Here is a 57,671-nt window from a genome sequence, read left to right on the forward strand (position 1 = left end):
ATGACACAAGAGAAATGGGGACTACTGCGTAACAAATTGCTGAAGGCCATCGGTCGGAACAACTATACGACCTGGATCGAGCCTTTGGAATTCAAGGAGCTTCAGGATGGCGTGGCGGTTTTCTCGGTGCCGACCAATTTCATGGGCAATTATGTCAGCCAGAATTTTGCGGACCTCATTTTGTACGAGCTGAACACCGCAGGTGAAACTGTGCAACGTCTGGATTTCCGCGTCGCCGCAAACTCGCCAGCCCGGCCCAAGCCAGCTGTCGATACGCCGCCGGTGGCAAAGCCGGAACCTGTCGCCGCGCCGAGCGAGGACCCGGCGCAGGATACATTGGAATCGCTTCAGGCCGCCCCGTTGGATTCCCGCTTTACCTTTGACAGTTTTGTCGTCGGCAAACCCAATGAACTGGCCCATGCTGCTGCGCGTCGGGTATCCGAGGGCGGGCCGGTGACCTTCAATCCGCTGGTACTGTACGGCGGCGTGGGGCTGGGTAAGACCCACCTGATGCATGCCATTGCATGGGAGCTGAAAACCAAACATCCCGAACTCAATGTTCTGTACCTGTCGGCGGAACAGTTCATGTACCGGTTCGTGCAGGCCCTGCGCGAGCGTCGGATGATGGATTTCAAACACCTGTTCCGTTCGGTTGACGTTTTGATGGTTGACGATGTGCAGTTCATCGCCGGCAAGGATTCCACTCAGGAAGAGTTTTTCCACACGTTCAACGCGCTGGTGGATCAGAACAAGCAGATCATCATCTCGGCCGATCGCGCCCCGGGTGAGATCAAGGATCTGGAAGATCGGGTGAAATCCCGCCTGCAATGTGGTCTGGTGGTCGACCTGCACCCGACCGATTATGAACTGCGTCTGGGCATTTTGCAGAACAAGGTGCAGCAATACAGTTCATCCTATCCGGACCTGGCGATTGCCGATGGCGTTCTGGAATTCCTGGCGCATCGCATCTCGACCAATGTTCGGGTGCTGGAAGGTGCCCTGACCCGTCTGTTCGCGTTCGCGTCGCTGGTTGGCCGCGAGATCGACATGGAACTGACCCAGGATTGTCTGGCGGATGTGTTGCGCGCCTCGGAACGCAAGATCACCGTTGAAGAGATCCAGCGGAAGGTGTCTGAATACTACAACATCCGCCTCTCCGACATCATCGGCCCAAAGCGCCTGCGTTCTTACGCGCGTCCGCGTCAGGTGGCGATGTATCTGTGCAAGCAGTTGACCAGCCGGTCGCTGCCCGAGATCGGACGCCGTTTTGGCGGGCGAGATCACACGACGGTCATGCATGGCGTCAAACGCATTGAAGAGCTGAAGCTGACCGATGGTCAGATCGCTGAAGATGTGGAAATGCTGCGCCGGTCACTTGAAGCCTGATCTGCGCCTGTAATGCAGGAAACCGCCCCGGTTCCTCGGGCCGGGGCGTTTCTTGTGCGCATTAGTCCACGGTTGGATCAGAACTGGTGCCTGTCAGGCACGCTGCCCTTGACGCTGGACGCAATCCAACCCAGAAATCCGTAAAAAATCCTTGTGCCTCAGGGTGGAACCGCTAACGTGCCAGTCCCGCCCATGTCGGTACGCAAGTCAGAGGAATTGAGGGTATGAAGATCAGCATCGAACGCGGCACCCTTCTCAAGGCCGTTTCGCAGGCCCAATCCGTAGTGGAACGCCGCAATACCATTCCCATACTTGCCAATGTTCTGATCGAGGCGGAAGGCGATCAGGCGCTGTTTCGCGCGACCGATCTGGATATCGAGGTGGTCGACAAGGCCCCGGCGCAGGTCGAGAAAGCCGGCGCTACCACCGTGGCCGCGACCACCTTGCACGAGATCGTGCGCAAATTGCCCGACGGTGCCCTTGTCACCCTGACCGCCGACAACGCGGCAGGGCGTTTGACGGTTGAGGCGGGTCGGTCGAATTTCTCGCTGGCGACGCTGCCGAAAGAGGATTTTCCGGTCATGGCGTCGTCGGAGTATCAATCAAACTTCACGGCTTCGGCTGCCCTGCTGCGACGGTTGTTTGACAAGTCGAAATTCGCGATTTCAACAGAAGAGACCCGGTATTATCTGAACGGTGTCTACATGCATGTGGCCGACGGATCCGATGGCGGCAAGGTGTTGCGCTGCGTGGCCACCGACGGTCATCGGCTTGCTCGGATCGATGCCGATTTGCCGGATGGTGCAGAGGGCATGCCGGGCGTTATCGTCCCGCGCAAAACCGTGGGCGAGCTGCGCAAGCTGCTGGACGATGATGAAATGGATATTGCGGTTTCGGTCAGCGAAACCAAGGTGCGTTTCGCCACGCCGGATATCACACTGACCTCGAAGGTCATCGATGGCACCTTTCCTGACTACACACGCGTCATCCCGCAAGGAAATACGCGCAAGCTGGAAGTTGATGCCGCCGAGTTCGCACAGGCCGTGGACCGGGTGGCAACGGTATCTTCCGAGCGTTCGCGTGCGGTGAAGCTGCAACTGGATGGCGACAAGCTGGTTCTGTCGGTGAATGCTCCAGATAGTGGCGCGGCCGAGGAAGAACTGGCCGTTGCCTATGGTGATGAGCGTCTGGAGATCGGGTTCAATGCCAAATATCTGCTGGAGATCGCGTCTCAGGTGGATCGAGAGAATGCGGTGTTCATGTTCAATTCAGCTGGCGACCCGACCCTGATGCGCGAAGGCAATGACCAGAGCGCGGTTTACGTCGTCATGCCAATGCGCGTCTGATCGCGCGGACGCGCGATGCCTCCGGCGGGAGTATTTTTGAAAAGATGAAGGGAGGGGTCATGGGATTGGCCCTGACCGAGCTTACGGTCTCGCATTTTCGGTCTCACAAGCTGGCGCGGTTGTCTCTGGACGGGCGGCCGGTGGCGATTCACGGGCCGAACGGGGCGGGCAAGACCAATATTCTGGAAGCGGTATCCTTGTTTTCACCCGGTCGCGGAATGCGGCGGGCAAGCGCGGCCGAGATGACGCGGCGGCCCGAGGCGTTGGGCTGGAAACTGTCGGGACTGTTGCATTCGCAGGGTCAGAATTTCGAAATCGAAACCTGGTCTGAGGGCGGTGCAGCGCGGCAGGTAAGGATTGATGGAAAGACAGCCACCCAGATTGATCTGGGCAAACTTGCGCGGGTGGTCTGGCTGGTTCCGTCCATGGACCGCCTGTGGATTGAAGCGGCCGAAGGCCGGCGCCGGTTTCTTGATCGCATTGCGCTCAGTTTTGATCCGTCTCATGCGGAGGCCGCGCTGACCTACGAAAAAGCGATGCGCGAACGTAACCGTTTGCTGAAAGAGCAGAAGCGTGACGCGCATTGGTATGCCGCGCTTGAGGGTCAGATGGCGGAGATGGGGCATCGTATCCACGCAGCGCGATTGGCGGCGTTGCACCATCTGAGGGTGGCGCAGGATCAGGCGGAAACGGCATTTCCGTCTGCCGAGTTGGAATTGGTGCAAACCGAAGGTGCGATGCCCGAAACGGCTGAGGATTTGCGCGAGGCTTTGAATGAAAGTCGGTTCAGGGATCTGGCTGCGGGCCGGACTTTGGTCGGGCCGCATCGGTCGGATCTCTATGGCGTGTTTGCTGCCAAGGGTGTTCCGGCCAAGGATTGTTCCACCGGTGAGCAGAAGGCGCTGCTGGTTTCATTGATCCTGTCCAATGCACGAGCTTTGGCCGCAATGGTGGGGGCGCCACCAATCGTATTGCTGGATGAGGTGGCCGCACATCTGGACGCGGGTCGGCGCGCCGCACTTTATGACGAGATTTGTGCGTTGGGTTCTCAGGCCTGGATGACGGGCACCGGGCCTGAACTGTTTGAAGAGTTGGGTGACCGGGCCCAGTCGCTGGTCGTTTCCGAAAGCGATGAGGGATCAGTCGTGGCGGTTTAGGCCGGTTCGTTGACTTTACGTTCCCACAGGAAGCCGCGCATGGCTTCATCGACTGGCGTTTTGGCCATGTGGTTGACGTAGTTCGACATGGTTTTCTGTGCCAGACCCAGCACCACGTCCAGAACCGCGCGATGCGAATAGCCCGCGTCGAAGAACGCCTGAAGCTGTTCCTCGGTCGGGTTGCCACGGGTTTCCATCACTTGCAGGGTGAAGGTGCGCAGCGCTTCGAGCTTGGCGGAAGGCAGTGGAGTTTCATTGCGCAGAGCCTGGGAGATTTCGTCTGATACCTTCATCATCTTTGCGATGCCGGTGTGCGCGGGCACGCAATAATGGCATTCGTTTTCCACATTGATGGTCTGCCAGACGACGGTTTTCTCATCGTTGTCGAAATCGGTCTGCAAGAACAGGCCGTGCAGAACCTGATAGCCTTCAAGGTGCTGTGGGCTTTCTGCCATCACCTTGTGCAGGCCCGGCAAACGTCCAAAAGCGGCCTGGGACTTTTCCAGCAGAGGTTTGGATGCTTCGGGTGCGGATTCGAGGTCATGAGACGGGAAGGTGGCCATGTCGGATCTCCTGTTTCTGGCGCGATGGGTGGTATTTAGGGTTTCTTGAGCGATCACTCAAGTATATATTTGAGCGAGCGTTCAAGAATTGGTGATGCCGATGCCCCGTAAACCCGCATATGATCGCGACGCGTTGATCGCGAAGGCCCGTGACATCTTTTGGCGTCAGGGCTGGGCTGGTACGTCGCTGAAAGACCTGGAGCGGGAATTGAAGCTGAAACCCGGCAGCTTTTATGCTGCATTCGGGTCGAAAGATGCGCTCTATGCGTTGACGCTGGAACGCTACACGCAAGAAGGTGTGGCGCGCCTGAAAGCCCTTGCCGAAAGTTTGGGGCCGAAGGAAGCGCTCAAGGCGCAACCTCGTCTGGTCATCGAAGCGGTCGAGAACCCGGCAAAGGCCTGCATGTTGGCAAAAACATATGCTGAGTTGCAGGCGAAGGATCATGCGCTTGCGGATCAGGCCGCGTGTCACATGGCGGAAATGAAAGCGTGTTTCGCCGACCTGTTCCGCAGCGCCCAGGCTGCCGGTGAAATCCGGCCTGAACATGACCCGGATCGGCTGGCGGCGCGGTATCAGTCGGACATTCTGGGGCTTCGGTTGTCGGCCGAACGCAAGGATGTCGATGCGCTGGAAATCGCGGCGGATATCGCTTCTGACATCGACCGGTTATGAGGTGTATTGGGATGGGCGGAAAACGACCCGAGCACACACAAAATATTGGGGGATCGCGTGACAATCCCCACCAGAAAACGTATAAGGTACCAAAATAATATAGGTACTGACTGAATGTCCGAAGACGCACAGGCTCCTCAAGAATACGGCGCAGATTCCATTAAAGTTCTCAAAGGCTTAGAGGCCGTTCGCAAACGCCCCGGGATGTATATCGGGGACACGGATGATGGATCGGGCCTGCACCACATGGTGTATGAGGTCGTCGACAACGGAATTGACGAAGCGCTGGCGGGTCACGCCGACCATGTGACCGTGAAGATTCACGCGGATTCCAGCGTTTCGGTCAGCGACAACGGCCGCGGAATTCCGGTTGATATCCACCCGGAAGAAGGCGTTTCAGCGGCAGAGGTCATCATGACCCAGCTGCACGCGGGCGGCAAGTTCGACAGCAACTCGTACAAGGTGTCGGGCGGCCTGCATGGCGTGGGTGTTTCGGTGGTAAACGCGCTGTCGGATTGGCTGGAGCTGCGCATCTGGCGCGCGGGCAAAGAGCACGTGGCACGCTTTGAGGGGGGCGAAACAGTAGAGCACCTGAAGGTCGTCGGTGAGTGTGGCGATCGTACGGGAACCGAAGTGCGCTTTCTGGCGTCAACCAACACGTTCTCGAACCTCGAATACTCGTTCGAGACGCTGGAAAAACGGCTGCGTGAATTGGCGTTTCTGAACTCGGGCGTGCGGATCATCCTGATCGACGAGCGCCCGGCAGAACGGCTGGAAACCGAGCTGTTCTACGAGGGTGGCGTGAAGGAATTCGTCAAGTATCTCGACCGGTCCAAAACTCCGGCCATGCCCGAGCCGATCTATATCAAGGGCGAGCGCGACGATATCGGCGTCGAGATCGCAATGTGGTGGAATGACAGCTACCACGAGACGGTGCTGCCCTTTACCAACAACATCCCGCAGCGTGACGGCGGGACCCACGTGGCTGGGTTCCGCGGCGCGCTGACCCGGACGATCAACAACTATGCGCAGTCCAGCGGGATCGCGAAAAAGGAAAAGGTCAGCTTCACCGGTGACGATGCGCGCGAAGGTTTGACCTGCGTATTGTCGGTGAAAGTGCCCGACCCGAAATTCTCGTCCCAGACCAAGGACAAGCTGGTTTCCTCCGAGGTCCGTCCGGCTGTCGAAGGTCTGATGAATGAAAAACTGGCCGAGTGGTTCGAAGAAAACCCCACAGAAGCCAAGAGCATCGTCGGCAAGATCATCGAGGCCGCGTTGGCCCGTGAGGCTGCGCGCAAGGCGCGCGAACTGACCCGGCGCAAGACCGCGATGGATGTGAACTATCTGGCTGGCAAGCTGAAGGATTGTTCCGAGAAAGACCCATCCAAGACCGAAGTCTTCCTGGTCGAGGGGGACTCGGCCGGCGGGTCTGCTCAAACCGGCCGGGACAGGCTGACACAGGCCGTTCTGCCCCTGCGCGGTAAAATCCTGAACGTCGAGCGCGCCCGGTTCGACCGGATGCTGTCGTCTCAGGAAATCGGCAACCTCGTCATGGCCCTGGGCACGGGCATTGGCCGCGATGAATTCAACATCGAAAAGCTGCGCTACCACAAGATCGTCATCATGACCGACGCGGATGTGGACGGCGCGCATATCCGGACGCTGTTGCTGACCTTCTTCTATCGGCAGATGCCGGAATTGATCGAGGGTGGGTACCTCTATATCGCGCAACCGCCGCTGTATAAGGTTTCCCGCGGAAAGTCAGAGGTTTACCTGAAGGATCAGGCCGCTCTGGATGACTATCTGATCAATCAGGGCGTCGAAGGCGCTGTTCTGAAACTCGGCTCGGGTGAGGAAATCATCGGCCAGGACCTGACCCGCGTGGTCGACGAGGCGCGTCAGCTGAAACGTGTTCTGGATGCGTTTCCAACACATTACCCGCGCCATATTCTGGAACAGGCCGCCGTGGCTGGGGCTTTCGTGCCGGGTGCGGTGGACGCCGATCTGCAAGGCGTGGCTGACAAAGTCGCCGCGCGGCTGGACCTGATCGCTTTGGAATATGAACGTGGCTGGCAGGGTCGGATAACACAGGATCACGGCATCCGACTGGCCCGTATTCTGCGCGGTGTCGAAGAGGTTCGCACGCTGGACGGCCCGATGCTGCGCTCGGGCGAGGCGCGCAAGACCGGCAGCTTTACGCAGAGCCTGCAAGAAATCTACAACTCTCCGGCCACCTTGATCCGTCGTGATCGCAGCCAGATGATCCACGGTCCGCTGGACTTGTTGCGGGCCATTCTGGAAGAGGGTGAAAAGGGCTTGTCACTGCAGCGCTATAAAGGTCTGGGTGAGATGAACCCTGACCAGCTGTGGGAAACGACACTGGACCCGGATGCGCGGACGCTGCTGCAAGTGCGCGTGGATGACATGGTTGAAGCGGATGATCTGTTCACCAAGTTGATGGGTGACGTCGTGGAACCTCGTCGAGAGTTCATCCAGAAAAACGCCTTGAGTGTTGAGAATCTGGATTTCTGATTATTTTGTACGACCGCCCATAAGTTTGCGCTCGCCGCATAATCTTGCGCAGTTTGCCCATAGTTTTGCGCTGCGCGATTGTCTGCCCTAGCGGTGAATTCAATCATTTTTTGGAGTAGTCGTTGCGGTTATGGTCCTTTGCGTTGCTCAATCCCGCAAAGGGCCTCCCTATAGAACCTTGGGTTCCATGCGGCCTTTTTGCTTGGATTCTCGCGAACGGCCGCGATGCGCAGAAAGCTGACTTTGCAAAGTCTAGCTTGAGCCCAAAACTGACGTGCACTGAATTAAACGAAATTGGCTTTCGCCGCTTTCAGAAAAAAGGGTTATGAGTTTCCTTCTTTAATTCGAAGTATCCCAAATCATACCTAGGTAGGAGGAGTTACCATGAAGACAGCGGTTGTGACCGGCGCCGCGGGAGGGATGGGGCAGGCCATCTGCCGCCAATTGCAGACAAACGGGTTGCATGTGATTGGTCTGGACCTCAAAGAAGAGCGTCTGAACGAACTGGCATCAGAATTTAGTTCGGACTTCACACCTATTTCCGTTGACTTAACTGATCCTTTGGCCGTGGCTCAAACGTTTGAGCGCATTAGGACAGCCCATGGCGGTCTGGATGCTTTGGTAAACAACGCTGGCACCTGCTTTATGTCTGACTTCCCGCACATTCCGCCCGAGGAACTCGAAAAGCAGATGGCAATCAACTTTAATTCTGCATTCCATTGTTGCCAGCAAGCGGTCCAATTGATGTTAGAACGCGAAGGCATCAAAAAGATTGTAAATATCTCATCGAACGGTGCTTACAATTTCGATGTGTTCGACCCTCCGCACTACCGCGCGTCAAAGGCAGCGATGGATACCCTTACAAAAGACCTCGCCCGTCGATACGCACAGGACAAAATCTGTGTAAATTCTCTGGCACCTGCCATGACTGAGACACCGTTGTTCAATGTCTTGACCGAGGAAGTCTTGAAGAAAGCCGTTAGTGCCATGCCACATGGTCATGCGATGCTACCTGAGCAAATCGCCTCTTGGGTTGGTTTTCTCATTTCACCGGCAGGGGATGTTTCCAGTGGGAATGTGATTATTCTGAACCAAGGGCGCGACGTCAGATAACTCTTTGGTGCGACATCACTTTTCGGAAAAATGGTCCAAGGGGTGGGGTCAGCTGTAGACTTCTGGTGCTTTCTTCAGAACAGGCCACTGCTTTGGACAATGCCCATAAATTACAAAGGCATCTCGCTCGGATGCCAGACGCATCAACCTGTCTGCGCTGGCAATTGCTGCATCTTCGTCCCAAGACCCGGCAAACTTCTCGTCGATTTCTGCTGGTCGGGAAATCGCATCACTGGTCAATAAAATCGCCCCCGACGGAAGATGGACCATCACGGCGATCTGGCCAGGCGCATGGCCTGGCGCCGCCAAAACTAAGATACCCGGCCCAATCTCTACGTCGCCATCAATAACCAGGTAATCCTGCTCGGGCCATTCCATCGGCCGCATATCGCCCCAGTACAACGGGCGAGGTAAGGCTCGCTCGGCAGAGGAGATGAGAATGGGACTGTTTGGAAAGTCGCCCAATGCACCGATATGGTCTATATGGGAGTGCGTACAGATCTGTAATGAAATGTCTGACGGAATAAGCCCGAGTTTTGCCAGCTGTGCGCGTGGCAGATTGTCTGGTTCGCACTTCAGAACCTCGCCAAACTCGAACAATCGATCTTCTTTGACCGCGGCGTCGGTATCGGTGGCATATTTTTCAGGAAACCCAGTATCGATGAGTATTGATTCTCCCAAATCTGTCCGGATCAGAAACCCGCAGATACCTATGATGCGGCCAGTGGAATGGACCTTGAACAGCCCGTAGTCCAAAACCGCAAGGTCAATCGGTCGCCCTTTGACAAATCCCTCTGATTGCACAGACTCTCTCCCTGATTGACTACAAAGATTTTGAGTAGAGCATGAAAGTCAAGATACACACACTCTTTCAGTACCTACTGGATACCACGGAAGCGGATCCAGAAGCTTTCGTTGGGTTTTCCTTGTCCGAGTCGCCGCGTTTGGGTGAGTTCATGGATGCGCTGGATCCAGCGCTGCCGTTGGATTGGAACCAAAACAGCTTTCGGGGTCTGCCTGCTTTACGACGGCATGTTTTGGACCGCGCCGGCTTGTCTGATGTTTGCAAGCCAGACGACGTTCTGATCACCGCCGGCGCCGCGGAAGCCAATTATCTTGCATTCATGCAATTGGTCCAACCGGGCGACGAAGTCGTAACGGAACGCCCGGGCTGGCCACAAGCGGGCGTATTGGCAGAGGCAGTCGGCGCGACGCTAAAAGTTGTCGACCGCGAAGAGAGTGCTGGTTGGGTATTGCCGCTCGACAAAGTTGAGGCCGCAGTAACAGCGCGCACGCGGCTCATCTTTATGACCAACCCCAATAACCCCACCGGGCAGTTGATGACACAAGCAGAGCTGGAAAGGCTTGTCCAAATCGCAGATCGCGTAGGTGCATGGCTGGTTGTTGACGAGGTTTACGCGGGATTGGAGTGGGACGGGTCCCGTGCCCCTTCGATTGCTGGTTTGTATCCAAGGGGTATCACGACGGGCAGCGTTTCCAAGGCACTGGGTCTGCAGGGGCTACGCACCGGCTGGATGATATGCCGTGATTCAGATCTCATTTGGGACGCTATTATTCTGCGGGAAAACTCGAGCGAAATTATGAATATTCTCGGCGAAGTCATCGCCGAAATCGCCTTGAGGTCTGACCGATATAATCAGGCTTTGAAAACTGCACGGGCAGCTGGGATGAAAACGCTGGAACGCCTGGATAGGTTTGTTGCCGATCAGCCCAACCTCGATTGGGTCAAACCTCAGGCTGGATTAATTGGTTTGGCACGGCTCGATGGGATTGATGGCGACGTGTTCGCCAAACGCTTGCTCGCCGATCCCTATCGGACATTTCTACTACCGGGTTCGTCTTACGGGATGCAGAACCACATCCGACTGGGTGTGGGGGGAGGTGCTGCTGCCAACCTCGACCTTGGCCTAGAGCGCATGGACGAACTATTGGCAAACTGGTAGATTTAGGACACTCATTTCGACGGTTCGGGCTGCTAAGTCGGTCAAATAACGTTGCCCGTCCCAAGCTGACACTAAGCCCAATTTTGGTGCAAGTTCACCTGCCATGCGCTCAAAGCTCTCTCGCTAGAATAACGCTGTCGGCGCGCTAGTTCGAAGATGGAACAACTGATTCATAACCAAGGTTCGAAATGACAGGTTGGACAACTGAAAATGTTCAAGACTATCCCCGGCCACCTGCGCTGCGGGAGGTGCCCCATAACTTACGGATAGAGTTTGGCGGTCGAACAATCGTAGAAACTGACCAGGCGTTTCAGGTTCTCGAGACCCACCACGCCCCCACGTATTATATTCCGCCGCAAGACATTGATACCGTTCTGACAAAGGCCTCAGGCAGATCATACTGCGAGTGGAAGGGTGTTGCGAGCTACTGGGACGTTCAGAGCGGGGCAGCTGCGGCTAAGAAAGCTGCGTGGAGTTATGCTGCACCAACCACCAGATTTGAACAGATTAAGGACTATCTCGCCTTTTACGCCGGACTTATGGATGCTTGTTTTGTTGGTGAGTACCGGGTGATCCCGCAACCCGGGGACTTCTATGGAGGCTGGGTCACCGAAAATTTGAAGGGTCGTATAAAAGGCGCTCCGGGCACGGAATTTTGGTGAGGATAAATGACGAACCCTAAATCCTCACCAACCCCTTTGGCAGTTCCTACAAGCCGTTTGGTCCGTGTTGCCGGTTTAAGCAGCATGACGGCAGGCATTGTGGGGAACATGGCAGCACGCGCCCTAAGAGAGATCGGTCGCGGTGCGCGACCCGACATGCGTGGTTTGTTGATGACACCGGGCAACGTGACACGAGTCGCGGATCAGCTTGCGCGTATGCGAGGCGCCGCGATGAAGGTGGGTCAGTTGATTTCGATGGATGCAGGTGAGGTCTTGCCGCCCGAACTGGCTGACATCATGGCGCGTTTGCGAGATCAGGCGCATTTCATGCCGCCGAAACAATTGCGTGACGTCCTGAACCGAGCTTGGGGTGCAGACTGGCGAAAATCCTTCCAATCTTTCGATGTAAGGCCCATAGCGGCAGCGAGCATTGGGCAAGTACATCGTGCGACATTGAAAGACGGGCGCGATGTGGCGATCAAAGTGCAATATCCCGGTATCGCGCGCAGTATCGACAGCGATGTCGCCAATGTTGCTGCGCTGGTTCGCATGTCAGGTTTGCTTCCCCAAAGCTTTGATCTGGATCCGTATATCCAAGAGGCGCGCAGTCAACTGCATGAAGAAACCGATTATGAACGCGAGGGACACCACCTGCGCCATTTTGCAGACCTCTTGCAGAGTGATGAAGCGTTTGAAATCCCGGAGTTCTTTCCGGATTGGAGCACGCCAGAAGTACTAACGATGTCCTTTCTGGAAGGTCGCCCTATCGAGGCCGTGAGTGATGCGACCAGCGAGGAACGCAATCGAGTCTCAGAGGCCTTGGTCAATCTCACGCTGTGCGAGATTTTTGAGTTCGGTATGATGCAGAGCGATCCAAACTTTGCCAATTACCGATACCTGCACAACCATGCGCGCATGTGGTTTGCATCAATCTGGATTTTTACGCTCCACATACCCTGGCAGCTTGGCGCGGACTTCTTTTTGCGGCATTTGCTGGATGGCGATCCCGCATCGAACACGCTGAGCTGGCGGTGGGTCGGCGGATTGCACACAAAAGGCAAAACCTACCTCGCGCGACCTGATAATATTGCCAAATACACCGAAGGACGGTTTCAACCAAAAAACCTCGCCAAATTTGCCGAACCTCTGACCGAGACAGTAGAACACCCGCTTATTCCGCTTTTGACTCCGCAAGAGCCCCCAGAGGGCCCTTACCTCATGCTGTTGACCGAGGATGATCTGTCAGCCGATAGCTTAATGCCGACATCGCCTGCTGCCGCGATTGGACTTTTGGCGACGCATGGTCGGTCTCCAAATCCGATTGCAGGCGCTGTAACGGATTTTGCCGAAGGCGCGATGAATAGCGCCCTGGAACCTCACGGAAAGCGCGCGCAATCCGCCGAGGATTGGAGTGATCCGTTGATCGAGGCCGCGCGGAATACCGGTGTCAAAACCATTGCAACAGCCTATGCGCCCGTCGGCCCCACTCGGTCACGACTGGATCGTGCGGAACCTCTGTTGAGGGACGCTGGCCTGTCTTTGAACCGGATAATACGACCCCACGACACGATAACATGGCCTCATGCAAGGGCCGGCTTCTTTGGTCTTCGAAAGAAGATCCCATCGCTTTTGAGCCAATTGAACCTGGCCACCCAACCAAGGCCATAGCCGGTGTCCACTGCCGCGCTTTTACTTCCCAACCAATTGTTTGCCCAGCACCCCGGTGTGGCTGCCCGACCCGACGCGGTTGTGCTTTTCGAAGACCCGCTTTTCTTTGGCGATGCGTTTTATCCTGCCATGATGCACAAGCAAAAGCTTTGGCTGCACCGTGCTTCCATGACGCGCTATCGCGATGGCTTGGTCGCCAAGGGATTTGATGCCGCGATTTGGCCCTTTGAGCGGCAGCCGGGCGCTTGCCTGCGCCTGTTTCAAAGTCTGCGGGACCGCGGCATCAGCCATATAATCATGGTTGATCCGGTAGACTTCATTGCAGAAAAACGTCTTCGGGCGGCGGCTGGCAGAACCGATATCACGCTCGATTTCAAACCATCACCTGGTTTTTTGAACACTCGGGCCGACAATCAGGATTGGTTTGCCGGTCGCAACCGCTGGTTCATGGCAGAGTTCTACAAAAGCCAACGCCGCCGCTTGAATGTGTTGATGGACGGCGGTCAACCGGCGGGGGGACAATGGAGCTTTGACAAGGAAAACCGTAAGAAAGTGCCCAAGGCGCTGTTGGGCAGCCTGCCTTGGATCGACTGGCCTTCCCATGACGCGGTTGATGAAGCCGCGAAAGCAAGCGTACTTGATGATTTTCCAGAAGCATTGGGCAGCTTGGATACGTTGTACTATCCGACATCACACAAAGATGCGTCCGACTGGCTGGCGCAGTTTCTGGAACGGCGGTTTGATCACTTTGGCGACTATGAAGATGCCATTGTTGCGGGTGAAAGCTGGCTGTGGCATGCCGTTCTCACGCCAGCCTTGAACATTGGATTGTTGACGCCCAAACAGGTCTTGGACGCTGCACTGGCGCATGCGGATCGCAAGGGTATTCCCCTGAATTCGGTAGAAGGTTTCATCCGCCAGATCATTGGCTGGCGTGAGTTTATGCGTGCAACCTATGAAAGCCTGGGTGTGCCGATGCGCACTACAAATCACTGGGGCCATCACCGACCAATGCCCCGCGCTTTCTACGACGGAACCACTGGTATTGATCCGCTGGACGACACGATCAAAAGGGTGCTCAAGACAGGGTATTGTCATCATATTGAACGCCTCATGATTTTGGGCGGATTTATGTTTCTGTGCGAAATTGATCCGGATCATGTCTATCGCTGGTTCATGGAAATGTTCGTCGACAGCTATGATTGGGTGATGGTTCCCAATGCCTACGCGATGAGCCAGCATGCCGATGGCGGGTTGATCACCACCAAACCGTACTTTTCGGGTTCAAACTATGTTCGCAAAATGAGCAATTGGGGCAAAGGGCCCTGGGCCGACATTTGGGACGGGCTTTATTGGCGCTTTATCCTGAAACACAGCGATAGACTGGCTGGCAATCCCCGATGGGCGATGATGTGCCGTACGGCTGAACGGATGTCGCCAGAGGCCAAGAGCACGCACATAAAGACGGCTGAAGCTTTTTTGCGACGGATGACACAAGCATGAACACTATGGTGGCGCGTGACGGATATTGAGGTCACATCCCGTGATCAACTGTGGGAGTGGCTGAGCACGCATTTTGCCCAACGTGATAGCGTCCGGCTGATCACGTGGAAGGCGGCACATCCGCAGAAATATGTCAGTCGGGACGAGGTGCTGGATGCGCTGATCGCGCATGGTTGGATTGATGGAAGACGATTTACAATCGATGAAGACCGGACGGCGCAATTGATCAGCCCGCGAAAACAGCAAGCTTGGTCCAAAAGCTAAAACGACAGAGCAGAGCACCTTAGGCAAGAAGGCTTAATGCACCCCGCAGGAGAGGCGTCTATAAAATCCAGTAAGGCGTCAGGGCTATGGAACTTCTTTGATGACGTCGATGCTCTGGTTGTGCCAGACGATTTATCCGGTGAATTTGAGCTACTCCCCAATGTTTGGACAGTTTCCAGCGTGATTTAAGCTACTCTTTGCTCCTGCTGACCGGGTTGGGTTACGTCTTTTCTCAGCCAGTAGACCACGGCTGGGGGTTTGCCGCCAAGGGCGGAATGGGGGCGCTTGCGGTTGTAGAACTCGATCCACTTGCCGACACCGGTCCTGGCCTTTGATCCGGTCTCCCATGCGTGCAGGTAGACGCATTCGTATTTCAGGCTCCGCCAGAGGCGCTCGACAAAGATGTTGTCGAGGAAACGGCCCTTGCCGTCCATCGAGATGCGCACGCAGGATCGGCGCAGCCGGTCAGTCCAGGCAAAAGACGTGAACTGGCTGCCCTGGTCGGTGTTCATGATCTCGGGCGGGCCGAACCTGGCGATGGCCTCGGTCAGCGCCTCGACACAGAAGTCGGCCTCCAGCGTATTCGAGATGCGCCAGGCCAGCACCTTGCGCGTGTGCCAGTCCATGATCGCCACAAGATAGAGGAACCCCCGCCGCATCGGCAGATAGGTGATGTCGGCGGCCCAGACCTGGTTGGGCCGATCCACCCGCAAACCGCGCAGCAGATATGGATGCGTCTTGCGCCCCTTCGCCGCCTTGCTGGTGCTGGGCTTCTGATAGATCGGCATCAGGCCCATCAGCCGCATGAGCCGGCGGATGCGCTTTTCATTGACCAGATGGCCTTCGTTGCGCAGGTGCCAGGTCATCTGCCGGACGCCGAAGAACGGCGTCTCAAGGAATTGTTCATCAATTTGGCGCATGAGCATCAGGTTCATCGCCGTCTCGCCCTTGGGCGCGTAGTAGAACGACGACCGCGAGATCGACAGCAGCCTGCACTGCTTGCCGATCGACAGGTCGGGGTTGTCCGGTTCGATCATACCCCGCCTCACTTCATGCCCCAAGGTTTGAGCTTTCGTGACAAAAAATCGTTGGCCACGGCCAGCTCCCCGATCTTGGCGTGCAGCTCTTTCAACTGCTCTTCGTCAATCTCGGGCTTCTTGGCGCTACCGCGCTCGAACACGCCGGATGCGCCTTCCAGCAGCGCCTTCTTCCAGGCATGGATCATCGTCGGATGTAGCTGTCTCAACCACATCACATCGAAGAGCTGTCCGTATTCATGAGCTTCCGGGCGTAGTCCTCGTCATCGTAGGCTTCCATGATCTTTTCGAAGGTCACTTGTTGTTCGGCGGTCATCACCATTCCTTCTTCACGCACGCGGGGCACCGATTACGGTCATCCGTTCGGTCGATCTGAGCGAAAAAGCCACAGACCGAGCACGTCATTTGATCTCGAATGGGTTCCTTTTGAACGCCAAACAGCCGGTGCCGTTCCGGATGGCGCTTGCTAACGACATCATGCCCGCACCAACAACAAAGTGTCTTGTACCAGCCGTCCAGAAGTTGGGTCTCGGCACTATTCCCGCATCGTTCACAGCTGTGATTTGCACGCGCAATCGTCTCAGCGATCATCGACTGGATGTGTCGATCATCACACCTGTGGTAGATGCGGAGCTCTCCCAGCTTCTCCTTGATCTGGAGGACAAAGGGGTAGGTGGCACCCTTCAGATCGCAGTATTCCTTAACCTCCGTGAAGAGCTTTGTGACCAAGCCGGACCAGCCTTCGGGTGTGCGTCCGAGGCTCTCTTCGACCGATTGCTTGATGTCGTTGAAATCAATTGCGTTCGAAACGTCGTCCGCCATGTCGGACACCTCCTGAGGATGGTAGGAGGCGTCGGAATCGAACCGACTCGCGCACTCTAATCTGGAGCAATTACAAGGATATAAGCCTCGCCCGCATACCAATGCTGCCTCCCACGGATTTCGCGTGGGTTATCGACCTCAGGCCGATATTCGATGGCAGTGGATGCGTGTATACGTCATGACCGGAAGCTGAACCAGTTAGGGCCACCGTGTCAAGTCGGAGTGCGCGCCAGCCCGAGATTCACCGCGTAGTTCTGGGAACCTTCTAGCTTAACGTGTGCCCAAATGACTGAAGCAACTTGTTTGGAGGGTTGGTCAGCTTGGCGTAGGTCTCACATAGTGAGACGATTCGACACTCGATGTTCAAGGTTAGAACTCAGCATCTACGCTGAAGAACAAAATACGACGGATCAAATCTCGCGAAAGTGACCGAGCTTCTAGGGTTAGTTCAAATACTGCGGCTTGTCTGCATCCACCTGCGTGACGCGGGATTAGCATAGGACTCTATCCAGTTGCGACCAGTCGATGGTTCGCAACAGCCCTTCAACGGGCTCCGGGTTTAGCGTTCTGTTTCGACCGATATGTTCTATGACGTGACGTATCAGCCGAATGCATATCAAGCCCCCATCGCCGGAGTTTTTTTGGGATCTATCGCAAGCGTGCAAGTGAACTGCATTCTGCAAACGAGAGTTGAAATTTGCTAATCAAAGCGTAGCTGTGATTGAAGGAAAATAACAAAAAGTTGTAGGGCTTGTTCAGAAACCACTGTCAATTGAGCGTGCACTTTGAACCACGCAAACTTATGGGCAAATCGTGCAAAGTTATGCGCAAACGTCGCGTAAAGTTATGGGCGAAGACACCCGAGTTTTCTAAACAAAATCAATGATGGCGATGCAGCGTTATGAGCGCACCTACATTGTTGTAGGTGCGCTTGTCGTATTTCACCGGTTTCGTCCGCTGTTTCCGGAAAGGGATGCAGGTGCGTATCCCGTTGTCTTTCAACGCTTCTCGGAACCAGTCGGCGTCATAGCCGCGAACTCCGAGCAGCCAGTCGACATCCGGCAGGCTGCTCAGCAATGCCCGTGCGCCGGTGCAATCGCTGACCTGCCCGGCGGTGACGAAGAAGTTGATCGGGCGCCTCAGGCTGTCCCAGATGGCGTGCAGTTTGGTGTTCACGCCGCCCTTTGTGCGGTCAATCAGGCGTCCACGCCCCCCTTTTTGACGCCCGGACTGGACGCTGTGCGATGGGTCTTCTGATAGGTGGCGTCGATCATGACGGTCCCTTCTTCACCGTGCCCGGTAGCCAAACCGACCATCATCCGGGCGAAGATGCCCTGTTCGTGGCTTCTCTCGGACCGGTGGCGTTCAGCCACTCACCTTCACCGCTTTCAGCGGTTGTACAGGGTCTTGTGCGGCGGTATTCCCTGGGCGCGTCCCGCCACTGCTCTCGCCGCCACTTTCATCTTCTGGCTATGAAGCAAGAATGAGACCGGACCCAAAATTCCATTCTCTGGCCATAATATGGACTGACTATTCCAAAAATTGCCTACCGCCACCTTGAATTTCTGGACCAATCATTCCAAATCATACGCATGAGCACAGAAACTCTCCCAATTACCGACATCAAGCCGACCGCAGGCCCGGGTCGGCCTCGTGCCTTCGACGAAGCCGAGGCTTTGGAGAAAGCCTTGTGCGTATTCTGGCACAAGGGCTACGAGACCGCGTCCGTGGACGATCTGACCAAGGCCATGGGTTTGAGTCGGTCCAGCTTTTATGGAGCATTTGGCAACAAGCAGGCTTTGTTTCACAAAGCCCTCAGGCACTATTCAAGGCGTGGTTTGAAAGCTCTGCGTGACGTCGCGGACGCGGGCGGAGATGACCCCGTTGGTGCGATAATGGAAGCTTTGGCGAACCCGCGAGGAGGTCGTGACGGCTGCATGCTGATCAATTGCCTTACGGAGCTTGCTCCTCATGATGATGAAGTGGCGGCTCTCGGGCGGCAGCATTTGGAGAGTATTGACGAGATTATTGCGAGAGCGCTTGAGCCTTCAAATCCGGGACAGGCACTCGACAAGGCACGCGCCTTTGCATCCCTTGCAATCGGCACACTAGCCTTCCGCAAGGCGGGCGTTCCCGCTGAGCAGATATCGCAAACCCTGAAACAAGCCCGGTTGGTGATTTCGCTATAAGGCCTCCTGCCACCATAAGGAAATGAAACCTAACACAAACTCAATCAAGAGACAGTGACCCTAATATTGGACTGATCGGTCCAATAATATCTGAACGAAGTTTACCAAAGAAGGAAACAGCAATGGCTGATGAAAAACTGTTCTCCGGCATCAAAGCTGGTGCAATCGAGCTGAAAAACCGCATTGTCATGGCGCCACTGACCCGCAACCGGGCAAGAGCCGAGGATGACAGTGTCCATGAATTGCAGGCGAAGTACTACGCGCAGCGGGCAGGTGCTGGTCTGATCATCACGGAAGCATCGCAAATCTCGCCCCAGGGCAAAGGCTATGCCTGGACGCCCGGCATATATTCCGAAGCGCAGATCGACGGCTGGAAAAAAGTGACTGACGCCGTCCATGCCAAGGATGGGAAGATCGTAATCCAACTTTGGCATGTGGGCCGGATTTCGCATACCAGCTTGCAGCAGGATGGCGGCGCCCCTGTAGCGCCATCCGCAATCGGCGCAAAGGCCAAGACCTTTGATGGCGAGCAGTTTGTTGAAACATCGGAACCGCGGGCTCTGGCCATCGAAGAAATTGCAGGCATTGTCGCCGACTACCGGAAGGCCGCAGAAAACGCCATGAAAGCCGGATTTGACGGTGTCGAGGTCCATGCCGCCAATGGATATCTGATCGATCAGTTCCTGCGCGACGAGTCCAACAAGCGTGAAGACGAATACGGCGGTCCTGTCGAGAACAGAGCGCGGTTCCTGAAAGAAGTCATGGACGCCGTTGTCGACGTGTGGGGTGCCGACCGCGTCGGTGTCCGCCTCAGCCCGTTCTCGAACGCCAACAACATTTCCGACAGCGACCCGCAGGCGACATTCGCACATGCGATCAAATTGCTGAATGGCTATGGGTTGGCCTATCTCCATCTCGTAGAAGGGCAGACCGGCGGCCCGCGCGATATTCCGGAAGGTGGTGACCTGAAGGCGCTCTATGAATTGTTTGACGGAGTGAAAATGGGCAACAACGCTTATGACCGAGACATGGCGATTAAAGCGGTTGAGACCGGCGCCGTCGATCTGGTGGCCTTTGGTCGGCCGTTTATTTCCAACCCGGATCTTGTCAACCGGCTGGAGAAAGGCGCCGCGCTGAATGAGCTCGATCCAACCACTCTCTACGGCGGCAATGAAAAAGGGTACACCGATTATCCGGCACTGGAAGAGGAAGCGGTCGCCGCAGAGTGATACATCGCTCTTAGCCCCGTAGTGACGGGCAATACCAAGCATAGTGAGCGCGCCGGCTTGGACGCGCTCACCTGGCAGTTACGGAAACATCCGTTCTTGAAGCGAGGATCTATCACAAGCCTGCGAATAAACTGCTTCCCTATGATCAGGGTTGAATGTTTCCAATCAGAATGCACTCTTGATTGAGAGGCGCCCGGTTTTAGTTGAAGAAGATGTGCGGTGATTACCATCAATTGAACGCGTTTCTCGAACAGCGCAAAGTTATAGGAAAATCGTGCAAATTCATGCCCAAATGCCGCGCAAAACTATGCGCGAGAATACGCAAAATTTCTAAACAAAATCAATGTTGGCAATGCAGCGTTACGAGCACACCTACACAGGTCGGGTTGAGCTTTGGTTCCGGTCGAAGCCTCGGGAATGTCGTCATTGGCCAACGTTGTGCATGCGCCCGCCCTGGCTTGCATATCGGATATTGCACGCCTGTTTGCGGGGCCTCCATGGGCTGCAATCGGTCACTGTGTCAAAACAGGCAGCTTGATCCTTTGGATCTTTCCAGATGGCCCCTTTGGCAAGTCTTGCAACAAGTGCACCCTATCAGGCGATTTGAAAGCACCCAGCCGTTGGACGCAAATCGCGATGAGTTGGTCGGATGAAACGCTTGACCCGGTTCGCAATTTGACGGCGGCCTCGACGCGTTCACCGTAGGTTTTGCAAGGGCGCGCAAATGCGGCAGCCTCGATCACGTCAGGGTGCGAATAGAGAGCTTCGTCGATTTCACGTGGGGCGATGTTTTCTCCGCCCTTTATGATCAGCTCTTTCAACCGGCCCGTCACGAAGAAGTAGCCGTCTTCGTCCATGTGCCCCAGGTCTCCGGTGCGCAGCCAGCCATCGGGCGTGAATGTCGCGCGCGTGGCATCCGGATTCTTCAGGTATTCTCTCATCACATTGGGGCCACGTACGGCGATTTCGCCCTTGGTGTTTGGCGGCAGGGGGGTCAGATTTGCCGACAGGATACATGCCTCGTTGCCGTAAGCTTTGCCCGGCGATCCGATTTTGCGGACGCCCGGCGGTAGCGGGTTGGACAAGATCTGTGCGGCTGTTTCCGTCAGGCCCATTGTTTCTACGATGGGGACTTCAAAACGGGTTTCGAACGCGGTTTGTACATCCGGTGCAAGCGGCGAGGATGCCGAGCGGCCGAAACGAAGACGTGCTCTGGTTTCATGCGCGGGTGTCAAATCGGAATGCAGCAAGTGCGAGATAATGGTCGGCACCACCGAAAACCACGTGGCCTTGGCGCTCTGGCACTGGTCCCAGAATTTGCGCGTTGAAAACTTTTCGGCCACGGCCAGGGAACCGCCGGAAACAAGCGCGCTCAGCACGGTCACGCAGAGCCCGTTGATATGATAGATCGGCAGCACGCAAAGACCACGATCCGCCGGTGTCAGCTTGTGCGCAACGGTGGGGGTCCATCCACCTGCCAGCAGGCTGACGTGACTATGCACGACCCCCTTTGGGCGACCGGTTGTCCCTGAGGTATACATGAGCAGCGCGTCGTCATCGGGACCAAGCGCATGGAGATCAGGGGCCTTGTCGAAACGAGCGGCAGAATACCGCGTCATCTCTTTGGGGCGAACTCTGTCGAACAGATCGGTCTGCGCGTTGCCGACGAACGCAATTCGTGCGTCGCAATGTCCCAACGCATATCCAATGGCCTCGTCCCCGGCGACAAGGTTGATGACCGTTGCGCGGAACCCGCCATAAAGCACGCCGTAGAGGCATTCTATCGCCTCGCGCCCATTCGGTTGAAGGATGGCAACGCTGGCCCCCTTGTCCAATCCCTGCGCTGTCAGATTTTCGGCCAGTTTTCGTGCCCGATCCCTCAGGGTTGACCAGGTTAGCGCAGCTTCTCCGTCGAAAAACAGATAGGCATCACGATCACCGATGGTGCTTGCGCGTTCGTCCAGCCAGCTGCGGATTGTCCCGCCTGGGGGCATCTGATCGTCCATGCTCATGCCCCCGCATCAGCCCAGTATTCCGCGAAGATATCTTCGACGGAGGGTTCAATTGCCGGGATTTCACGGACGATTTTGGTGCTTTGGACAAAGTGCTTCCAATGCAGGTTCTCATCAATCGCATTGCCACCCCAACTGCCACATCCCATCGAAAGCGAGAAAGGCATGCCGTTGTTGAATGACCCTCCGGTCGCAAAGGTGTGAGCCTGATTGACGATTACGCGGCAGGTGGGCATCGAGGCACCCAACGCCACCGCACGGGCATCTTCGGCGGTGTGTATCCCGATGGAATGCCCCGCGCCCTGATACTGCAAGATTCGAGCGGCAATGGCTTGGGCGTCCTCGAAATCGTTTGCACGATAGAGCGCGGCCACGCGGCTTAGTTTCTCTCCCGAAAGCGGATGATCCGGACCGACCCCCTTGGTTTCAACTGCAAGGAACCTGGTGTTTTCAGGCACCTGACCAACCATGCCCAGTGCCTTGATCATCCTGTCGGCGTCCTGTGCGATCACTTCGCGGCTCAGATGCCCATCCGGCCAGAGCTTTGAGACGATCTGGTTTTCGTCCTTCACCAATGTGCCTCCCTCATCGGCAAGGGCTGCGACGAAATCATCATAGATTGCGTCGACGGCGATGATCGCGTTTTCGGACGAACAGGAGGTCGCATTGTCGAAGGTCTTGGAGGCCGTGATCTTCCGGGCAGCGGCCTTCAGGTCAGCTGTCTCATCGACGATCACGGTGACATTGCCCGCGCCGACGGCCACCGCAGGGGTGCCGCAGGTCTGCGCGCGATGCACATTGTTTTGACTGCCGGTGCAGATCACCCGGTCGCTGAGCTCCATCATCGCCTGAGTCTTGGCCTTGGAACCCGGCGGAGGAATCATCTGGACCAGATCGTGATCCAGCCCCAGTTTGTCGAACTCGGCATGAATGTAACGCAAAAGCAGCTCGCAGCTTGCGACGCCTTTGGGTGACGGTGCGACAACAACCGAATTGCCGCATTTCAACGCGTTGATGATGTTGTTGGCGGGTGTGGCTGCCGGGTTCGTCGACGGCACCACGGCGCCAATCACTCCGATTGGGCGCGCAATCTCGGTGATGCCGGTACTTGCATCCTCATGGATGATCCCATGGGTTCTGACGCCTTTTATGTCGCGCATCAGGCCAAGGGTCTTGCGATGGTTCTTGATCACCTTGTCCGGCACGTTGCCCAGTCCTGTCGTCTCGACCGCAAGTTCGGCCAAAGCCCTGTTGCGTGAAGGCTCCATGATCGCCCAGGCAGCAGCAGCGGCTGCGCGGTCATAGCGCGTCTGGCTGGCGCCGGCTTCGTATTCCTTCTGAGCGGCGCGCGCACGGGTCATGATCAAACTGACTTGGGCGATATCATCATGTGCATTCATCATTGAATTCCTGTTGGTGGGGACAGGGCGGAAACCGCCCCATCCTGTGCCACTGCTCAAATCGTCAAAGACCCGCCAGAAGCTCTTGCAGGGTTTCCTGACGTGCGGCCCACATCTGTTGAACCTCTTCGCGGGTCATGATGTGCATGGGTGACCCACCGGCTTTCATTTTTCCTGCCACCCGCGCGTTCTTGAACATCTCCGGGACTGTTGCGGCCAGTTTGTCGATGACCTCTTGCGGGGTGCCCTTGGGGACCATGACACCGCGGAAATTCACGCTGGCATTGTCGATGTCATAACCTTGCTCTTTAAGTGTGGGGACGTCCGGCAGGAACGCGTTGCGTTCCAGATCGAACACGCCAAGGATTTTGACATTTCCGGCTTCTTGAGCGCGGAACGCATCGGACAGGTTGTTCACGCCGCCCATGACGTCGCCTGCAATCACGGCCTTCATGGCCGCCGCACCGCCGCCCTTGGTCGGGATGTACGCCATTTTGACCCCGGCTTCCTTCTCAAGCTGCAAGGCGGCGATGTGGTGCCCGACGAACAGGCCCGCACCCGAAAAGGTCAGCTTCCCCGGGTTCTCCTTGGCATAGTTCACCACTTCTTGCATGGAATTGAAGGGGCTGTCCTTGGCCACGACGAATACCGCAGGATCTGCGCCCCAGTTGGCGATGGGCTCGAAACTGTCTGCCGAATATTCAACGCCGCCCTTGATCGACTGGGCGATGAAATGCGGGATGTTGTAAGCCGCCAGCGTGTAGCCATCAGCCTCGGCCTGTGTCGCAAACCAGTTCCAGCCGACACGGCCACCTGCCCCCGGCTTGTTGATGATCGCGATGGGCATTCCAAGCGCGTCTTCGTTGCCCGCAGTCATTGTGACGATACGCGCCTGAAAGTCGGTGGCGCCACCCGCACCATAACTGACCATCATCATGATGGGGCGTTCGGGGTAGTCCTGCGCCACGGCCGCGCCACCGGTCAGGGACATCAGCGCCAGTGCAGCGCCTGCCAGTAGATATTTCATTTCAGATCCTCCCTTGGATTTGCGTAAGCCGCTTTTCGCGCGGTCTTTTTCAGAAAAGTATTTCTCGTGGCGTGTAAACTTTGAGAAGCATGGCGAAGAGCCCATACATTATGGCCAAGTACCCGATCGTGATGATCACACGCCTGGTCCAGGTTTTGATTTCGCCATGCGGTGCAGGGTCATAGAAGCTGAGCAGCAAGAAGAATGTGATCGTTCCGGCGGTGTAGAACCCCAGCGCCTTGGCGGCCCAAAAGATGTAGATGAGCGCGATAGCCAAGCCAGGCAGAAGCCAAATGAAATCCTTGCGCGAGACGCCGTTGCCCACCTTGGTCCAGCCCAGAAGCGCCTTAGCAAACGTCCACAGGGCCAGAACGACAAACACGGTCGAAATCAGGCGTGGGAACAGGAAGGCTTCGGCCGGTTGCTGGGTATAGCTGACCCATGCCACCCAGATCCCGACGGCGGCAATGACGCCGGACGCCACGACATGTTGTGCGCGTGGAAGACTGACGGAACTCATGCCATGATCTCCTCTTTTGATATGTAGCGACGACTGCGAAGCTCCATCCAGACTGAATAGGCGATTGAAGCGATGACGATTGCGATCAGAACGATGTTCAGCGTTCCCGTCAGGAAATAGCTGGCCATTCCTTCGGTGGCGCCTGCAATCATCGAACCTTGAATGAAGTTCGCCTCGGCAATCGGGCCAAGGATCAGGCCAAGCACCAGTGGCGCAGCTGAAAAGCCAAAACGCTCGAGGAAGTACATCATGACTCCAAGAGCCGCCATGACATAGACGTCGCCCATGCTGGACTGAACTGAATAGCTTCCGAAGACTGCCAGGCCCAGAACAACTGCGGCCATGACGCTTTGCGGTACCTGCGCCACCCGGGCGGCAAGACCAGCGACATAAAGCCCGAAGATGCACATCAACACCTGTCCGATCAGCATCGAGTTGATGAAGGTCCAGGCAACATCCGGGTGGTTGTCGAAAAGGTCCGTGCCCGGAAAAATCCCGTGGATCAACAGGCCGCCCAGCAACACCGCTGCGGTCGGCGACCCCGGGATCGAGAGCGTCAAAAGCGGAACAAGGCTGGGGCCGACCATGGCGTTGTTCGCACTTTCCGCCGCGATCACGCCTTCGCTGTGGCCCTTTCCGAATTTCTCGCGCTCTGGGCTGAATTTCTTGGTCTGGTCATAAGCGACCAAACCCGCGATCTGTCCACCGACACCCGGGATCAGACCGATGATCGAGCCGGTAACGGTGCCGATGCTCAGCGCTCTCGGGCGGCGCAGAAGCTCACGCACCGCATCCATGATCGAATGCTTTTCGACCTCGATCACTTCGGCATTTGCCGCATTGCGACCCTTGGCGAACATGGTCAGGACCTGAGGAATGGCAAAGAGCCCGATGAGCGCGGCGATGATGTTGATGCCGCCGCCAAGCGCCGGGTGGAAGATGAACCGTTGCGCCCCCATGATGTCATCGAAGCCAATGGTCGCAAGCCAGAGACCGATGCATCCCGACAGCAATCCTTTGACAACGGATGCACTATCCAGCGACCCAATGACGGTTACGCCCAGGATGGCGAGCCAGAACAGGTGGCTTGGTCCAAAGGCCAACGCCCATTGCGCAAGAACCGGTGTCAGGAAGATGAGCAGAAGCACTCCGATCACCCCCCCAACGGCAGATGCCAGAAAGCTCAGCTGCAACGCCTGTGCGCCCTTGCCCTGCCTGGCCATCGTATGCCCATCCAGCGTCGTGGCGATGTTTGCGGGCGCTCCGGGGATTTTCAGAAGGATGGCGCTGACCGCGCCGCCCGCGACCGTCGAGGTATAGGCCGCGCCAAGAAGGATCAGCCCCTGAACGGGTGCCAGATGAAACGTGAATGGGATCAGCAGGGCCACGGCCATGGTGGGCGACAGTCCGGGGGTTGCCCCCAAAATCAGCCCGCCAATCGTGCCCAGGAGCAACAGCCCGAACGAGACCGGTGTGAAGACATCTCCGAAGTAATACAGAAATTCCACGTTGCATCCCTGTGTTTGTTTGCGCGTTGACATTTTAGGCTAAGAGATGAAAATAGTTTTGCAAATGTTTTCATAAAAAGCCTCGAATGAGCAAAATTTATGGTTAAAAAACATAAAGATAAGCCGGATATTGTCGCCGTCGCCAAGGTTGCCGGTGTTTCCATCTCGACAGTTTCGAGAAGCTTCAATCACCCGGAATTGCTCAAGCCGGCGACTCGAAAAAAGATTGACCGGGCGGTGCAGAAGCTTGGTTACATTCGCAACCGAGCCGCGCAAGTCATGCACGGCCGACGCAGCGGAACTGTCGGGCTGGTGGTGCCGACAATCGACAACGCCATCTTCGCTGAACTGATCCAATCCTTCTCGGACGGGCTGGACCGGCATGGCTTCACGATGTTGATTGCTTCGCACGGGTTCGATCTGGAGCGCGAATACAAGATGCTGCGCAAACTGATGGAGCATCGCGTTGACGGGCTTGCGCTCATTGGGCTTGAACACTCGGAGGCGACCTATCAATTGATCGAACAACAGGGTGTTCCGTCGATTGCAATCTGGAACTATGACGATCAAGCGCGATTGTCTTGCGTGGGTGTTCAGAATTCAGAGGCTGGCCGTTTGTCCGCACGCCACTTGCTGGATTTGGGGCACCGCGACATAGGTTTGATCTTTCCCGACCCCGCTGGGAATGATCGCGCATATGACCGGTTGCACGGCGCCTTGGAAGAATTGCGATTGGAACGGATCGAGGTTCCCGAACAATGGCGCCTGGAAGCTCCCTACAGCATTTTGGAGGCCAAACGCGCCTGCATAAGCTTGTTGGATCATTCACCACGTCCCACCGCTATATTATGCGGCAATGACATTATCGCTCAGGGCGTGCTGTACGCGGCAAAACACTGCGGTGTGCGTGTTCCCGAAGACCTGTCCGTCATGGGAATAGGAGATTTCAAAGGCTCAAGCGAAATCGAACCGTCACTCTCGACCATTCGCATCCCGGCCAAGCGCATTGGCGCCCTGTCCGCGGAATTGATCACAAACATTGTCGCAGAGCATTCCGAAAGGATCACGACAACCAAGTGCGACCTGAAAGTGCTGACCAGGGCATCGACATCCACCCCATCAAGAGCGCCGTCCAGGTGAAGCTCGGGACGTCCTTCACCGATACAAGTTCCGAGACCGGTATCTTGACCGGGCGGTGTCGAAACATCAGCGTCGAAAGTCTGCTCTTTTGGTTTGTTGCCAATCAAATGCTCTTTTTGAGAAGGTCGATACTCCGCGTTGACCATGTTTTGCGCTTGTCGAAAAAACGCACAAGGAAGTCCCTTGAACGAACATCTTTGATCGCAGCATCACCCATGACCCTTGAACGTCCGGCACGGGGCCGTTCAGAGGCCACTTGATCTTTCCGAAGCAGCCAATCCATCAATCTTCGATCAGCGAAAAATCGTCATCGTCGTTCGATTTTCTTTTGCGGCTACCTGCTTTTCTGGATCGCCGTGGGCCTTTGGAAACATAGTCGTCGTTCAGCGCTTTTTCGACCAGCCAGGTCGCGTGGTGATCCGGGAAACCTTTGCCATAATGGCGGATCAGATCGATGTATTTGAAGCCAAGCGCAGAAATCTTGGTGATTTCTTCGCCGGTCGAAGCGTATTTGACGACAAGGCCGCCGCCCTTGGGCGCCAGTACTATGTTTTTCTCTGCCAACGCCGCCGAAAGACCATCCCAGGAACCTGTCTCGGCAACAACTGTTTCGATGAACGTTTTGAGGTCGCGTTTCGGCGGATTTTCAATCTCCTGTGGTTCTGGAACCGAGACCTCCAAAGCCTGTGCAGAAGGGTGCGCCGTTTGTCGATATAGGTTTTCCCGGGCACGGTCCGTCTGGTCAGCCTCTGGGGCCGTCGGCATCAGCGGAGCATTCGAGGCTTCGGCATTCTCATGTCGGAAGATCAGCTCAGGCAGTACCGTCTCCCAGCTGTCGCGCCTGTGATAGTGTGCATAGTCTTCACTGCTGTCGATTTTGCGCCAATTGATAATCGCACCGATCTGACCAGAGGCGAACACATGCCCACGGGGGGGCTTCCACGATTTGGCCATACGTCCGACAACACGGTTTTGGGCGTCCAGCAAGACCCAATGAGGTTGTTGAAACACCAGGGAAAGAGAGTCCCCGACCTTGGCCGAGCGCACGGCCTTGTGCACGTCATGTGCATCCCCTTGGCGACCGGCGAACGACAAGTCCACGATATCCAGCGCAGGCATCTGGTATTTCGTTGCGGGCAACGAGGTTTCGTTCAGGTCGGGCGTCACGCGCCTGTGCAGAACTGAATCTGAACCCGATTTCAGAAACGGGTGCTCTCCGGATGTCAGCACGGTCAGGCTTTGCTGTGCACGGGTCATTGCCACGTAGAACAGGCGACGAGGAGCTTCGGGATCTTCTTCCTTCGAAACCCGCGTCCAGCCGCCGTTCAGAATGGCGACATGGTCGAATTCAAGGCCTTTCGCCCTGTGCGCCGTCAGCAACAGCAATCCGCGCTGTTCGCCCCGCGTATCCCGGGACCAGTCAGCAATCCATTCAATGATGTCAGGTACCGGCATAGTTTTGGTGCCCAACTCCCGGGCCAGCTCCGCCACACCTTCTGCCAGCAAATCCACCCATTTGTTGCGAGGTTGATCATTCAGGACCGTGAGGATGTCCTGAATACCCAGAAGTGCGCCTTGTTTCCCGCGCAGCCCGGATACCAGACGTTGGGTTTCCCTCAATCGCCAAACATTTGGAAGCTCTTCGTTGGCCATATCCACGCGCAATCCCTGCACCTCGGCATAGGTCCGAACGGCATCCAGTGATTTCCAGTCTCGGGAAATCACGGCAACGCGGGACCAGTTCCAATTGGGGTCCAGTCGAGAAAGGCGTATCAGTTCATCGATGGCTACCGCCGCTTGCGGCATGGCGCCGGGTGGGACGTCAAGCAGCTGCACTCGACCTTGGGCAACGGAATCCTTCTCCTCCAGACGCCCGCCACTGGGTTGGGAAACTCGCGCCTGATTTATCCTGATATCGTGGTCCGCCTTCATTCGATCAGCCGCTTTGGATATGACCTGATTGGCGGCCTCGACAATATGAGCCGTCGAGCGGTAATTCTCGATCAGAAATGATGGTCTGGCCTTGTAGTCCTCTTCGAACCTGCGGATGAAATCGACCGAGGCACCGTTGAAGGCATAGATATTCTGGTCATCATCGCCCACGGCAAACAGGCTGAGTTTAAGTTCGGCATCTTCCAGCGACCGACCTGCCACGGCGGAAATGAGCGCATATTCCTCTGGGCCAATGTCCTGATATTCGTCCACCAATATCCAGCGAAACCCTTGTATCAGGCTTTCGCGCTGTGCCTCGGCTTCGGCTTTGGTCAGCCCTTCGGGGCTGAGCTGGCGTACCGCCTCCAGAATGACATTGTCGAAATCTTCCGTTGCGGCCTCAACCCCGGCAAAACTGGCTCCAACCAGCTTCATTGCAAGCGAATGGCACGTCGAGATCGTGACCCCCGCCGCATCATCGCCCACCAGCGCCCGCAGCCGAACACGGATTTCGGCAGCAGCGTGGCGGTTGTAGGCCAGTACCAGAATACCGCGCGGGTCTTCACGCTTCATCCGCAACAGATAAGCGATCCGATGCACCAGAACGCGGGTCTTCCCCGATCCGGGGCCCGCCAGAACCAGAACATTGGTCTGGTCGCGATCGTCCGCGACGATGTCCTGTTGGACCTTGTTGCCCAGGTCATCGACAATGGCGGTCCAGGACTTGTTGGTTGTCTGTCGTCGGACCTCACGTGCCATGCCGGGCATCCAACGTTTCATGAACTGCTCTTTGTTGAGCAGAAAGTAATCTTCCGACAGGCGTTCGGCGTCCGTCATCCTGTCCAGACCGGTTTCCGCATAAGTTGCCATGACATGGGTCTGAAGCGTCTGTTCGGCGTAATGCTCTTCCAGAGGAAGGAAGTCGGATTGCGTGAACTGGCCGCCTTTCGGGTTGAGGAATATGGTCATGGCGGGGCGGAACACGGTCAGCCCTTTCCCCAATGTCAGCACGCCCTGTTCATGCATCCACAGCAGCGAGCGTTCCAAAAGCTTGGTCATGTCGCGCAGACCGCTGGATTTCAAAACGGCATCCTGCGTGAGCTGCGCCAGAAGGTCACCCACAGTGGTTTCAACCGGCAGGTCTTTGCCGCGCGCGCCTTTGTCAAGCCGCCCGGTCAGGAACTTCAGTAGAATTCCAGCCGCTTGCCACCGGAGCTCGGCCGTCTGGGCAATGACTTCCCACGATTTTATCCGCGTCACGTTCAGGGTGTTCCGGCTGATTTTGCGCAACCTGATATTGCCGGTGCCACCATCCTGCCCCTTGCCGTCCCGTGCTATGCCCCGGATCAGTTTGTCGATGATATAAGGGCGGGCATCGGTGTGGTCCTGATCGCGCAGACGCTGGCAGGTTTCCTGCAGGTTCAGGGGCATTGGCGTTTCTTTGTCGGCATCCGGTGCCAGTTCTCGCATCGATGCGATCAAATCCCGCTCCAGATTTGCAGCCTGCGTGAGGCGTCCGGAAGACGATTGCGCCACACCGACATGGATGAAGAGCGTGATCGCGACGTCGTTGCGCGCGATGCCAAAGCTTTCGAGATTGGCCATTGCCTTGGTCAGTGCACCGGGTGTCAAACCGCTGACGCCGCAGAGCTGATCGGTTGAGATCCCTTCATCCGCCGGGGCCAAAATCAGATGCTGCACGATGGCCAGCAATTGTTTGCGATACGCTTGGGTGATCTCCGCATCCGCAAGCCGTTGTTTCGCCTCGTCCAAGGTGCCGACCGTCAGCGAAGACGGGAAAATACGAACATGGTTCTCTTCGCGCGTGACAAGGGTCGCTTCCTCAAGCCATGACACCGCCGTCTTGACACGGGTGTCATCCGTCGCGCTGTCCCGTTCGAATTCTTGATCCTTTTCGTCTCGGACAATCTCACCCGCGGTGGCGACGATCTTGCCAGCCTTGCGTGTGCGCTCGTCGATCCGGCGCAGGGCTTTCAGAATGGCTCCGATTTCATGCCGTGCCAAACGCGAACCCGCAGACAGCCTGAACTGGCGCTCCACATCATCCCCGGCGTACAAAAGCACGCAATCGGCGTCTTCGCGGTCGCGTCCGGCGCGCCCAGCCTCCTGTAGGTAGTTTTCCAACGACCCGGGTATGTCTGCATGAACCACCAGCCGGATATCGGGTTTGTCGATGCCCATGCCAAAAGCGTTGGTGGCTGCGATCACCCGCAGGTCTCCGACCCGGAACCGTTCCTGGACATCGTGTTTGTCATCAGACCCGAGCCCGGCGTGGAAATGTGCAGCGTCCATGCCTTGTGATTTCAGAAACTCGGCAACGCGCTCGGTCTCTTTACGCGTCGCGCAATAGATCACGGCGCCGGATCGGCCCTCAGCGGGCAGCAACTCTTCGATCACTTTCAGGACATCGGTCAGTTTGCTGTTCTTAGTTGTAGGCCTGACATCAAATGTCAGGTTCTTCCGCGATGCCCCACCATCAAGCGACAGCAGTTCGACCCCGGCGCGAGACTGGAAATGCTCGACGATATCCGCGATCACCTCGGGTTTGGCGGTCGCCGTGAGGCAGAGGATCGGGGCAGGGGGCTGGTCGCCCGAGAACTCTTTGATGAACCGCCCCAGATACCTGTAGTCCGGCCTGAAATCATGACCCCATTTCGACACGCAGTGCGCCTCGTCAATAGCCCACAGGCCAACTTCGCGCTGTGCCAGCACCGACCGGATGGACGCACTGCGCAATTGCTCGGGCGAGATTATCAGAATGCCCGCATCGCCCATGCGGACCTTGTCCAGGGCGTCTTGTCGCTCGGGCATGGACATCTGACCATTCACAGTGACGGAACAGGAAATACCCACGCGCTCCATACCCTGAACCTGATCTGCCATCAGCGCGACCAATGGGGAAATGACCACGGTCAACGCCCCGATTTTGTCGAACCGCGACAAAGCGGGCACCTGGTAACACACGGACTTGCCGGTGCCTGTTGGCAGAATGCCCAACAGGCTGTTTCCGGACATTGCCTCATCGACAATGCGCTCCTGCAAGGGGTGACCATCTGGATCCACAGGCTGTGGGCGGAAACTGTCGAACCCGAACCACCTGTTCAGCGCACGGACCGGGTCATTCTGTTCCGCGCACCACAGGCAGGCGGGGTCTTTGCAGGACGTATCCCTGAGATGCCGGACAATCAGAGATGCCTCGCGAAACTGCGCCCGGACCCATGGCGGCATGACCGAGTCCCCTCCCGCTACGGTGATCCAGGACAGGGCATAGGCCATGGGCCATCCGTTTCGGGGATTGCCAAGCCGCCTCAGAGTCTGTTCGACCCTTTTGCCACAAGCCCGACCATCCAGCATCCGGCGGATGGCAGTGACGGCTTCATCCTGCGGCGGGCAATTGGCTTTTCGTAGGTACTGGAAAACCGCATCGAACCCTTCCGATTGTTCCATTCGGGTGGTCAGGTAGTGATAGGCTGCAAGGGCATCCGGCTCGCTTTGGGCAAGGTTTTGAAAAGCGTCGAGCTGATTGGCCAGTGCCTCAAAGACAAGCTGGGCGTCCAGTTCCGGATCATTGATATGCCCTGCGGCCAACCGCCCGTCGTGATAGTGTTTGACCAGATGGTGATAGGGGTTGCGCGGGAAGGCCAGCGGGTTCAGCCACAGCGTATCAATCGGGGCCTGCATGATCCGGCCCAGCCGTGGTCTGGCGGCGACCAGGTGTTCCATATCGTGGTGCAGAAAATTGTGACCAATCGGGTGTGAAACACTTGCGATGGCCTCTTCAAGGCGGTCGAGATTTTTCTCCAGCGCGCTGGCGCCCGACTTCAAAGCTGGTTGCTCATCGTTTCGAACGGCGGCAAAGGCAAATACCTTGGCGGTTTTGGGATCCACCTCCAGATCGATGGACAGACATTTGGAAAGAAATTCGGTATGTCGACCGTTCATTTGTGATGCGCAACTGTTAATGGGTGAAGTCAGAGAATACCTTTTTGAAACATTGTACAACGGCGTTGTTGCGGGCCTTCGTCAGAGGCCCGACTTTCCCTTTTCCCAGCCGAAGCCAGGCAGGCGGGCGATCTGGACGGTTGCTTGACGCCCGTGCCGTTGTCCGTTGGGTATTGTATTGCTCCGGTGCGTCCGCAAATGTCGGGATGCCGAGCTCAGCCCGTTTTGGTTCGCGCTCGCCCTTGGTCAGGGCATTGCCTTCCTGAATTGCGAGCAGCGCCTTGCCGACCTGTTTCTTGGCCCAGGCGCAATGCGTGCCTTGGTTCGCCCATTAGCCGAGTTTGACGGCGCGGGTCTTCCGGGCCTCAGAATCCCACTTGTTGACCCACCATGTTTTGACCCCGCCTTTGGTGACGCACAGGCGCAGATCCTTCACATCTGGGTCGGTGAACCATGTCGTTTTAATCGCCGACAGCGTTTTTAGGGTCGAATCCGAGAACTTAAGCTGCGGCATATCGCGTCCTTGTAGAACCGCGTTCGTTACAAGGTTCACATTACGTTCCAACCCATATCAAACCCAACCAGGAAACAGGCAAGCACCTGAATTTGTTGGGTGTAACTGATTTGATGGCGTTGAAGGCTAAGCGTTTTAAATGGTGCCCCCACACGGACTCGAACCGCGGACCTACTGATTACAAATCAGTTGCTCTACCAGCTGAGCTATAGGGGCACTGGCTGTCGATTACTTCCTCTGGCAGTTGACTGCAAGCCTGAATTTTAGCCCAAACTTAGACATTGCCCGATTTCCTGAGAACGTGCAAAAAAACGCTGAATTCATCCGTTGCAAGTATCTCGCGAATTATAACGGACGTGGCTATGCAGAAAAGCCAAGGGGTAAAGGAAAAATGCAGGTTGCCATCCACGCAGGTGTTGCTTTTTCGGATGAAGGGCTGGTGATGTCCTCGCTTGGCGCGAACAGGAGGGTCCTGGCCGAGTACCGAACTGCGGTTCTGGGGCCGCGTCGGTCCCGGCTATTCGTGAAAGTGATGTCTGAATCGATTATGCAGGGTGTATCTGATGCAGACGCACGGAACAGATTGTCCGAGCTTGTTGCCGGAAACCAGAACCTGGACCGCGTGGTTGTGTCGAGCGACAAGTTCTTTGGCCCCAGGCGCACCGCACTGCAAGACGGCCAGATCTATCCGTTTGCGGGGAATAGAACGGCCCATACGGACTCTCTGCTGGATGGCGCCCAGGTTCAGGTGTTTGCAGGGCTGGTGAACCCCGGGGTTTTCATCCCAAAGATTCTGGCCTCGATCCATGAAGACCATCGGCGGGACATTCTGGCCAGTACCGATTTAAGCTGCCTTAGCTGGCTTGGCATGATCGAGGACCTGCGGGATCTCGCGCCTCAGGTTCAACTCACCTTGTGGGAGCACGAGAATTCCCCGCTTATCTGGGGCGATATCATCCGCGCCATAGCGGGATTGCCTGATGAGGCTGTGCTTCACGAAGAGTTTGCATTCCTGTCTTCTCTTTTGACAGAGGCGGGACAACGTCATGTATTGGACATCGTGAGAAAAGGGGACGCCCTTGACCGGACCGGCCGACGTGAAGAGATGGCAAATATTCTGGACGAATACGCCCGACCGGAGCAGATCGAAGAAGAGCTCGACTTGCCGGGTTGGAACTCTGACATAGTTGAAGCGTTCACAGAGCTTTACGAGCAGGATCTGGCCACGATCCGGTCCATGCCCGACGTTCGTGTTTTGCAAATCTGATCGCCTGCGCAATGCTGTCGGCTGTGTTGTACAAATGGCGCGAAAGAAACTTTTCCACGAATCCGGCGTGAGGGCAGGAACGCATGCCTATTTGGGGCCCTGCTGATAATCAGGTCACGAACCGGGCGTCTTGCGGCGACGCGCTGATACGAAAAAGCCTGCCGATCAACTGATGGATCTGACGGACCATGGCGTTCGACCAAATTGATCATCCGGTTTTCCGCAGAATGGCATCATCTGACCGGTTCATTTGTTTTGTGCAATGCATCAGGCAGCAAGGTAATCTCGTAATATCCCATTGAACAGATCGGCTTTTTCCAGATGCGTCGCATGTGCAGAGTTTGGAATCACCGCGAGGTTTGCATTCGGGATGGACTGCCACAGCTGTTCCGTCTGACTCCATGGATAGGTGCGATCACGATCCCCCCAGATAACCAGCGTTTTCGTCTTGATTGCCGGCAGGTTTTCAGCACCGCTCCAGGAATGCATCGCGTCCAAACCAGCGAGCATGGCTTTCAGATTGCTTTTCTGCGCTATCGTGGCGCAAAGCTCGTATTCCAGGGCTTTTTCGCGTTCGAGAAACCAGGTTGCCGCAATCCGCCGCGCCGTCACTTTCGGCCCGTCTGAACAGGCACGGGTTTTCGAGGTATCAATGGTCTCGAACCGCCCGGGCAGCACTCCTACGGACCCGGTGCCATAAAGAACCAAACGGTCAACACGCTCGGGCGCACGGGCAACCATTTCCTGCGCGACCATTCCACCCATCGAGTGACCAACCAGGTGGAATGTCTCGATATCGCGCAACTTCAGCTCATTCAGAGCCCAGTCCGCGAATCCCGAGATGCTGCAAAATGCGTCGCGTTGCGCATTTTCGCCAAAACCCGGCAGATCCAGCGTGATGACATCGTAACCTTGCAAGGCCTCGACCTGGCGTTGCCATTGCCGACTGCCGCCCAGAAACCCATGGACAAATACGATGGGTGTCATTTCCGGCCGCCCTGCACAATCCGATCCAGAATCATCGCACAGAACAGGATTGAGAACCCTGCAAGGATACCCTGGCCAACATTCGCGTACTGCAACGCTTCCAGAACGTCTTCGCCCAGCCCTTTGGCACCGATCAGCGACGCCACGACAACCATTGCCAATGACAGCATGATTGTCTGGTTGATCCCCGCCCGGATCGACGGGCTTGCCAGCGGCAAGTCGACCTTGGTGAGCAGGTACCATTTGTTGGCGCCGAAACTGATCGCCGCCTCGCGTACACTTTCGGGTACGCCGCGCAAGCCCAGGACGGTCAGGCGCACCACTGGTGTGCCGCCGAAAATCATCGTGACCACGACCGCCGCCGGCTTGCCGACACCAAAAAACGCGATCACGGGGACCATGAAAACAAAGGCGGGCATGGTTTGCATGAAGTCCATGATCGGCTGGATGAAAGCATAAAACCGAGGCCGACGCGCCGCGAACATGCCCAGCGGAATTCCGATGACAATCGACAGGCACGCCGCTGTCCCCAACAAGGCCAGCGTAGTCATAGCGCCCTCCCAGAAGCCCAACAGCCCCATATAGGCCAGAAACGCGCCCGAGTAGATTGCCGTGCTGACGCCCGCAGTCAGCCATGTCAGCAGAATGATGAGACTGGCGATCACGATCCAGGGCGTCTGCACCAAGATGACCTCAAGCGCGTCCAGCAGTGTACGGATACCGAATGTCAGCCCGTCAAAGAACGCTTCGCTGTTGCGCACGCACCAGGCGATGAAGTCTTCCACCCAGGTGATGCTGGTCAGACGGATGTTGGGGTCTGTCGGGAAATGGCTGAGCAACGAGAAGCGCCCCGGAAAGCTGTAATGCATCATCGCCGCAGCAACGATCAGCGCCATGAATACCGCGCTGAACACGATCTGCGATACCGGCATTGCTGATCGGATTGAACGATCTGACAACCATTCCGAGAAACGCGCCTCGAGCGCCCAGTTTGCCACCTGTGACTGAACAAGCTTGACGATGATCAGAATGATCAGGCCGGTCAGAACAATGTAAGGCCCTTCCGCGGCCATCGCTTCGGCTTCGGCGCGGATGCCGCCTATGTTTTCCTCGAGCGAGTCCACCGTTCGCTGATAGACATCGATCTTGTCCGAATTGTTTTCAATGGCAGCGGCCAACTGTTGACGGCGCAGTTCAAGCGTCCCTTCAATCGAAGCGATGCGTTCCATAGCCTCGGCCGCCAGATCGCCGAACATCCCGCGCGCGATCTGCACATAGGCTATTGTTTCGAGGATCAGAAATGGCAGCGCCCATGACCACAAGCCCCGGGCACCGAACCAGACCGGACCAAACAATCCGGCCATCAGATTGAAGGTTGGTGTAAAGCGGGACGACGCGCCGATCTTGTCGAAGTTGCGGATGTAGTAGTCGGGGCTGGTGCGTACAAATTCCCGTATGTTTTCGCGCCGCTCTTCGGCATACGCCAATGCGGCTTCGCTTTCGGTATCTTCCAGCGGGTTCACATCAGATGTGCTCATGACACTTCGGTCCCTTCGATCACGGTGCGCAACAGATCGGCACGGGTTATGACGCCAACATCCACGCCGCCGTCCTCCACCAGGATTGCGCTGTCGTTGTCGATTGCCAGATTGATCAGCGTGCTCAGGTTCTCACCCTCGTTTACACGTGGGGCATCTGCCGATAGCGGCCCATGGGTCGCAACATGCTCTGGTATGGGCCGCATGACCGCATGGGCGCGCACCACTTTGAGCCGCGATATGCCCGCAACGAAATCGGCCACATAGTCATCTGCGGGGTTCATGACGATGTCTTCGGCCGTCCCGATCTGTACCACCTTGCCGTCGCGCATGATCGCGATCCGGTTCCCGATGCGAACTGCTTCATCCAGGTCATGGGTGATGAAGATCGTCGTCTTTTTCAGGATTTTGCTCAGTCGGATGAACTCATCCTGCAATTGCCGCCGGATCAACGGGTCCAGCGCCGAGAACGGTTCGTCCATCAACAACACATCCGGGTTCGCCGCCAGTGCCCGGGCAAGGCCCACACGTTGCTGCATACCACCGGACAGCTCGTGTGCGAATTTCGATCCCCAGGCTCCGAGTTCGACGATATCCAGAATTGCGGCGGCCTGACGCATGCGTTCATTCTTGCTGACCTGCCGGATTTCCAGCGGCATTGCGACATTGTCCAGCACAGACCGATGCGGCATCAGCGCAAAGTTCTGAAAGACCATGCCAATCTTGTTGTTGCGAAACTGCTGGAGCTCTTTCGGACCCAGAGCCATCACGTCAGTGCCCTCGATTTCGATCTTGCCGGCGGTAGGTTCCAACAACCGGTTGAAGTGGCGGACCAGAGTGGATTTTCCGCTGCCTGACAGGCCCATGATGCAGAATATCTCGCCCCGGTTGACCGACAGGCTGACATCCGCCACGCCGACAACGCAGTTGTATTCAGCCAGCACCTGGGCCTTGTCCAACCCGCGGTCGCGGATCGCTTGCAGCGCCACCTCGGGCCTGCCCCCGAATATCTTCCAGACATTCGAGATTTCAATAACGGTATCGTCGCTCATGGGTCCCCCGGAGGTGCGCATTTGGGTGGCGCCGCCAATCGCCGCCACCCTGTTTTGGGACGAAAGATCAGAGACCCAGCCAGGCGTCGACACGATCCGGGTTCGCTTCGACCCATTCGCGGGCAACCTCTGCCGGATCCCGGCCCTTGCCGCTGATCTCATAGGCGAACCCGCTCACATCATCCGCCGTCAATGCGAAATTCGCGAAGAAATCAGCAATCGCCGGAGAGCGCTCTGGCAGCGTGTTGGACCATGCAATCTGTACGTTCTTGAGGGCGTCCTTGGTCGCAACGCTGGATTTGTTGTACCAGTCCGGATCATCAGATGGCTGGACCATCACGTATTTTGCCGGGTCAAATGGCGGCTCGGTCAACATCTGAACGTCGAACATGTACCAGACGGCATGCGGCTTGTAGCAATAGAAGGCGTACCCTTCACCCTTGGCTATGCTGTCCTTGATCCGCGCGGTCTTCACACTTTCCTCGGCACGGACCGGCTCGATGAAATCAAGCAGGCCGTAATCGCGGGTTTTGACTTCGTTCACATTGGCCGAAGCCCAACCCGGCGCGCCAATCCACATTTCACCTTTGCCATTGCCGTCACTGTCCATCAATGCGGCTACATCCGGGCGACCCAGATCAGCGATGTCGGTGATGTTGTTGGCTTCACCAAAGTCTTTGCTGACGCAAAAGCCCTGATTGCCCTCGTAGGGGTTCGACGACAAGGTAACGGTGCCGGCTTCGTCCACATATTTCTTGGTGAAACTTTCCTGGTTGGGCAGCCAAACATCGGGATGCACATCGATGTCGCCCTTGCCCTGATCCATCGCCTGAAAGATCGTGGCGTTGTTGCCGGGCACATATTCCACTTTGCCACCGATGCGCATTTCCACGACCGCGCCCAGCAGATGGGCAATGGCCTGTGCGCCGGTCCAGGATGGCACGCCGATTTTCACCTCTTCGGCTGCGAATGCAGGCATGGCGCAGACGCTGACCGCAGCAGCCATCCCCAGCGTTTTTAGATTGGTTCTCATGGTCTTCTCCTCTGTTGAAATGCGCCGTGGTTCGGCGTCGTTTTTTCCGTCGTTCGACTTTCCTATTGCGCAATAGGGTCGTGCCAACTTGCTTTTGGCCGCAACTTCGGACGGAAGGCTGAAAAGAGGACCAACCGCCAGACCCTACCCAGAAGTCTAGAACAGGAACTTTTCCGAGAGCCAATTCGAACATTTCATCAAACTATTCTGTTTCTGCATAGTTCCTGTATGCTTGTTGAAAACGGTCGTTAACAAGCGGGGATACGCATTGGATCTGAATTGGCTACGCGACTTTGAATGCCTCGCCCGGACCTTGAACTTCACCCGTGCATCTGATGAGCGTAACATCACGCAATCCGCATTCAGTCGCAGAATCAAGGCGTTGGAAAGCTGGGTCGGGCTGCCCTTGGTCAATCGGGCAACGTATCCGGTGCAATTGACCGAGGCCGGCAAACAATTCCTGCCTGTTGCTCAGGCGGCGATTTCACAGCTGTCAGAATCCCGCCAATCCCTGCGGGACGCCGACCGGGGCGACAGTCGGTTCATCCGATTTTCGGTTCTGCATACCATTGCGGTTAATTTTTTGGCAGCCCGCATAGAGGAATTGCAGAAACAGATCCCGGATCTGCGCACGCGCGTCCTGTCCGATTCTCTGAGCACCTGCTGTGATCTTTTGGTCGAAGGCGCGGTGGATATCCTGCTGTGCTACTATCACCATTCTGTCTCGCCCATGATCGACGAAACCGCGTTCGAGCGTAAGGATCTGCTGAAGGATCGTCTGATCCCGGTAGCTGCTGTTGAGCCGGTACGGACAATGGGGTGGGATTTATCCAGACAGGATGGCCCGCCGATCCCCTATCTGGCCTATGACCGATCGTCGTTTTTGGGCATGGTCGTCGAAAACACCGTTGACCGGAAACCCCAGAATACCGAGACGATTTATGTCGATAGTCTGGTCGAAACGATCAAGCGACGATTGATGACAGGCAGCGGATTTGCCTGGATGCCCGAAACGGCGATTGCCGAGGAACTTGATCAGGGGGTATTGGTACCGGTCGGTGATGATGCATGGTGCGCGACATTGACGATTTCAGCCTTTTCCAATCCGGCCAGCTTGGATCAGATCGCGTACCAGCTTTGGCAGCGGTTGTGACCGGGCAAAACGATTATGGGCCCACCGACTGCCGTTGAAAAAGCCCTACGCTAACTCGCATTGCAGCCCGTCTGAGAAAAACTGACGATCGCGCGGACCAGCAGATCGACCGTGTCCACTGCATTGGCGTCGTCCGCGACGCTGTCGGCAATGAGGGAAAACTCGGAGCAAGCGACAAACTGCAAGTCTGCCCCCGCCTCGACCAGTGCCTTTGAAGACGCGCGCAGCGTTTCGCGCGCCTTGTCGCTTTGGCCGTTGACCTTGATCGCGCGGATCGCGGCCAGCATCGCGTCGTCATCCGTGGACCAAACGGTCGACAGCCCGCGCGCTTGCAGGGCTGTTTCGAAAAGACAAGTACGGCGCACCGCCGGAGACGCGAGCACACCAACGCACCCACCCTTCCCGAGTGTCCCGGCGGCGTGATCCGCAGCCAGATCAACCATATTCAACAGCGGAACGGTCACGGCATCGGTGATCGCCTTGGCATAGTGATGCGCCGTGTTGCAGGGCATTGCCAGCGCCACGGCGCCGGCATCCTGAAGACGTCGCGCCATCGTCGCCAGTGTCGGCCCCGGATCTTCGCCCGACCCTTCGATCAGATGCGCGATCCGCGATGGCACCTGTGTGTTCATGTCGATCAGAAGCGGAATGTGGTCCCGATCATCGCGCACCGGTACAGCCTCCACCAGCTTGCGCTGGAGGAGGATCGTTGCCTCGGGGCCCATGCCGCCAAGAATGCCGATGGGGCGCAGCATCATTGCTCAGATATTCACCCAGCGGTTTTTGTGATCGAACGCAAAGTCATACCCCGCCAAAGCCGCGGCGCCGCCCGTATGAAGGAAAACGACCCGCTGGTCTTTGAACTCGCCTTTGCGCGCCAGATCGATCAGGCCCGCAGCGCCCTTGGCCGAGTAGCAGGGATCCAAAAGGATACCTTCCAATTCAGCAAACATCTGGATCGCTTCGATGCCGCTTTCAGTGGGCAGGCCATAGCCTTCGCCGACATAGTCGGTATTGGCCATGACATCTTCGCGCTTTACCACGCCTGCGCACCCCAGTTTTTCGGCCGTCTTGCAGGCGAGGTCGTAAACCATCTGTTCCTGCTTTGGCTGAGGTGCCCTTGTCCCGATGCCAAGCACCGGCACCTGCGCATTCATGGCGCACATTCCTGTCACCAAACCTGCCTGCGTACCGGACGACCCGGTTGCATGTACCAGCCGGTCAATCCGCAATCCGCTGTCATTGGCCTGCCCCAGCAGTTCAAAGGCCGCGTTTACATAGCCCAGCGCCCCGGTCGGGTTCGAGCCGCCGCCGGGAATGACATAGACATTGCGGCCTTCTGCCCGTTTCTTCTCGGCAGCCTTTTCCATTTCGCCCGGCATATCGTGACCTCCGGGAAACTTCTGGGTCGTCGCACCGTGCAAGTGGTCCAGCAGGACATTGCCGTTTGTATTGTAGTTGCCATCTTGATAGCCGGTGCGATCTTCCAGAAGAATATGGCAATCAAGGCCCAGCTTGGCGGCAAAGGCTGCGGTTTGTCGACCGTGGTTGGTTTGTGTGGCACCTTGCGTCATCACCATGTCCGCGCCCTGCGCTTCCGCTTCGGCCATCAGGAATTCCAGCTTGCGTGTCTTGTTGCCGCCGGTTGACATGCCGGTGCAATCGTCGCGTTTGATCCAGATTTCCACACCCAGCTCTTTGGAAAGCCGCTTCATCGGTTCAAGCGGTGTCGGCAGATGGGCGAGGTGAAGGCGGGGGAAGCGGGCAAGATGCATATCACAATTCCTAATATTGATTTTCGTCAATTTACACTTTGAATTACCGCGCTGCTAATTCGAAATTCAGCAAATATGTTGCAAAAATTGCATGTTAATCAAGGCTGCGGTATCTGGTACACATGCGCCTGGAATGGATCGATGACATATTGGCCGTGTTGGACAACGGATCGCTGACACGCGCCGCGGAAAAACGGCTGCTGACCCAATCTGCCTTTACCCGTCGGGTGCGGCTCATCGAAGGCAGTATCGGTGCGACCCTGTTTGACCGTCGCCGCAAACCCGTATCCCTGATGCCGGGCGTTCAGGCGTTGGAACCTGAACTGCGCGAGCTGAGTGCGCGCCTGCACAAACTGCGTCACACTTTGAAAACAGAAAGCGATCAGGCCAGCCAGTCTTTGTCGCTTGTGTGCCAACATGCTCTGACGACAACCGTCTCGCCGAAAGTGGTCCGGATGTTGACCGAAAACAGCGATATCTCGGTTCAGGTGCGATCGGGAAATCAGGACGAGTGTCTGTTGCAGCTGATCTCGAAGGAAGTCGATTTCGCGATCATGTACGCGATCTCGGACGGCAGGGTGCACAACCTCGAAAATGCGTTTGAGGCAAAGTCGCTTGGTGCTGATACTTTGATCCCGGTATGTGCCCCGGCAATGCGCAGGGAATTGGATGGCAAGACCATTCCCGCGATTGTCTACCCGCCTGATGTCTTTCTTGGGCAGGTGTTTTCCCGATTGATTGCACCGCGTTTGCCCGACAAAACCAGAATCATGGCCAAAGCCGAGACGGCCCTGACTTTGGCAATGCTGCAATATGCCGTGAATGAAATCGGCGTTGCATGGCTACCCCACTCTTTGGTCGCCACGCCGCTTGCTCAGGGGCAGCTTGTAAGCGTTGAAGAAGCTCTGCCTGCACAGGCGCTGACAATAAGAATGGTCCGTTTGGCTGGACCGCAGTCAGAGTACAGTGAACAGATTTGGCAACGTCTCGCAGGGCAGTTGCAAAGCTTTTGGTTGTCGCAGGATCAAAGCAACGAGGCCAACTGAGCAATTTACAGAGAAAGAGAGAAACGCCGGGTCTGCCGGTCAGCGTCGGAAGAATACGCAACGGAATAGTGGCAAAACCGAGCTGGATGTATCTAACCTGTGCTGAAAAGACAGCAACAGGGCAGGTCTGCGGGTGTTCAGGAAGATATTGAAAACGGGTCTAGGTGTCGTGGTTCTGGGCATCGTGGGAGTGCTTGGCTATCTGCTGATCGCCCCGCCGGACTTGCTGAAAGTGGGTACGAATTACTCGGCCAAGATCGTCTGTTCGAACGTTTTCATTGCAGGACGTGATCCGGACGAGGTCCTTACGGTGGATGTGCAGGCCCCGGGGCATCCGCTGCTCAAACATGTTTCGATTGAGGTCGATCGACAGGCGCAGACTGTTCACGCGCGGCTCTTTCGGTTCTTCGCGCCCGCCACGTCGCAGTTCCGGCAGGGGTTTGGCTGCACCAACGTCCATGGTACATCCCTGAGTGCGCGGCGGTTTGAAGCCGCCAAGTCCCCGATGCCCGGCCTTTGGCCAACGGGAAACGACGTTGCGCTGTCTGATGATCCCAAAATTCAGGCCGTCTTGTCGGATGACAAGCTGCTTGGCAAAGGATACCGCGCCGTAGTGGTGGTTCAAGGCGGGCGCATCGTGGCCGAACGCTATGCGGAAGGGTTTGACGCCGACACGCCGTTGCTGGGCTGGTCCATGACCAAGACGGTCACAGCGGGGCTGATCGGAACGTTGATCAACGCGGGCCGGATGAATGTATCGGACACCCTCGTCGACAGCTTTCCCGAATGGGCAGAAGACGCAAGGCGAGGCATTACTGTTGCGGACATGCTGGCAATGACAAGCGGTCTGCAATGGAATGAAGAGTACGGAGACGTGTCAGACGTGACCAGGATGCTGTATCTCAGCGATGACATGGCCAGTTTCGCTGCTGACCGTGCACTGGAAGCCGGCATTGGAACCGATTTCAACTATTCCTCCGGCACGTCCACCGTGTTGTCCCGGGTGTGGCAGGACAAGCTGCCCGAAGGCGGTTTGAGCCATCCTCGGGATGCGCTTTTTGAACCGCTCGGCATGACTTCGGCGATCATCGAGACAGATGTCGCCGATACATTCATCGGGTCCAGCTATATGTACGCCACGGCCCGTGACTGGGCGAGGTATGGCCAGTTTCTGCTGCAAAAAGGGGTGTGGGACGGCGCACAGATCTTGCCCACAGGTTTTGTGGACTGGATGTTCGAGCCCGTTGCGGCGTCTGGCGGGGAATATGCCAAGGGTCATCTTTGGTTGAAGTCGCCGGGCGACCTACCACCGTTCGAAGATGCGGTTTGGTTGCAAGGGCATGACGGTCAGTCCATCGGAGTTTTCCCGTCGCGTGACATGGTGGTCGTGCGGATGGGGCTTACACCTTCACGGTTGGGCTATTCTTCTTTGCCCTTGGCGAAAGCGCTTATAGCGGCTTTCGGGGGTTAGGGGATCGACATTCCCATCGACGCACCGCCCGACATAGCGGCGGTCATCGCCCGTGGGGCAGGACACCGGGTCGCAGATCGGTGGCTTGATTGCTGGCATGATTTGGTATACCGCCGCATACAAATTCAAGGTGCCGGGCTTTTTCGTGACCCGGTGCATCAGCTAAATGGTCGGAACCGTCATGAGCCTTTACACAGAATACCTGAACGAAATCGAGACGCGCAAAGAACAGGGCCTGCACCCCAAACCCATCGAAGACGGTGCCCTTTTGCAGCAAATCATCGGGCAGATCAAAGATGCGGGTCACGCGCATCGCGCCGATTCACTGAACTATTTCATCTACAACACGCTTCCGGGCACAACCAGCGCCGCAGGTGAAAAGGCGCGCTTTCTGAAAGAGATCATCCTGGGTGAGGCAACGGTCGAAGAAATCTCGCAGGATTTCGCGTTTGAATTGCTGTCGCATATGAAGGGCGGCCCGTCGGTGGATGTTCTGCTTGATCTGGCGCTGGGCGACGACGCAGAGATTGCGCAGAAGGCGGCGGCAGTTCTGAAAACACAGGTGTTCCTGTACGACGCAGACACGGACCGGTTGAAAGCGGCGTTTGAGGCCGGGAACCCCGTCGCCAGGGACATTCTGGAAAGCTATGCCAAGGCCGAGTTCTTTACCCGGCTTCCCGACATCGAAGAAGAAATCAAGGTTGTGACCTATGTGGCGGCCGAAGGGGATATTTCGACCGACCTTCTGTCGCCCGGCAATCAGGCGCATTCGCGGTCGGACCGTGAATTGCACGGCAAGTGCATGATCTCACCTGAAGCACAGGCCGAGATTCAGGACTTGCAAAAGCAGCATCCGGACAAGCGTGTCATGCTGGTTGCTGAAAAAGGGACGATGGGCGTTGGATCGTCGCGCATGTCCGGTGTCAACAACGTCGCATTGTGGACCGGAAAGCCAGCCAGCCCCTATGTGCCTTTCGTGAACATCGCGCCGGTTGTTGCCGGTACAAACGGGATTTCACCGATCTTTCTGACCACCGTCGGCGTAACCGGCGGGATCGGCATCGACCTCAAGAACTGGGTCAAGAAAGTGGATGCCGACGGCAAGCCGATTCTGAACAATGACGGCAATCCTATCCTCGAGCAGAAATATTCCGTCGAGACCGGAACGGTGCTGACCATCAACACCAAGGACAAAAAGCTGTACAATGATGCAGGCGACAAAGAGCTGGTCGATCTGTCATCGTCCTTCACGCCGCAAAAGATCGAATTCATAAAGGCCGGAGGATCTTATGCCATTGTCTTTGGCAAAAAGCTCCAGACATTCGCGGCCGAGACGCTCGGTCTCGAACTGAAATCCGCTTTCGCACCGTCCAAGGAGATCTCGCATGAAGGGCAGGGCCTGACGGCGGTTGAAAAGATATTCAACAAGAACGCGGTTGGCGTGGCCGAAGGCAAAGTTCTGCATGCGGGCTCGGACGTTCGGGTGAAGGTCAACATCGTCGGTTCGCAGGACACCACCGGTCTGATGACGGCGCAGGAACTGGAAGCCATGGCGGCGACAGTGATATCGCCCACCGTTGACGGCGCCTATCAGTCTGGCTGTCATACAGCTTCGGTTTGGGATTCCAAAGCGCAGGCAAATATCCCAAAACTGATGAAATTCATGAACAACTTTGGCCTGATCACCGCGCGTGACCCCAAAGGTGTTTATCACCCGATGACAGACGTGATTCACAAGGTCTTGAACGACATCACCGTGGATGACTGGGCAATCATCATCGGCGGCGACTCGCATACGCGTATGTCCAAAGGCGTCGCGTTTGGTGCTGACTCGGGTACTGTTGCACTGGCGCTGGCCACCGGCGAAGCCACCATGCCGATTCCGGAATCGGTCAAGGTGACGTTCAAGGGTCAGATGGCGGATCACATGGATTTCCGCGATGTGGTTCACGCCACCCAGGCGCAGATGCTGAAGAAATTCGGTGACAACGTGTTCCAGGGCCGGATCATCGAAGTTCATATCGGAACGTTGCTGGCGGATCAGGCATTCACCTTCACCGACTGGACGGCCGAGATGAAGGCCAAGGCCTCGATCTGCATCTCAGCGGATGACACGTTGATCGAATCTCTGGAAATCGCGAAAAGCCGTATCCAGATCATGATCGAAAAAGGAATGGATAACGAGGCCCGGACACTGCAAGGCCTGATCGACAAGGCCGATGCGCGGATCGCGGAAATCAAGTCGGGTGAAAAGCCTGCCCTGAAACCGGATGAAAACGCCAGGTACTTTGCCGAGCTGGTGGTTGACTTGGATGAGATCAGCGAACCCATGATCGCCGACCCGGATGTCAATAACGCCGATGTTTCCAAGCGTTACACCCACGATACGATCCGGCCGGTTTCCCACTACAAGGGGGAAAAGAAGGTCGATCTGGGATTTGTTGGATCGTGCATGGTGCACAAGGGCGATCTGGTCATCGTCTCGCAGATGCTGAAAAACATCGAGCAGGAGAAGGGCACGGTAGAGTTCAAGGCCCCGCTGGTCGTTGCTGCGCCCACCTACAACATCATCGATGAGCTTAAGGAAGAAGGCGAGTGGAGCATTCTTCAGAAGTATTCAGGCTTTGAATTCGACGATCTGTTCCCAAAGAGCAAAGCGCGGACGGAATACAAGAACATCCTGTATCTGGAGCGTCCGGGATGTAACCTCTGCATGGGCAACCAGGAGAAAGCCGCAAAGGGCGATACTGTCCTAGCCACGTCCACACGCCTGTTCCAGGGGCGTGTTGTTGAGGACGCGGCGGACAAGAAAGGTGAATCCCTGCTGGCATCGACCCCGGTGGTGGTGCTGTCGGCTGTTTTGGGCCGGATGCCGACCGCCGAGGAATACAAGTCGGCCGTGAAGGGTATCGACCTGACCAAATTTGCGCCTCCGATGGAAAAGCCCGCAGGCACGAAGTCAGCGCATTTCTGAACGCAAGGCACTTCATTGATTGCCCGGTCACCCCTGAAGGTGGCCGGGCGATTGAATCCGAATGCGTTCAGGCCTGGTTGCAGCGCGTGCCGCGATGACTCTGACCCAAAGGCGCGGCATGGGGATGCCCCGAACCTTTCGCACGGCTTCGCGTGGACCACATGGAAAATCATGGAAAATCCATGTCCCACGGTCATACGGTCGCTGTACGGCGTCAGGCTGACAGCTCTTTATACATGTAAGTTGTGGGTTCCAATTTGGTTTCGAACGGGTTCCGGCAGTAGTTCGGAATTTCCCCGGCGATCTGAAACCCAAGGTCCAGATAGAGCAATCGAGAAGGGTCGGTGCTGCGGGTATCAAGAACCAGCATCGTGCGTTCCAACTCTGTCGTTCGTTGAAAGAGGGCTTGCATCAAGGCGCGGCCAAAACCGCGCCGTCTGGCGTTCGGGTGCACCAGAAGCTTTGCGACATCGGCGCGGTGCGGCTGATTGGGCATGGTCGCGGGGATCAGTTGCACCGTGCCCTGAATGCGCCCGTTGTCGTGGAGGACAAACAGCTCCAATGCAGCGGATTTCAGCCCGGGCCGAACTTTTTTGCAGCCAGTATTTTCGTGCGTCACCCTCGGTAAACGGAAGGACAAAGCCGATGCTGGCCCCGTCATGCACACAGCCGTGGAGGATTTCCGCCAGATCATCTACTGCCGCGCTGAAATCGGGATCGGTCAGACGCGAGATCATATCAGCACCAAGAGATAACGCGCACCGCGAGATGCGCCGGTTTCGAACCGGGTCGGGCCCGACAGGTGATAGCGCAGGCAATCTCCGGCGCTCAGCGCATGGGGTGTTCCGTCAACAGTCAGTGTCAGTGCGCCGTCGATCAGGACCAGATGGTGTTCCTGCCCGGACTTGGGCGGCGCCTCGTAAGTGATGACCGTGTCGCGCGGCAGGTGGCATTCCACGACCTCGGCGTTCAGGCCGTTTGCAGGGGGTGAAACTGCACGGCGGGTAAAGCCAGTTTCGGGATCGCGCCATTCGGTCTGGCGTTCAAACGGCACTTTGGGGTCAAAGCTGTCTTCGACCATCATCAAAAGCCGGGACATCGGCAGGCCATAAGCGGCACAGAGGCGGCCAAGATTCTCAGCGGTGGGGCTGACCTCTCCTTTCTCCATGCGGGACAGTGTGGCGCGGCTGATTCCGCTGTGGGCGGCCAGTTGATCCAGCGACCATCCGCGCCCGTGGCGGAGATCGTTCAAACGGACGGCAAGGCGGTTTGAGAGGTTGTCGAGCATGGATCACAAACGAGAGGAGTTTTCATTTACGGGAAAAGTACAAAATAAATATGGCTGAGTAAATAAAAAAGGGCGCGGAAACTCCGCACCCTTCGTAAGCCTCTGACGATGTGGCGGATTACTTCCAGCCGACTTCGTTGAAGATTTTCTGTGCTTCCGGGATGTTCTTTGCGACCTCAGACAGGTTCACGTCGTCAGCTTTGAACTCACCCAGTGCCTTTACCGATTCCGCCAGTTCAACACTCTGTACTGCCGGGAATTCGTCATTGCCCGCCGAGAAGTACTTCTGCGCCTGATCGCTTGCCAGATACTCCAGGAACAGGATTGCGTTTTCCTTGTTCGGCGCATGTGCCGCGACGCCACCGCCCGACAGGTTCATATGCGCACCATAGCTGTCCTGATTGGGGAAGACCCAGCCGATCTTGTCGAGGTCAGAGGAAAGACCTTTGACGTCTTTGCGGATGGCCCGCGCATAGTAGTAGGTGTTCGACACAGCGATATCGCATTCACCCGAAACGATGCCACGCAACTGGTCGGTGTCACCGCCCTGCGGGTCTCGGGCCATGTTGGCGACAACGCCTTCGGCCCAGGATTTTGCAGCTTCGGCGCCTTCATGTGTGATGATCGAAGCGAGCAGGGTCTGGTTGTAGGTGTTGGTCGAGGACCGGATGCAGATCAGGCCCTTGTATTCCGGCTTGGCCAGGTCCGCGTAAGTGGCCGGCGGATTGGCAACGTTTTCCTTGTTGTAAAAGATGATCCGACCGCGCTGTGAAAAGCCGAACCACTGGTTGTCTTCGTCCTGAAGGTTGGCGGGGATGCGCTCTTCCAGGGTTTCGCTGTCGATTGCTTGCAGAATGCCGGCATCTTTGGCACGCGCCAGGCGAGACGTGTCGACCGTCAGCATGACGTCTGCCGGAGAGTTCGCGCCTTCGGCTTCCATACGCGCGATCAATTCATCCGCCTTGCCTTCGATCCGGTTGATCTTGATTCCGGTCGCTTCTTCGAAATCGGTGTAGAGGCGTTCGTCGGTGTCATAGTGGCGCGACGAATAAAGGTTCAGTTCGCCTTCGGCGGCGGCCGATCCGGCGATCAGGGCCGACAGGGCGGCGGCGATAAAGCGGGTGGTTTTCATCTGTGTATGTCCCGGTTGTCGATTCTCATGAGCGGGAATTTCCCGACTGATTTGCTCAATTAAAGGAATTCGAGCGGGATGCAAGGAAATCTGACAAAAATACTTGGTAAAAATGCCGCAGAGGCAGCAGGGGCCGTATCATTTGTTAACGATGTCGGGGTCAGTTGGTAGGGCGCCGTCGGAAACCGGCAAGCGCGCAGGTGTCGGGTCGGTTGGGTGCAAATGAAGGAAGGGCTGTCGAATTGGTCGAAGTATTGCTGGATGCCGTGACGCTGCTGTTGCTTCTCGGGCTGGTCGCGGGGCCGGTCTGGATTTGCGTCAAACAGCCCGGCTTTCCGTCCGGGTTCACCTGGAGCTTCGTGGTCGTCGTCGGTCTGACCATCCTGTTTTCGTGGTGGCGCGACTACGCGCTTGATCTGGAGTTGCTTGCAATGGGTGTGGATCTTGACGGTTTCACGACCGATGAGCGGATGCGCGGTGTTGCGCCACATTTGCGGGACCAGGCCGAGCGCATGGTCTTTTCCCCCGAACGATTGGGTGTCGGCTGGCCGATAAAGGCAGGGTTCGCCCTGTTCGTTTCAGTCCCCTACGCGATGGCGGTCTGTTGCATCATCTGGCTGCTGCGGGCGATGCGCAAGTGGGGCCGCGGGGCCGGGTAGGCACAAAAAAAACCGCGCCCGAAGGCGCGGCTCTTTGAAGCGGTGTTTCGCCGTTCTCAGCCTTGGCGAGCTTTGAACTTGCGCTGCGTCTTGTTGATAACGTAGACGCGGCCTTTGCGACGCACAACACGGCAGTCGCGGTGCCGATTCTTGAGCGAGCGGAGCGAGTTCTTGACCTTCATGGTCTGTCTCCAATCTGCGGCGCCTTCATCAAGGACGTGGCCAGCGCCTGGGTTACTCGGGTGTCCCGGATCTCCGGAACAGTGAAAACATGGTGGGCGGTACAAGGATCGAACTTGTGACCCCTTCGATGTCAACGAAGTGCTCTACCGCTGAGCTAACCGCCCACTTTCCCTTTGCGTGATCAGCCCCATAACGAAATGGGGCGCGGAACCCCGCGCCGGTGGAGGGGTCTATAAAAGGAGTCGCAAAAGGGTTCAAGGGGTTTGGCAGAACTATTTTCCGGTCTATGTTGATTGCGAAGATGGAGGGATCATGCAGAACGCAGCCTTTGTATTGGATATGCCGGAAAACCGCAGTTCATGCGTGGTTTTTTCATCTCCGCATAGCGGGCGGAATTATCCCGAAGCGTTTCTGAAGCGGTCCGTTCTGAACCAAAGTGTGATTCGATCCTCGGAAGACGCATTTGTCGATCAATTGTTTGCGGCAGCAGCCGAGAATGGCGCGCCTTTGATCAAAGCGACCATGCCGCGCGCCTATCTGGACCTGAATCGCAGTCTGGACGAACTGGACCCGGCGTTGATCAGCGGTGCCCGCAGGCATGGGCACAACCCCAGGGTCGCATCAGGGCTGGGTGTGATTCCCCGCGTTGTGGCCAATGGACGAGCAATCTACAGCGGCAAGCTGACCATGGACGAGGCGCGGCTGCGTATCGACACCTACTGGCGACCCTATCATGCACGGTTGAAATCCCTTCTGGCCGAATCACATGAGAAATTCGGCCAGGCCATACTGGTGGATTGCCACTCGATGCCGCATGAGGCGGTCGCCATGGCCGGTACGACCCGAAACAAACGGCCCGAGATCGTGCTGGGTGATCGGTTCGGTGCTTCGGCCTCGCCCGAAATCGTGGACCTCATCGAATCGGCGTTTGCTGCGGCAGGTCTGAATGTGGTGCGCAATGCCCCGTTTGCCGGGGCCTATGTGACGCAGACTTACGGCCGACCCACCCGCCAGCAACACGCGATCCAGATTGAAATCGACCGGGCCTTGTACATGGATGAAGAAAAGATTGCGCCGAACGCCAATTTCATGACGTTTTCGAAACTCCTCCGACAGGTGGTGCGCGACATATCCAAAATCGGTTCAAAACCTCTCCGTCTGGCGGCGGAATGAAGCTAGCGCAAAGCGCGGCCCTTCACGATTGCTTCCGGGCCGAACCTCTGGCGGATTTGGTCGGTGGCGCGCTCGGCCTGTGATCTGCGGACCGCGTCGGGGTCAAGCAGGTCGCCGGAAATGTCAGCCTGATCCGCCGGGCACAAGTCAGACAGCCCACACCCCAACAGGCGGTACGGCCCCTGATCCCCCACCTGATCGAAAAGCCCTTTTGCGGTGCGATAAATCCTGTCCGCGATCTGCGTTGCGTCCCGCAATGACACGCGCCGTGTCAGAACTTTGTGGTTGGCTTTCTTCAGCTTCAGCGTAACGACCCGGCCAGCCAGATCCTTGGCCTTGGCCCGGTCCGAGACCTTCAGGGCCATGCGCCACAAATGTCCGTCCAGAACCTCAATATTGGCGGTGTCCTCGAAAAATGTGGTCTCATTGCTGATGGATTTCATTGGTTCATGGGCTGAAACGCGCCTTTTGTCTTGCCCTCGAGCCAAATGCCACAGGCGATACCCCATCGAGCCGAAACGCGCAGTCAAAGCCTCCTGATCCCAACGCAGCAAGTCGTTGAAGGTTCGAATCCCCGCACGGTCCAGCGATTCCTGCGCGGCGGGGCCAATCCCCCAGATCAACCGTACGGGTTTGTCATTCAGAAACTCTGCCGTCTCGGCCTTGCCAATCACCGAAAACCCGCGGGGCTTGTCGAGATCCGAGGCAACCTTGGCCAGAAACTTGTTGTGACTCAGCCCGATGGATCCGGTCACACCCAGTTCATCTTTCATGCGTTTGACGAGGCGCGCCAACATGGCGGCCGGGGGGGCTCCGTGCAGGCGTTCGGTGCCGGACAGGTCCATGAAAGCTTCGTCCAGGGACAGGGGTTCGACCACCGGTGTCAGTTCGTCCATCATGGCGCGGATGTCCCGTGACACCTGGGCATACACGGACATGCGTGGTTTGATCACGACGGCATCGGGGCATAATTGCAGCGCTTTGAACATGGGCATGGCGGATCGCACTCCGCGAATTCGGGCCACGTAGCATGCCGTGGAAACGACGCCGCGTTTGCCGCCGCCGATGATGACAGGCTTGTCTGCCAGTTCCGGATTGTCCCGCTTTTCCACCGAAGCATAAAAAGCATCGCAATCCATATGAGCGATGGACAGGTCAAAGAGTTCGGGATGAGACTTTATCCTGGGGCTGCCGCAGGCCGTGCAGCGCCGTTCGTTTGTCAAATGGGTCAGGCAATCTCGGCAAAGACCGGGCATCTGCGTCCTCGTGTGTTCCGCAGTTGTCTTGGGGGTCCTTTATATCATCCAGTGATATCGATCAAAGATCATTCAGAGAAAAGAACCCCCCGCGCTTCGCGGGGGGGAAGTAACGAACCTCAGGAAGAATAGGTTCGTTGGGGAGTAAATCCCCTTAAGAATCGCCAAGATTTTCGGGCTGAGATAGGGTAAAGCGCGCTTTTGAAAAACTCGCTTTTTGAATGTGTGTTTTCTGGCACAGGGACGATTTGGCGCGGATTCGCGAAAAATTGACGTAAGGTCAAGCTGTTGTGGCGGTATTTCAGCATGAATCCCTGCTGAAACGATGGCCCTGCTCATCACGTTTTCAGAGAATTTAGCTCGGTCAAAACGGCTGCGGCCGCGGATTTAGGATCTTCGGCCTGATAAATGGGGCGGCCAACTACGATATGATCCGCTCCGTCCTGGATGGCGCTGGCCGGTGTGGCCACACGTTTTTGATCGCCCAGGGCCGCGCCTGCCGGACGCACGCCGGGGGTTACGATCAGTCGGCCCGTCGCCTGGGGCAGGGCGCGGATCAGGGCGGCCTCCTGCGGGCTGGCGATCACGCCGTCGGCCCCGGCCTCGAAGGCGTGGGCGGCGCGTTCCACCACCATGTCCTGAACGTCACCGGCCTTCATCATGCCGGCATCCAGATCGTCGCGGTTCAGCGAGGTCAGGATGGTCACCGCCAGGATCTTCAGATCCTTGCCTGCTGCGCCTTCCTTGGCAGCACGCACCACATGCGGGTCGCCATGCACGGTCAGGAAATCCAGATCGAACTGCGCCAACCCTCGTACGGCATTCTCGACCGTGTTGCCGATGTCGAACAGCTTCATGTCCAGAAAGATGCGCTTGCCGTGTTCCTGCTTGAGTTCATTGGCCAGTGCCAGCCCGCCGCCTGTCAGCATGCCCAGGCCGATCTTGTAGAACGAAACGGCGTCGCCCAGCGTCTCGGCCAGCTTCAGCCCTTCCAGTGCGTTGGGGACGTCGAGGGCGACGATCAGGCGGTCATCGGCGGTTTGGGGCATTGGTTCGACCTTTCAGGCTTGACGGGATCGGCGCTTCTGTAGAGCGTGTGGCGCATTGAGACAAGAAAAGACGCAGGAAAATACGGGATGATACGGTTGGGTGTGGTGGCCTCGGCGGCTGTTTTGGCCGGGGCGGGCGCGGTCTGGGCCGGTGAGACGGATTGCGGCGAGGCCCGACTGGTCTGGGCGGACGTCAAGGACAGCGGGTCGGCGACGGCCATCGAGAGTTTTGCACAGATCTACGCCGATTGCCCGATCTATTCGCAGTTGGCGCGCGACCTGCTGGTGGGGTTGATCGGGGAGGCCCCTGCGCCGGCAAAGGCCGACGCCCCCAAGGAACCACAACGGCGCCTGCGGGTCTCCGACCTGCGCCCCCGGCCGGAACCCGCCCCCGATGATCCGCCGCAAGAACCCGACTTTTCGGACGGAGAGTATGACTGCCTGATGGCTGCCGCCGCCCCGGGCCAGTCGCCTTACTTCGACGGGGTGAAATGGGCCGACATGGACGCCGAGAATGCGATGGCGATCTGCGCCGATCTGCTGTTGAAAGACCAGGATGTCGATGCCGAGGTCGTGGCCGCGTTCGGCCGGGCTCTGATGAAGGGTGGCAAGCTGGAAATGGCGCTCGAGTTTTCGGAACTGGCCGCGATGGAGGGCAGCGGGCTGGCGATGAACACGCTCGCCTCGCTCTATAATGATGGCGAGATCGTTCCCGAGGACGCCGAGACCGCGTTTGCCTGGTACATGGCGGCTGCCGAAACCGGTCTGCCGATGGGGATGCACAACGTCGCGTATGGCTACGAAAACGGGAAAGGTGTTGCGCCCGACATCGACAAGGCGCTGTACTATTATCAAAAGGCCGCGTTCTTCGGATATGAGCCGTCTCTGCTGCACCTAGGCGTAATCTATCGCGAAGGCACGCATGTCACGCGCGATATGCAGCGCGCGGTCGACTATCTGAAGATGGCGGCCCGAAACGGCAGCGCCGATGCCGCGGCGCGTCTGGGCTATATCTACGAGATCGGCTACTCCAAGGACATCGAACAGGCGCTGGATTATTATTTCCAGGCGGCCAAGCAGAACAATGTCGTGACGCTGCACAATCTCGGGTCTTTGACCTATCAAGGGCGGGACGGTGTGCCCCAGGACACGGAAGCGGCCCTGTTGTTCTGGGGCAGGGCCGCAAAGCTCGGCGATGTGAAATCGCAGCGCAAATTCGGCCGGTTGCTCTATGAAATCGGCGATGTCGAAGAAGCGCTGAGGTTTCTTCGCCTCGCGGCCGAGCAGGGCGATGACGAGGCGCAACAACTGATCCGGCAGATCGAAGGCGATTGAGACCCGAGGCCGGGGGACATGGTTTCCCCGCACTGTCTCAACTGTGCTATGGTGCGGCCATTCTGAATCGGAATTGCACCAAGGGGACAGACTATGAAGCACCTCATTCCGCTGGCTGCGGCAGCGGCCATAGCGGCCTGCACCGACACGCCGCCGACCGCACCCGAAACCGGTGCCGCTCCGGCCCCCACCAATGACGACCTTTACCTCGTAGGCGGTTATCGGTCCGAGGATGACTGGTGCCAGTTGACCGGAGAAACCGCCTTTACAGTCAATTTCCTTGACCACACCGCCGACCTTGTATCCTGCCCCACGGGCAGCGCCGCCGCGCAGTCGCTGGTCGAGACGAACGACGCCCAGCAGGTGGCCGAAACCGGGGGCTACACCGTCTATACGATTCCGCGTGGTTGAGGCGTTTTTTCACTCTCTAGCCTCTTGAAGCGGCGGAGAAGTTTCCCAGATTGAGGTCAAGGCCCGGACCACTGCGTGCTGCCAAGCGGGCGCAAATCCACCGGGTGCTTGGAAAAGGAGAATACCATGGACTTGAACAAGTTCACTGAACGGGCACGGGGGTTCGTGCAGGCGGCGCAGACCGTTGCGCTGCGCGAGGGGCACCAGAGGCTGGAGCCCACTCATATACTCAAAGCATTGATGGATGACGATCAGGGGCTGGCAAGCAATCTGATCACACGCGCGGGCGGCGCGCCGAACCGCGTGGTCGAGGCGCTTGACGCAGCTATGGGCAAGATCCCGAAAGTCAGCGGTGATGCCGGCCAGATTTACATGGACGGCCAGACGGCCAAGGTTCTGGACGAGGCTGAAAAGATCGCCACCAAGGCGGGCGATAGCTTTGTGCCGGTCGAACGCGTGTTGATGGCGCTGTGCATGGTCAAATCCAAGGCCAAAGAGGCGCTGGAGGCGGGTGCGGTATCTGCGCAAAAACTCAACGAAGCCATCAACGACATCCGCAAGGGGCGCACTGCTGACACCGCAACGGCGGAAGAGGGCTATGACGCGCTCAAGAAATATGCCCGCGACCTGACCGAGGCCGCGCGCGAAGGCAAGATCGACCCGATCATCGGCCGCGACGAGGAAATCCGCCGCGCGATGCAGGTCCTGTCGCGCCGCACCAAGAACAACCCGGTTCTGATCGGTGAACCCGGCGTCGGTAAAACC

The 57,671-nt window shown here is 57.1% G+C and carries 48 protein-coding genes, 3 tRNA genes and 1 pseudogene (1 of these 52 running past the window's edge); 24 read left to right on the plus strand and 28 right to left on the minus strand.

The genetic code is table 11. From position 1 onward, the window contains the following. The 3 genes from dnaA to recF all read left to right on the plus strand — a co-directional run bounded on the left by dnaA (nt 1) and on the right by recF (nt 3,889). A complete protein-coding gene (gene dnaA / locus NOR97_RS00005) occupies nt 1-1,386 on the plus strand; it encodes a chromosomal replication initiator protein DnaA (RefSeq protein WP_170345655.1) in 1,386 nt (461 codons plus the stop codon). 224 nt (nt 1,387-1,610) lie between these two features. Next, nucleotides 1,611-2,732 carry a DNA polymerase III subunit beta gene (gene dnaN, locus NOR97_RS00010; protein WP_170345654.1) on the plus strand — a complete coding sequence of 374 codons (1,122 nt, stop codon included), beginning with the start codon at nt 1,611-1,613 and terminating at the stop codon, nt 2,730-2,732. A 59-nt stretch (nt 2,733-2,791) separates the two neighbouring features. Then, complete coding sequence (gene recF / locus NOR97_RS00015) at nt 2,792-3,889, plus strand: DNA replication/repair protein RecF (RefSeq protein ID WP_257599837.1); 1,098 nt, start codon at nt 2,792-2,794, stop codon at nt 3,887-3,889. Here the strand turns inward: recF and NOR97_RS00020 are convergent. After that, nucleotides 3,886-4,452, minus strand: a complete 567-nt coding sequence (locus NOR97_RS00020) for a carboxymuconolactone decarboxylase family protein (protein ID WP_257599838.1) — start codon at nt 4,450-4,452, stop codon at nt 3,886-3,888. The two genes, recF and NOR97_RS00020, sit on opposite strands and share 4 nt — an antisense overlap. Before the next feature lie 100 nt (nt 4,453-4,552). Between NOR97_RS00020 and NOR97_RS00025 the strand changes: the two genes are divergently transcribed. The 3 genes from NOR97_RS00025 to NOR97_RS00035 all read left to right on the plus strand — a co-directional run bounded on the left by NOR97_RS00025 (nt 4,553) and on the right by NOR97_RS00035 (nt 8,770). Next, a complete protein-coding gene (locus NOR97_RS00025; RefSeq protein ID WP_257599839.1) occupies nt 4,553-5,125 on the plus strand; it encodes a TetR/AcrR family transcriptional regulator in 573 nt (190 codons plus the stop codon). Between the two features lie 114 nt (nt 5,126-5,239). Next, nucleotides 5,240-7,657: a DNA topoisomerase (ATP-hydrolyzing) subunit B gene (gene gyrB, locus NOR97_RS00030; RefSeq protein ID WP_257599840.1), complete on the plus strand. Its 2,418-nt coding sequence runs from the start codon at nt 5,240-5,242 to the stop codon at nt 7,655-7,657. A 384-nt stretch (nt 7,658-8,041) separates the two neighbouring features. After that, entirely contained in the window at nt 8,042-8,770 is a 729-nt protein-coding gene (locus NOR97_RS00035) for an SDR family NAD(P)-dependent oxidoreductase (protein WP_257599841.1), read from the plus strand. 48 nt (nt 8,771-8,818) lie between these two features. On the opposite strand, the gene NOR97_RS00040 is transcribed toward NOR97_RS00035, so the two are convergent. Beyond that, nucleotides 8,819-9,574 (minus strand): N-acyl homoserine lactonase family protein, encoded by a 756-nt coding sequence (locus NOR97_RS00040; protein ID WP_257599842.1) that lies wholly within the window; start codon nt 9,572-9,574, stop codon nt 8,819-8,821. Between the two features lie 41 nt (nt 9,575-9,615). Here NOR97_RS00040 and NOR97_RS00045 point away from each other — a divergent pair, with 41 nt between their 5' ends. The 5 genes from NOR97_RS00045 to NOR97_RS00065 all read left to right on the plus strand — a co-directional run bounded on the left by NOR97_RS00045 (nt 9,616) and on the right by NOR97_RS00065 (nt 14,831). Next, complete coding sequence (locus tag NOR97_RS00045) at nt 9,616-10,734, plus strand: pyridoxal phosphate-dependent aminotransferase (RefSeq protein ID WP_257599843.1); 1,119 nt, start codon at nt 9,616-9,618, stop codon at nt 10,732-10,734. A gap of 188 nt (nt 10,735-10,922) precedes the next feature. Continuing rightward, a complete protein-coding gene (locus tag NOR97_RS00050; RefSeq protein ID WP_257599844.1) occupies nt 10,923-11,396 on the plus strand; it encodes a DUF427 domain-containing protein in 474 nt (157 codons plus the stop codon). Nucleotides 11,397-11,504: 108 nt separating this feature from the next. Then, the gene (locus tag NOR97_RS00055; protein ID WP_257599845.1) at nt 11,505-13,064 is read left to right on the plus strand and encodes an AarF/UbiB family protein; all 1,560 of its coding nucleotides are present in this window, start codon (nt 11,505-11,507) and stop codon (nt 13,062-13,064) included. A gap of 57 nt (nt 13,065-13,121) precedes the next feature. Next, the gene (locus tag NOR97_RS00060; RefSeq protein ID WP_257599846.1) at nt 13,122-14,567 is read left to right on the plus strand and encodes a cryptochrome/photolyase family protein; all 1,446 of its coding nucleotides are present in this window, start codon (nt 13,122-13,124) and stop codon (nt 14,565-14,567) included. A 15-nt stretch (nt 14,568-14,582) separates the two neighbouring features. Continuing rightward, nucleotides 14,583-14,831: a hypothetical protein gene (locus NOR97_RS00065; protein ID WP_257599847.1), complete on the plus strand. Its 249-nt coding sequence runs from the start codon at nt 14,583-14,585 to the stop codon at nt 14,829-14,831. Nucleotides 14,832-15,016: 185 nt separating this feature from the next. On the opposite strand, the gene NOR97_RS00070 is transcribed toward NOR97_RS00065, so the two are convergent. The 5 genes and pseudogenes from NOR97_RS00070 to NOR97_RS00090 all read right to left on the minus strand — a co-directional run. Further along, on the minus strand, nt 15,017-15,868 hold the full coding sequence (locus NOR97_RS00070) for an IS3 family transposase (RefSeq protein ID WP_257599848.1): 852 nt from the start codon (nt 15,866-15,868) through the stop codon (nt 15,017-15,019). Between the two features lie 8 nt (nt 15,869-15,876). Then, nucleotides 15,877-16,077: a hypothetical protein gene (locus tag NOR97_RS00075; RefSeq protein WP_257599849.1), complete on the minus strand. Its 201-nt coding sequence runs from the start codon at nt 16,075-16,077 to the stop codon at nt 15,877-15,879. Between the two features lie 106 nt (nt 16,078-16,183). Continuing rightward, nucleotides 16,184-16,690: a hypothetical protein gene (locus NOR97_RS00080; protein ID WP_257599850.1), complete on the minus strand. Its 507-nt coding sequence runs from the start codon at nt 16,688-16,690 to the stop codon at nt 16,184-16,186. Nucleotides 16,691-16,709: 19 nt separating this feature from the next. Continuing rightward, nucleotides 16,710-16,803, minus strand: a tRNA-OTHER gene (locus NOR97_RS00085). Nucleotides 16,804-17,611: 808 nt separating this feature from the next. After that, nucleotides 17,612-18,024 (minus strand): annotated as a pseudogene (locus NOR97_RS00090) (transposase); the annotation flags it as partial. A 258-nt stretch (nt 18,025-18,282) separates the two neighbouring features. Between NOR97_RS00090 and NOR97_RS00095 the strand changes: the two are divergent. Then, nucleotides 18,283-18,879: a TetR/AcrR family transcriptional regulator gene (locus NOR97_RS00095; protein ID WP_257599851.1), complete on the plus strand. Its 597-nt coding sequence runs from the start codon at nt 18,283-18,285 to the stop codon at nt 18,877-18,879. A gap of 122 nt (nt 18,880-19,001) precedes the next feature. Next, nucleotides 19,002-20,108, plus strand: a complete 1,107-nt coding sequence (locus NOR97_RS00100) for an alkene reductase (RefSeq protein ID WP_257599852.1) — start codon at nt 19,002-19,004, stop codon at nt 20,106-20,108. Between the two features lie 512 nt (nt 20,109-20,620). On the opposite strand, the gene NOR97_RS00105 is transcribed toward NOR97_RS00100, so the two are convergent. The 5 genes from NOR97_RS00105 to NOR97_RS00125 all read right to left on the minus strand — a co-directional run bounded on the left by NOR97_RS00105 (nt 20,621) and on the right by NOR97_RS00125 (nt 26,575). Then, nucleotides 20,621-22,120, minus strand: coding sequence for an AMP-binding protein (locus tag NOR97_RS00105; protein ID WP_170347396.1), 1,500 nt, complete (start codon nt 22,118-22,120; stop codon nt 20,621-20,623). After that, the gene (locus NOR97_RS00110; RefSeq protein WP_257599853.1) at nt 22,117-23,520 is read right to left on the minus strand and encodes an aldehyde dehydrogenase family protein; all 1,404 of its coding nucleotides are present in this window, start codon (nt 23,518-23,520) and stop codon (nt 22,117-22,119) included. The genes NOR97_RS00105 and NOR97_RS00110 overlap by 4 nt, the downstream gene beginning before the upstream one ends. A gap of 64 nt (nt 23,521-23,584) precedes the next feature. Next, nucleotides 23,585-24,547 (minus strand): tripartite tricarboxylate transporter substrate binding protein, encoded by a 963-nt coding sequence (locus NOR97_RS00115; RefSeq protein ID WP_257599854.1) that lies wholly within the window; start codon nt 24,545-24,547, stop codon nt 23,585-23,587. A 49-nt stretch (nt 24,548-24,596) separates the two neighbouring features. Further along, nucleotides 24,597-25,067: a tripartite tricarboxylate transporter TctB family protein gene (locus NOR97_RS00120; RefSeq protein ID WP_257599855.1), complete on the minus strand. Its 471-nt coding sequence runs from the start codon at nt 25,065-25,067 to the stop codon at nt 24,597-24,599. Next, a complete protein-coding gene (locus NOR97_RS00125) occupies nt 25,064-26,575 on the minus strand; it encodes a tripartite tricarboxylate transporter permease (RefSeq protein WP_257599856.1) in 1,512 nt (503 codons plus the stop codon). The genes NOR97_RS00120 and NOR97_RS00125 overlap by 4 nt, the downstream gene beginning before the upstream one ends. Nucleotides 26,576-26,674: 99 nt before the next feature. Between NOR97_RS00125 and NOR97_RS00130 the strand changes: the two genes are divergently transcribed. After that, nucleotides 26,675-27,715 (plus strand): LacI family DNA-binding transcriptional regulator, encoded by a 1,041-nt coding sequence (locus tag NOR97_RS00130; protein ID WP_257599857.1) that lies wholly within the window; start codon nt 26,675-26,677, stop codon nt 27,713-27,715. A gap of 282 nt (nt 27,716-27,997) precedes the next feature. Here the strand turns inward: NOR97_RS00130 and NOR97_RS00135 are convergent, their stop codons facing one another. The 3 genes from NOR97_RS00135 to NOR97_RS00145 form a co-directional block, all read right to left on the minus strand. Next, nucleotides 27,998-33,610, minus strand: a complete 5,613-nt coding sequence (locus NOR97_RS00135; RefSeq protein WP_257599858.1) for a RecQ family ATP-dependent DNA helicase — start codon at nt 33,608-33,610, stop codon at nt 27,998-28,000. 331 nt (nt 33,611-33,941) lie between these two features. Then, entirely contained in the window at nt 33,942-34,124 is a 183-nt protein-coding gene (locus tag NOR97_RS00140) for a hypothetical protein (protein WP_257599859.1), read from the minus strand. Between the two features lie 140 nt (nt 34,125-34,264). Continuing rightward, nucleotides 34,265-34,340 (minus strand) — tRNA-Thr (locus NOR97_RS00145). 175 nt (nt 34,341-34,515) lie between these two features. On the opposite strand from NOR97_RS00145, the gene NOR97_RS00150 reads away from it, so the two are divergent. Beyond that, complete coding sequence (locus NOR97_RS00150) at nt 34,516-35,391, plus strand: hypothetical protein (protein ID WP_257599860.1); 876 nt, start codon at nt 34,516-34,518, stop codon at nt 35,389-35,391. Nucleotides 35,392-35,658: 267 nt separating this feature from the next. On the opposite strand, the gene NOR97_RS00155 is transcribed toward NOR97_RS00150, so the two are convergent. The 4 genes from NOR97_RS00155 to NOR97_RS00170 form a co-directional block, all read right to left on the minus strand. Beyond that, nucleotides 35,659-36,378, minus strand: coding sequence for an alpha/beta fold hydrolase (locus tag NOR97_RS00155; RefSeq protein ID WP_170347388.1), 720 nt, complete (start codon nt 36,376-36,378; stop codon nt 35,659-35,661). Then, nucleotides 36,375-37,916, minus strand: coding sequence for a proline/glycine betaine ABC transporter permease (locus tag NOR97_RS00160; RefSeq protein WP_257599861.1), 1,542 nt, complete (start codon nt 37,914-37,916; stop codon nt 36,375-36,377). Before NOR97_RS00160 ends, NOR97_RS00155 begins: the two co-directional genes overlap by 4 nt. Beyond that, nucleotides 37,913-38,968 carry a glycine betaine/L-proline ABC transporter ATP-binding protein gene (locus NOR97_RS00165; RefSeq protein WP_257599862.1) on the minus strand — a complete coding sequence of 352 codons (1,056 nt, stop codon included), beginning with the start codon at nt 38,966-38,968 and terminating at the stop codon, nt 37,913-37,915. Before NOR97_RS00165 ends, NOR97_RS00160 begins: the two co-directional genes overlap by 4 nt. A gap of 67 nt (nt 38,969-39,035) precedes the next feature. After that, nucleotides 39,036-40,001: a glycine betaine ABC transporter substrate-binding protein gene (locus NOR97_RS00170; RefSeq protein ID WP_170347385.1), complete on the minus strand. Its 966-nt coding sequence runs from the start codon at nt 39,999-40,001 to the stop codon at nt 39,036-39,038. Nucleotides 40,002-40,269: 268 nt separating this feature from the next. Between NOR97_RS00170 and NOR97_RS00175 the strand changes: the two genes are divergently transcribed. Beyond that, nucleotides 40,270-41,154 (plus strand): LysR family transcriptional regulator, encoded by an 885-nt coding sequence (locus tag NOR97_RS00175; protein WP_170347384.1) that lies wholly within the window; start codon nt 40,270-40,272, stop codon nt 41,152-41,154. A gap of 50 nt (nt 41,155-41,204) precedes the next feature. On the opposite strand, the gene NOR97_RS00180 is transcribed toward NOR97_RS00175, so the two are convergent. Together NOR97_RS00180 and NOR97_RS00185 are read right to left on the minus strand one after the other, a co-directional pair. Next, the gene (locus tag NOR97_RS00180; protein ID WP_257599863.1) at nt 41,205-41,909 is read right to left on the minus strand and encodes an aspartate/glutamate racemase family protein; all 705 of its coding nucleotides are present in this window, start codon (nt 41,907-41,909) and stop codon (nt 41,205-41,207) included. Between the two features lie 6 nt (nt 41,910-41,915). After that, entirely contained in the window at nt 41,916-42,929 is a 1,014-nt protein-coding gene (locus NOR97_RS00185; protein ID WP_170347382.1) for a D-cysteine desulfhydrase, read from the minus strand. A 122-nt stretch (nt 42,930-43,051) separates the two neighbouring features. Here NOR97_RS00185 and NOR97_RS00190 point away from each other — a divergent pair, with 122 nt between their 5' ends. From NOR97_RS00190 to NOR97_RS00200, 3 genes are all read left to right on the plus strand, one after another. Further along, the gene (locus tag NOR97_RS00190) at nt 43,052-43,975 is read left to right on the plus strand and encodes a LysR family transcriptional regulator (RefSeq protein ID WP_257599864.1); all 924 of its coding nucleotides are present in this window, start codon (nt 43,052-43,054) and stop codon (nt 43,973-43,975) included. A gap of 148 nt (nt 43,976-44,123) precedes the next feature. Then, nucleotides 44,124-45,446: a serine hydrolase gene (locus tag NOR97_RS00195; RefSeq protein WP_257599865.1), complete on the plus strand. Its 1,323-nt coding sequence runs from the start codon at nt 44,124-44,126 to the stop codon at nt 45,444-45,446. A 181-nt stretch (nt 45,447-45,627) separates the two neighbouring features. After that, a complete protein-coding gene (locus NOR97_RS00200) occupies nt 45,628-48,420 on the plus strand; it encodes a bifunctional aconitate hydratase 2/2-methylisocitrate dehydratase (protein ID WP_257599866.1) in 2,793 nt (930 codons plus the stop codon). A gap of 214 nt (nt 48,421-48,634) precedes the next feature. Here the strand turns inward: NOR97_RS00200 and NOR97_RS00205 are convergent, their stop codons facing one another. From NOR97_RS00205 to NOR97_RS00215, 3 genes are all read right to left on the minus strand, one after another. Next, nucleotides 48,635-48,982, minus strand: a complete 348-nt coding sequence (locus NOR97_RS00205) for a GNAT family N-acetyltransferase (protein WP_257599867.1) — start codon at nt 48,980-48,982, stop codon at nt 48,635-48,637. Nucleotides 48,983-49,153: 171 nt separating this feature from the next. Further along, nucleotides 49,154-49,708 carry a helix-turn-helix domain-containing protein gene (locus tag NOR97_RS00210; RefSeq protein ID WP_257599868.1) on the minus strand — a complete coding sequence of 185 codons (555 nt, stop codon included), beginning with the start codon at nt 49,706-49,708 and terminating at the stop codon, nt 49,154-49,156. 118 nt (nt 49,709-49,826) lie between these two features. Continuing rightward, entirely contained in the window at nt 49,827-50,840 is a 1,014-nt protein-coding gene (locus NOR97_RS00215; RefSeq protein WP_257599869.1) for a Fe(3+) ABC transporter substrate-binding protein, read from the minus strand. 242 nt (nt 50,841-51,082) lie between these two features. On the opposite strand from NOR97_RS00215, the gene NOR97_RS00220 reads away from it, so the two are divergent. Then, nucleotides 51,083-51,499, plus strand: a complete 417-nt coding sequence (locus NOR97_RS00220; RefSeq protein WP_257599870.1) for a hypothetical protein — start codon at nt 51,083-51,085, stop codon at nt 51,497-51,499. 56 nt (nt 51,500-51,555) lie between these two features. Here NOR97_RS00220 and ykgO read toward each other — a convergent pair whose 3' ends face one another. Next, nucleotides 51,556-51,681 carry a type B 50S ribosomal protein L36 gene (ykgO, locus tag NOR97_RS00225; RefSeq protein WP_005648635.1) on the minus strand — a complete coding sequence of 42 codons (126 nt, stop codon included), beginning with the start codon at nt 51,679-51,681 and terminating at the stop codon, nt 51,556-51,558. A gap of 90 nt (nt 51,682-51,771) precedes the next feature. Then, nucleotides 51,772-51,846 (minus strand) — tRNA-Val (locus NOR97_RS00230). A gap of 148 nt (nt 51,847-51,994) precedes the next feature. Here NOR97_RS00230 and NOR97_RS00235 point away from each other — a divergent pair. Beyond that, nucleotides 51,995-52,855, plus strand: a complete 861-nt coding sequence (locus NOR97_RS00235; RefSeq protein WP_257599871.1) for an N-formylglutamate amidohydrolase — start codon at nt 51,995-51,997, stop codon at nt 52,853-52,855. 2 nt (nt 52,856-52,857) lie between these two features. Here NOR97_RS00235 and NOR97_RS00240 read toward each other — a convergent pair whose 3' ends face one another. Further along, on the minus strand, nt 52,858-54,111 hold the full coding sequence (locus tag NOR97_RS00240) for a DNA polymerase IV (RefSeq protein ID WP_257599872.1): 1,254 nt from the start codon (nt 54,109-54,111) through the stop codon (nt 52,858-52,860). 338 nt (nt 54,112-54,449) lie between these two features. Further along, nucleotides 54,450-55,160, minus strand: coding sequence for an orotidine-5'-phosphate decarboxylase (gene pyrF / locus NOR97_RS00245; RefSeq protein WP_170347373.1), 711 nt, complete (start codon nt 55,158-55,160; stop codon nt 54,450-54,452). 87 nt (nt 55,161-55,247) lie between these two features. Between pyrF and NOR97_RS00250 the strand changes: the two genes are divergently transcribed. The 3 genes from NOR97_RS00250 to clpB all read left to right on the plus strand — a co-directional run. Beyond that, complete coding sequence (locus tag NOR97_RS00250; protein WP_257599873.1) at nt 55,248-56,495, plus strand: tetratricopeptide repeat protein; 1,248 nt, start codon at nt 55,248-55,250, stop codon at nt 56,493-56,495. 93 nt (nt 56,496-56,588) lie between these two features. Then, complete coding sequence (locus NOR97_RS00255; protein WP_170347371.1) at nt 56,589-56,906, plus strand: hypothetical protein; 318 nt, start codon at nt 56,589-56,591, stop codon at nt 56,904-56,906. A gap of 126 nt (nt 56,907-57,032) precedes the next feature. Next, nucleotides 57,033-57,671: the 5' end (the start) of an ATP-dependent chaperone ClpB gene (gene clpB, locus NOR97_RS00260; protein WP_257599874.1), read on the plus strand. Its footprint extends 1,980 nt past the window's final position; 639 of the gene's 2,619 nt are visible here — the first part of the coding sequence; it begins with the start codon at nt 57,033-57,035; the stop codon falls past the right edge of the window.

The sequence above is a fragment of the Ruegeria sp. YS9 genome, assembly GCF_024628725.1.
Classification (GTDB): domain Bacteria; phylum Pseudomonadota; class Alphaproteobacteria; order Rhodobacterales; family Rhodobacteraceae; genus Ruegeria; species Ruegeria atlantica_C.

Coding starts and splice junctions, on each gene's coding strand:
- dnaA (WP_170345655.1), top strand. CDS start 1: ATGACACAAGAGAAATGGGGACTACTGCGTAACAAATTGCTGAAGGCC.
- dnaN (WP_170345654.1), top strand. CDS start 1,611: ATGAAGATCAGCATCGAACGCGGCACCCTTCTCAAGGCCGTTTCGCAG.
- recF (WP_257599837.1), top strand. CDS start 2,792: ATGGGATTGGCCCTGACCGAGCTTACGGTCTCGCATTTTCGGTCTCAC.
- NOR97_RS00020 (WP_257599838.1), bottom strand. CDS start 4,452: ATGGCCACCTTCCCGTCTCATGACCTCGAATCCGCACCCGAAGCATCC.
- NOR97_RS00025 (WP_257599839.1), top strand. CDS start 4,553: ATGCCCCGTAAACCCGCATATGATCGCGACGCGTTGATCGCGAAGGCC.
- gyrB (WP_257599840.1), top strand. CDS start 5,240: ATGTCCGAAGACGCACAGGCTCCTCAAGAATACGGCGCAGATTCCATT.
- NOR97_RS00035 (WP_257599841.1), top strand. CDS start 8,042: ATGAAGACAGCGGTTGTGACCGGCGCCGCGGGAGGGATGGGGCAGGCC.
- NOR97_RS00045 (WP_257599843.1), top strand. CDS start 9,616: ATGAAAGTCAAGATACACACACTCTTTCAGTACCTACTGGATACCACG.
- NOR97_RS00050 (WP_257599844.1), top strand. CDS start 10,923: ATGACAGGTTGGACAACTGAAAATGTTCAAGACTATCCCCGGCCACCT.
- NOR97_RS00055 (WP_257599845.1), top strand. CDS start 11,505: ATGGCAGCACGCGCCCTAAGAGAGATCGGTCGCGGTGCGCGACCCGAC.
- NOR97_RS00070 (WP_257599848.1), bottom strand. CDS start 15,868: ATGATCGAACCGGACAACCCCGACCTGTCGATCGGCAAGCAGTGCAGG.
- NOR97_RS00080 (WP_257599850.1), bottom strand. CDS start 16,690: ATGGCGGACGACGTTTCGAACGCAATTGATTTCAACGACATCAAGCAA.
- NOR97_RS00095 (WP_257599851.1), top strand. CDS start 18,283: ATGAGCACAGAAACTCTCCCAATTACCGACATCAAGCCGACCGCAGGC.
- NOR97_RS00100 (WP_257599852.1), top strand. CDS start 19,002: ATGGCTGATGAAAAACTGTTCTCCGGCATCAAAGCTGGTGCAATCGAG.
- NOR97_RS00105 (WP_170347396.1), bottom strand. CDS start 22,120: ATGAGCATGGACGATCAGATGCCCCCAGGCGGGACAATCCGCAGCTGG.
- NOR97_RS00110 (WP_257599853.1), bottom strand. CDS start 23,520: ATGAATGCACATGATGATATCGCCCAAGTCAGTTTGATCATGACCCGT.
- NOR97_RS00115 (WP_257599854.1), bottom strand. CDS start 24,547: ATGAAATATCTACTGGCAGGCGCTGCACTGGCGCTGATGTCCCTGACC.
- NOR97_RS00120 (WP_257599855.1), bottom strand. CDS start 25,067: ATGAGTTCCGTCAGTCTTCCACGCGCACAACATGTCGTGGCGTCCGGC.
- NOR97_RS00130 (WP_257599857.1), top strand. CDS start 26,675: ATGGTTAAAAAACATAAAGATAAGCCGGATATTGTCGCCGTCGCCAAG.
- NOR97_RS00135 (WP_257599858.1), bottom strand. CDS start 33,610: ATGAACGGTCGACATACCGAATTTCTTTCCAAATGTCTGTCCATCGAT.
- NOR97_RS00140 (WP_257599859.1), bottom strand. CDS start 34,124: ATGCCGCAGCTTAAGTTCTCGGATTCGACCCTAAAAACGCTGTCGGCG.
- NOR97_RS00150 (WP_257599860.1), top strand. CDS start 34,516: ATGCAGGTTGCCATCCACGCAGGTGTTGCTTTTTCGGATGAAGGGCTG.
- NOR97_RS00155 (WP_170347388.1), bottom strand. CDS start 36,378: ATGACACCCATCGTATTTGTCCATGGGTTTCTGGGCGGCAGTCGGCAA.
- NOR97_RS00160 (WP_257599861.1), bottom strand. CDS start 37,916: ATGAGCACATCTGATGTGAACCCGCTGGAAGATACCGAAAGCGAAGCC.
- NOR97_RS00165 (WP_257599862.1), bottom strand. CDS start 38,968: ATGAGCGACGATACCGTTATTGAAATCTCGAATGTCTGGAAGATATTC.
- NOR97_RS00170 (WP_170347385.1), bottom strand. CDS start 40,001: ATGAGAACCAATCTAAAAACGCTGGGGATGGCTGCTGCGGTCAGCGTC.
- NOR97_RS00180 (WP_257599863.1), bottom strand. CDS start 41,909: ATGCTGCGCCCCATCGGCATTCTTGGCGGCATGGGCCCCGAGGCAACG.
- NOR97_RS00185 (WP_170347382.1), bottom strand. CDS start 42,929: ATGCATCTTGCCCGCTTCCCCCGCCTTCACCTCGCCCATCTGCCGACA.
- NOR97_RS00190 (WP_257599864.1), top strand. CDS start 43,052: ATGCGCCTGGAATGGATCGATGACATATTGGCCGTGTTGGACAACGGA.
- NOR97_RS00200 (WP_257599866.1), top strand. CDS start 45,628: ATGAGCCTTTACACAGAATACCTGAACGAAATCGAGACGCGCAAAGAA.
- NOR97_RS00210 (WP_257599868.1), bottom strand. CDS start 49,708: ATGCTCGACAACCTCTCAAACCGCCTTGCCGTCCGTTTGAACGATCTC.
- NOR97_RS00215 (WP_257599869.1), bottom strand. CDS start 50,840: ATGAAAACCACCCGCTTTATCGCCGCCGCCCTGTCGGCCCTGATCGCC.
- ykgO (WP_005648635.1), bottom strand. CDS start 51,681: ATGAAGGTCAAGAACTCGCTCCGCTCGCTCAAGAATCGGCACCGCGAC.
- NOR97_RS00235 (WP_257599871.1), top strand. CDS start 51,995: ATGCAGAACGCAGCCTTTGTATTGGATATGCCGGAAAACCGCAGTTCA.
- NOR97_RS00240 (WP_257599872.1), bottom strand. CDS start 54,111: ATGCCCGGTCTTTGCCGAGATTGCCTGACCCATTTGACAAACGAACGG.
- pyrF (WP_170347373.1), bottom strand. CDS start 55,160: ATGCCCCAAACCGCCGATGACCGCCTGATCGTCGCCCTCGACGTCCCC.
- NOR97_RS00250 (WP_257599873.1), top strand. CDS start 55,248: ATGATACGGTTGGGTGTGGTGGCCTCGGCGGCTGTTTTGGCCGGGGCG.
- NOR97_RS00255 (WP_170347371.1), top strand. CDS start 56,589: ATGAAGCACCTCATTCCGCTGGCTGCGGCAGCGGCCATAGCGGCCTGC.